General features: G+C 37.5%; 47 protein-coding genes and 1 riboswitch (1 of these 48 running past the window's edge). Of the genes, 41 read left to right on the top strand and 6 right to left on the bottom strand.

What is annotated here, in order from left to right; translation table 11 throughout:
- From HMPREF3106_RS08670 to cls, 9 genes are all read left to right on the top strand, one after another.
- Positions 1 to 1,701 carry the 3' portion of an ATP-binding protein gene (locus HMPREF3106_RS08670; RefSeq protein ID WP_049555810.1) on the top strand. The gene continues 729 nt to the left of window position 1, outside the view, so only the last 1,701 of its 2,430 coding nucleotides appear in the window; its start codon lies beyond the left edge, outside the window; its stop codon occupies positions 1,699 to 1,701.
- 19 nt (positions 1,702 to 1,720) lie between these two features.
- On the top strand, positions 1,721 to 2,677 hold the full coding sequence (locus HMPREF3106_RS08665) for a 3'-5' exoribonuclease YhaM family protein (RefSeq protein WP_049555809.1): 957 nt from the start codon (positions 1,721 to 1,723) through the stop codon (positions 2,675 to 2,677).
- An 88-nt stretch (positions 2,678 to 2,765) separates the two neighbouring features.
- On the top strand, positions 2,766 to 3,290 hold the full coding sequence (locus HMPREF3106_RS08660) for a hypothetical protein (protein ID WP_070445923.1): 525 nt from the start codon (positions 2,766 to 2,768) through the stop codon (positions 3,288 to 3,290).
- A complete protein-coding gene (locus tag HMPREF3106_RS08655; protein WP_070445920.1) occupies positions 3,291 to 3,737 on the top strand; it encodes an HIT family protein in 447 nt (148 codons plus the stop codon). It abuts the gene before it with no gap.
- A gap of 143 nt (positions 3,738 to 3,880) precedes the next feature.
- Positions 3,881 to 5,248, top strand: a complete 1,368-nt coding sequence (locus tag HMPREF3106_RS08650; protein ID WP_070445917.1) for an FAD-dependent oxidoreductase — start codon at positions 3,881 to 3,883, stop codon at positions 5,246 to 5,248.
- A gap of 8 nt (positions 5,249 to 5,256) precedes the next feature.
- Positions 5,257 to 5,673: an RrF2 family transcriptional regulator gene (locus HMPREF3106_RS08645; RefSeq protein WP_070445914.1), complete on the top strand. Its 417-nt coding sequence runs from the start codon at positions 5,257 to 5,259 to the stop codon at positions 5,671 to 5,673.
- A 247-nt stretch (positions 5,674 to 5,920) separates the two neighbouring features.
- The gene (locus tag HMPREF3106_RS08640) at positions 5,921 to 7,594 is read left to right on the top strand and encodes a ribonuclease J (protein WP_005605000.1); all 1,674 of its coding nucleotides are present in this window, start codon (positions 5,921 to 5,923) and stop codon (positions 7,592 to 7,594) included.
- Between the two features lie 20 nt (positions 7,595 to 7,614).
- Complete coding sequence (locus tag HMPREF3106_RS08635; RefSeq protein ID WP_005605001.1) at positions 7,615 to 8,220, top strand: energy-coupled thiamine transporter ThiT; 606 nt, start codon at positions 7,615 to 7,617, stop codon at positions 8,218 to 8,220.
- Between the two features lie 63 nt (positions 8,221 to 8,283).
- Entirely contained in the window at positions 8,284 to 9,744 is a 1,461-nt protein-coding gene (gene cls, locus HMPREF3106_RS08630) for a cardiolipin synthase (RefSeq protein WP_070445911.1), read from the top strand.
- A 246-nt stretch (positions 9,745 to 9,990) separates the two neighbouring features.
- Here the strand turns inward: cls and HMPREF3106_RS08625 are convergent, their stop codons facing one another.
- A complete protein-coding gene (locus HMPREF3106_RS08625) occupies positions 9,991 to 10,335 on the bottom strand; it encodes a hypothetical protein (protein ID WP_005605005.1) in 345 nt (114 codons plus the stop codon).
- 229 nt (positions 10,336 to 10,564) lie between these two features.
- On the opposite strand from HMPREF3106_RS08625, the gene HMPREF3106_RS08620 reads away from it, so the two are divergent.
- From HMPREF3106_RS08620 to pepF, 16 genes are all read left to right on the top strand, one after another.
- On the top strand, positions 10,565 to 10,891 hold the full coding sequence (locus HMPREF3106_RS08620; RefSeq protein ID WP_070445909.1) for a hypothetical protein: 327 nt from the start codon (positions 10,565 to 10,567) through the stop codon (positions 10,889 to 10,891).
- Positions 10,878 to 12,842: a V-type ATP synthase subunit I gene (locus HMPREF3106_RS08615; protein WP_070445906.1), complete on the top strand. Its 1,965-nt coding sequence runs from the start codon at positions 10,878 to 10,880 to the stop codon at positions 12,840 to 12,842. The genes HMPREF3106_RS08620 and HMPREF3106_RS08615 overlap by 14 nt, the downstream gene beginning before the upstream one ends.
- Before the next feature lie 17 nt (positions 12,843 to 12,859).
- Complete coding sequence (locus HMPREF3106_RS08610) at positions 12,860 to 13,342, top strand: V-type ATP synthase subunit K (RefSeq protein ID WP_005605008.1); 483 nt, start codon at positions 12,860 to 12,862, stop codon at positions 13,340 to 13,342.
- A gap of 14 nt (positions 13,343 to 13,356) precedes the next feature.
- Positions 13,357 to 13,941 carry a hypothetical protein gene (locus HMPREF3106_RS08605; RefSeq protein WP_070445903.1) on the top strand — a complete coding sequence of 195 codons (585 nt, stop codon included), beginning with the start codon at positions 13,357 to 13,359 and terminating at the stop codon, positions 13,939 to 13,941.
- Between the two features lie 11 nt (positions 13,942 to 13,952).
- Positions 13,953 to 14,954 (top strand): V-type ATPase subunit, encoded by a 1,002-nt coding sequence (locus HMPREF3106_RS08600; protein ID WP_070445900.1) that lies wholly within the window; start codon positions 13,953 to 13,955, stop codon positions 14,952 to 14,954.
- Positions 14,944 to 15,255: a V-type ATP synthase subunit F gene (locus tag HMPREF3106_RS08595; RefSeq protein ID WP_070436861.1), complete on the top strand. Its 312-nt coding sequence runs from the start codon at positions 14,944 to 14,946 to the stop codon at positions 15,253 to 15,255. Before HMPREF3106_RS08600 ends, HMPREF3106_RS08595 begins: the two co-directional genes overlap by 11 nt.
- 31 nt (positions 15,256 to 15,286) lie before the next feature.
- A complete protein-coding gene (locus HMPREF3106_RS08590) occupies positions 15,287 to 17,068 on the top strand; it encodes a V-type ATP synthase subunit A (RefSeq protein WP_070445898.1) in 1,782 nt (593 codons plus the stop codon).
- Complete coding sequence (locus HMPREF3106_RS08585; RefSeq protein WP_005605013.1) at positions 17,061 to 18,437, top strand: V-type ATP synthase subunit B; 1,377 nt, start codon at positions 17,061 to 17,063, stop codon at positions 18,435 to 18,437. The genes HMPREF3106_RS08590 and HMPREF3106_RS08585 overlap by 8 nt, the downstream gene beginning before the upstream one ends.
- Before the next feature lie 5 nt (positions 18,438 to 18,442).
- A complete protein-coding gene (locus tag HMPREF3106_RS08580; RefSeq protein ID WP_083278681.1) occupies positions 18,443 to 19,075 on the top strand; it encodes a V-type ATP synthase subunit D in 633 nt (210 codons plus the stop codon).
- A 193-nt stretch (positions 19,076 to 19,268) separates the two neighbouring features.
- Positions 19,269 to 25,427, top strand: coding sequence for a SpGH101 family endo-alpha-N-acetylgalactosaminidase (locus HMPREF3106_RS08575; RefSeq protein WP_070445895.1), 6,159 nt, complete (start codon positions 19,269 to 19,271; stop codon positions 25,425 to 25,427).
- Positions 25,428 to 25,874: 447 nt separating this feature from the next.
- A complete protein-coding gene (gene ileS / locus HMPREF3106_RS08570; RefSeq protein ID WP_070445892.1) occupies positions 25,875 to 28,664 on the top strand; it encodes an isoleucine--tRNA ligase in 2,790 nt (929 codons plus the stop codon).
- Between the two features lie 127 nt (positions 28,665 to 28,791).
- On the top strand, positions 28,792 to 29,469 hold the full coding sequence (locus HMPREF3106_RS08565; RefSeq protein ID WP_049555794.1) for a 5-bromo-4-chloroindolyl phosphate hydrolysis family protein: 678 nt from the start codon (positions 28,792 to 28,794) through the stop codon (positions 29,467 to 29,469).
- 1 nt (position 29,470) lies between these two features.
- Entirely contained in the window at positions 29,471 to 30,664 is a 1,194-nt protein-coding gene (locus HMPREF3106_RS08560) for a toxic anion resistance protein (protein ID WP_049555793.1), read from the top strand.
- 214 nt (positions 30,665 to 30,878) lie between these two features.
- Entirely contained in the window at positions 30,879 to 31,370 is a 492-nt protein-coding gene (locus tag HMPREF3106_RS08555; RefSeq protein ID WP_005605026.1) for a helix-turn-helix domain-containing protein, read from the top strand.
- 14 nt (positions 31,371 to 31,384) lie between these two features.
- Positions 31,385 to 31,876 (top strand): endolytic transglycosylase MltG, encoded by a 492-nt coding sequence (locus HMPREF3106_RS08550; protein ID WP_070445889.1) that lies wholly within the window; start codon positions 31,385 to 31,387, stop codon positions 31,874 to 31,876.
- A gap of 128 nt (positions 31,877 to 32,004) precedes the next feature.
- Positions 32,005 to 33,798 carry an oligoendopeptidase F gene (pepF, locus tag HMPREF3106_RS08545; protein WP_070445886.1) on the top strand — a complete coding sequence of 598 codons (1,794 nt, stop codon included), beginning with the start codon at positions 32,005 to 32,007 and terminating at the stop codon, positions 33,796 to 33,798.
- A gap of 46 nt (positions 33,799 to 33,844) precedes the next feature.
- Here the strand turns inward: pepF and HMPREF3106_RS08540 are convergent, their stop codons facing one another.
- Both HMPREF3106_RS08540 and HMPREF3106_RS08535 read right to left on the bottom strand, forming a co-directional pair.
- Entirely contained in the window at positions 33,845 to 34,798 is a 954-nt protein-coding gene (locus tag HMPREF3106_RS08540) for a type I phosphomannose isomerase catalytic subunit (RefSeq protein ID WP_070445883.1), read from the bottom strand.
- An 11-nt stretch (positions 34,799 to 34,809) separates the two neighbouring features.
- A complete protein-coding gene (locus HMPREF3106_RS08535; RefSeq protein ID WP_070445880.1) occupies positions 34,810 to 35,538 on the bottom strand; it encodes a GntR family transcriptional regulator in 729 nt (242 codons plus the stop codon).
- 157 nt (positions 35,539 to 35,695) lie between these two features.
- Between HMPREF3106_RS08535 and HMPREF3106_RS08530 the strand changes: the two genes are divergently transcribed.
- The 8 genes from HMPREF3106_RS08530 to HMPREF3106_RS08495 all read left to right on the top strand — a co-directional run bounded on the left by HMPREF3106_RS08530 (position 35,696) and on the right by HMPREF3106_RS08495 (position 42,830).
- On the top strand, positions 35,696 to 37,105 hold the full coding sequence (locus HMPREF3106_RS08530) for a glycoside hydrolase family 1 protein (RefSeq protein WP_039848727.1): 1,410 nt from the start codon (positions 35,696 to 35,698) through the stop codon (positions 37,103 to 37,105).
- A gap of 17 nt (positions 37,106 to 37,122) precedes the next feature.
- On the top strand, positions 37,123 to 38,418 hold the full coding sequence (locus HMPREF3106_RS08525; RefSeq protein ID WP_005605038.1) for a PTS sugar transporter subunit IIC: 1,296 nt from the start codon (positions 37,123 to 37,125) through the stop codon (positions 38,416 to 38,418).
- A 4-nt stretch (positions 38,419 to 38,422) separates the two neighbouring features.
- The gene (locus HMPREF3106_RS08520) at positions 38,423 to 38,725 is read left to right on the top strand and encodes a PTS sugar transporter subunit IIB (RefSeq protein WP_049555786.1); all 303 of its coding nucleotides are present in this window, start codon (positions 38,423 to 38,425) and stop codon (positions 38,723 to 38,725) included.
- 1 nt (position 38,726) lies between these two features.
- Complete coding sequence (locus HMPREF3106_RS08515; protein ID WP_049555785.1) at positions 38,727 to 39,047, top strand: PTS sugar transporter subunit IIA; 321 nt, start codon at positions 38,727 to 38,729, stop codon at positions 39,045 to 39,047.
- A 510-nt stretch (positions 39,048 to 39,557) separates the two neighbouring features.
- A complete protein-coding gene (locus HMPREF3106_RS08510) occupies positions 39,558 to 40,685 on the top strand; it encodes a 5-formyltetrahydrofolate cyclo-ligase (protein ID WP_050755079.1) in 1,128 nt (375 codons plus the stop codon).
- The gene (locus HMPREF3106_RS08505; RefSeq protein WP_005605053.1) at positions 40,678 to 41,376 is read left to right on the top strand and encodes a rhomboid family intramembrane serine protease; all 699 of its coding nucleotides are present in this window, start codon (positions 40,678 to 40,680) and stop codon (positions 41,374 to 41,376) included. The genes HMPREF3106_RS08510 and HMPREF3106_RS08505 overlap by 8 nt, the downstream gene beginning before the upstream one ends.
- 45 nt (positions 41,377 to 41,421) lie before the next feature.
- Positions 41,422 to 42,390, top strand: a complete 969-nt coding sequence (locus HMPREF3106_RS08500) for an ROK family glucokinase (RefSeq protein WP_005605054.1) — start codon at positions 41,422 to 41,424, stop codon at positions 42,388 to 42,390.
- A gap of 59 nt (positions 42,391 to 42,449) precedes the next feature.
- Complete coding sequence (locus HMPREF3106_RS08495; protein ID WP_005605055.1) at positions 42,450 to 42,830, top strand: rhodanese-like domain-containing protein; 381 nt, start codon at positions 42,450 to 42,452, stop codon at positions 42,828 to 42,830.
- 43 nt (positions 42,831 to 42,873) lie between these two features.
- On the opposite strand, the gene HMPREF3106_RS08490 is transcribed toward HMPREF3106_RS08495, so the two are convergent.
- Both HMPREF3106_RS08490 and HMPREF3106_RS08485 read right to left on the bottom strand, forming a co-directional pair.
- Positions 42,874 to 44,412 (bottom strand): helix-turn-helix domain-containing protein, encoded by a 1,539-nt coding sequence (locus HMPREF3106_RS08490; RefSeq protein ID WP_070445878.1) that lies wholly within the window; start codon positions 44,410 to 44,412, stop codon positions 42,874 to 42,876.
- Positions 44,393 to 46,063 carry a sensor histidine kinase gene (locus tag HMPREF3106_RS08485; RefSeq protein ID WP_070445875.1) on the bottom strand — a complete coding sequence of 557 codons (1,671 nt, stop codon included), beginning with the start codon at positions 46,061 to 46,063 and terminating at the stop codon, positions 44,393 to 44,395. Before HMPREF3106_RS08485 ends, HMPREF3106_RS08490 begins: the two co-directional genes overlap by 20 nt.
- 197 nt (positions 46,064 to 46,260) lie before the next feature.
- Here HMPREF3106_RS08485 and HMPREF3106_RS08480 point away from each other — a divergent pair, with 197 nt between their 5' ends.
- From HMPREF3106_RS08480 to HMPREF3106_RS08460, 5 genes are all read left to right on the top strand, one after another.
- Positions 46,261 to 47,178 (top strand): ABC transporter permease, encoded by a 918-nt coding sequence (locus tag HMPREF3106_RS08480; protein WP_005605058.1) that lies wholly within the window; start codon positions 46,261 to 46,263, stop codon positions 47,176 to 47,178.
- Between the two features lie 18 nt (positions 47,179 to 47,196).
- Entirely contained in the window at positions 47,197 to 48,093 is an 897-nt protein-coding gene (locus tag HMPREF3106_RS08475; protein ID WP_070445873.1) for a carbohydrate ABC transporter permease, read from the top strand.
- Between the two features lie 10 nt (positions 48,094 to 48,103).
- Positions 48,104 to 49,666: a type 2 periplasmic-binding domain-containing protein gene (locus HMPREF3106_RS08470; RefSeq protein WP_005605061.1), complete on the top strand. Its 1,563-nt coding sequence runs from the start codon at positions 48,104 to 48,106 to the stop codon at positions 49,664 to 49,666.
- A 105-nt stretch (positions 49,667 to 49,771) separates the two neighbouring features.
- Positions 49,772 to 50,434 (top strand): DUF624 domain-containing protein, encoded by a 663-nt coding sequence (locus HMPREF3106_RS08465; protein WP_263090887.1) that lies wholly within the window; start codon positions 49,772 to 49,774, stop codon positions 50,432 to 50,434.
- Positions 50,421 to 52,634, top strand: coding sequence for a TIM-barrel domain-containing protein (locus HMPREF3106_RS08460; RefSeq protein ID WP_039848728.1), 2,214 nt, complete (start codon positions 50,421 to 50,423; stop codon positions 52,632 to 52,634). The genes HMPREF3106_RS08465 and HMPREF3106_RS08460 overlap by 14 nt, the downstream gene beginning before the upstream one ends.
- An 88-nt stretch (positions 52,635 to 52,722) precedes the next feature.
- Here HMPREF3106_RS08460 and HMPREF3106_RS08455 read toward each other — a convergent pair whose 3' ends face one another.
- On the bottom strand, positions 52,723 to 53,379 hold the full coding sequence (locus HMPREF3106_RS08455) for a DUF6287 domain-containing protein (protein WP_070438900.1): 657 nt from the start codon (positions 53,377 to 53,379) through the stop codon (positions 52,723 to 52,725).
- Between the two features lie 105 nt (positions 53,380 to 53,484).
- Positions 53,485 to 53,640: riboswitch (M-box (ykoK) riboswitch) on the top strand.
- A 188-nt stretch (positions 53,641 to 53,828) separates the two neighbouring features.
- Here HMPREF3106_RS08455 and mgtA point away from each other — a divergent pair.
- From mgtA to HMPREF3106_RS08440, 3 genes are all read left to right on the top strand, one after another.
- Positions 53,829 to 56,486 (top strand): magnesium-translocating P-type ATPase, encoded by a 2,658-nt coding sequence (mgtA, locus tag HMPREF3106_RS08450; protein ID WP_070445870.1) that lies wholly within the window; start codon positions 53,829 to 53,831, stop codon positions 56,484 to 56,486.
- A 92-nt stretch (positions 56,487 to 56,578) separates the two neighbouring features.
- Complete coding sequence (locus tag HMPREF3106_RS08445) at positions 56,579 to 57,007, top strand: OsmC family protein (protein WP_070438897.1); 429 nt, start codon at positions 56,579 to 56,581, stop codon at positions 57,005 to 57,007.
- Entirely contained in the window at positions 57,000 to 57,560 is a 561-nt protein-coding gene (locus HMPREF3106_RS08440) for a GNAT family N-acetyltransferase (protein ID WP_070438894.1), read from the top strand. Before HMPREF3106_RS08445 ends, HMPREF3106_RS08440 begins: the two co-directional genes overlap by 8 nt.
- The last annotated feature ends 111 nt before the right edge of the window (positions 57,561 to 57,671 follow it).

The raw sequence follows: 57,671 nt of genomic DNA, 5'->3' as shown, positions 1-57,671 counted from the left end.
ACCTATTTTGATGCATTGGAAGAATACCGCGCAATTGAAGGACAGTACGAGTTACCAAAAGAATATGACCATTCTAAGGCGATAGAGGCGAATCATTGCTTACGTTCGTTTGAAAAAGAAATCGAACAGACAAAAGAAGAGTTAAAACGAACAGAAGACCAAGTTCAAACTCTAGGGGAAGCTACAGAAGACACAGAGCTTGAAGCACTTTATACAAAAGCTCAAAGTGTGGCTGCTATTGAAGAACGTACCTTTGAATTGGAACGTGAGTTGAAGACTCATCCTGGAAATATCGGTGTTCAAAGAGAAGGTGTTCAACCCTTTACAGAGGCCGAACTCGCCAAATTCGATGCAATGCAAAGGGAAAATCAATCTACTACATCGATGCGAACAGAAATACTCATAGGGCTGATTGGGATTATCGTGATGATTGTTGTTGGATTTTTAACCAATCAAGTGCTAGTGAGTGTGATCATTGCTAGCGGTCTTGGGGTTGCAGGAGCTTTCTTTTTACAAAAAAACGGACAAGTCATTTCTCCAAAGAGCAAAAAAGAGAATGAACGTGTTCAACAAATTCTCTTGGATAAAGGCATTGAGGTGACCTTAGAAGATGCCAAACGCTTTATTAGCCGAAACGAAGGACGTAATGTTAATGATTTCATACAAAAGAAGGCACAGTGGAATCAGTTGGAAGAAAGACTTTCAGCATTTAAAGAAGAAATTCAAGACTTCTGGAAAAATGAACAGATCACTGCACCGGCAACTGTCCAGCAACAACTAGGAATCATTCGTGAGGCATGGATGAATTCTCAAAAAAGAGAAGCTAAAATGGAACAACTCCAAGAAAGTATCCTGAAGAAAGAGCAACATTTAGCGCAATTAGAACAAGATGCAACAGAAGTAAGAGAGGAATTGCTAAATAGCTTGCGTCCTCTTGGCATTACAACGATAGAAGCCTTTAGAAGTCACCTGGCAACTCTGGACCATCGAGTAGCCTTGTCGCAAAAAAGAGCCTATATTGAAAAGCAAGTCGCTATTTTCTCGAGTGATGAAAAAGAAAGCTTGCAACGTGAAACGCTTGAAGAAGAACTTCAAGACGAGGTTTTCACGAAGGCGCAGTTGGAAAGTAGACGTAAAGAAGTCAGAGACCAACTAGTAAGTCTCCAAACAAAGGCGGAACTATTGGAAGAAGATGAGCAGGTAGAAGATCTTCAAATGGAAGCGGACTTTGAACGATTCGAAGCTCAGGAAGCGATGAAGGATTGGGCAACTCAAGTGTATGCTGCAAAATGGATCTTAAAGCAACTAGATGAAAAGGTTCCGACGAAAGTTCCATTGATTGTAGAGGAAGCGAGTCGTATTTTTAGCCGATTAACAAGGGGACAATATACGAAGATTCATTTGAGCGATACACAGGCGAAAGTACAGCAGCAAAATGGTCAGTGGATGGAAGCTTTCTATCTTTCAAAAGGGGCATTGGACCAATTGTATATTGCGATTCGATTTGCCTTTATTTTCCAATTAGCTAAGAAAATGAAAATTCCGGTTCTGATTGACGATGGATTCGTAAACTTTGATAGAGAACGGCTATCGATTATGATAGAATTAATGGAAGAGCTATCTCGTGTAACACAAGTATTTTACTTTACTACGGAAGTTCCTACAGAAATTTCAAAAGAGAACATTCTAAAGTTGAGCTAAAGAGAAAGAGGGTCAATTTATGACAAAGAAATTATATGAATATAATGTAGATGACAGCTTTGAGATTTTCCTACTTATTAAATCTGCGGACGTACGAATGGCAAAAAATGGGAAACCTTTTATTGCGTTTACCTTCCAAGATCAGTCTGGTCAAATGGATGGAAAGTACTGGTCCGCAACCTCTGAAGATATTGAAAAATATGTTCCAGGAAAAGTGGTTCTTTTAAATGGAAAACGGGAACTATACAATAATTCTCCGCAAGTCAAAATTGTGAGTCTTCGTCTAACGGATGCGTCAAAAGGAGAGCCGACTTCTGCAAGCTACTTTGTAGAACACGCTCCGATGACGAAACAAGAAATGGAAGAAGAATTCAATCAATTAATGTTTGAGATTACAAATCCGTATTTTAGAAGAATTGTCCATAATATTCTAGGGAAATATCAAGAAGCCTTTTTTGAATATCCAGCAGCTAAACGTCATCATCACGCCTTTGTAGGAGGGCTAAGTTACCATACATTATCCATGTTGCGTTTAGCTAAATCGATTGCAGGTCAATATCCTCAAATCAATCGTTCACTATTATTTGCGGGCGTTATTATTCATGATATCGGCAAAACCATGGAACTATCAGGGGCTATTGGAACAGAGTATACCTTGAAAGGGAACTTACTCGGGCATATCGTGATTATGGACGAAGAGATTACAAAAGCTTGCGAAGAACTAGGAATTGACGAAAATCAAGAAGAAGTTCTCTTGTTGAAACATTTAGTGTTAGCACATCATGGAAAGTTAGAATACGGGTCTCCAGTTCGACCACAACTACTTGAAGCTGAGGTACTGCACCATATCGACTTATTAGATGCGACGATTACAATGATGTCGAATGCACTCGATAAAACAGAACCAGGAGCATTCTCAGAACGCGTATTTGGTTTAGATAACCGCTCATTTTATAAACCATTATCCAATGAGTAAGAAAATAGTTCGATAGTATGCGCAAATTAAGAAGCCATCACTATTATTAGCAAAACTCCAACCGACATTCATTTAATCGAGGTGTGAAATGAAAACATTGGGTTCAAAAAGACTATTTAAATTGATTTTACAGTTTGCGATAGGCCTTGTATTACTGGGGCTTCTATGGGTTTTGTTTAGTTTTATTCGTCCAAAATATAATGATGATGCTTTGTTTTCTTATGAAATCATCAATCAATCAAATCAGAATATAGAAGAATTGATTATTGGTGAATATTCTGAGAACGACATTAACTCTCCAGAGGATCGAGTGTATTTAAAAAAATTAGCAGCTCATTCTAGAACAAAAGGAGCAGTAGACATTTCTAAATCAGAAAGAAGTGTTTCTCCGTTCTATTTAGATTATGTATATCAAGGGAAAAGGAAAACGTTGCTAAAAACGGTATCGGTTGAAACTAGGCCAAAAGGACTTCATATCACTATCACTATTAAGGATGTGGATAATGAAGGCTACATGACGGGGACTACCGAAATTAATTCATTTATTTTTGAAAAAAGAGAATTTACTCCAGACAGTATAAAAAGAGCTGAGAAAGCTATAGGGGGTAAGTAAATGTGTCTCATTTGTGAGCGGATTGAATTGATCAAACAAGGAAGAAATCCGCATTTTGTTAAAGAACTTGAAACAGGTTATGTAGTGATAGGGGATGGACAGTATTTTAAAGGATACACCTTGTTCCTTGCAAAAAAACACGTAACGGAATTGCATCTAATGGAACCAGAAGAAAAACTTAAATTTCTCGAAGAAATGAGTATTGTGCAAGAAGCTGTTGCAAAGGCATTTCATGCGGAAAAAATGAATATCGAATTACTGGGAAATGGAGATGCGCATGTCCATTGGCATCTATTTCCAAGAAAATCAGGAGATATGAAGGATTATGGTCATAATGGTCGAGGTCCTGTGTGGTGGGTTCCTTGGGATGAAATGTCATCTGAGGAGTATCAACCAAAAGGCGAAGCGTTAGAGCAATTAGTGACCCAATTAAAATCTTTTTTATAAACGTTTATGAGGAAGGCATCTACGTCATGTAGGTGCCTTTTAAATTTTTTTCAAAACTGTGAGCAGATTCTTTTGAAATTTTTGGAAAACAGTGTATACTCCAAAGTGTAATAAAAATAATTACAGTTAGAAAGGTGATTTATATGACAACTTCAGTGAAAAATATTATTATCGGATTCGGTAAAGCTGGAAAGACTTTAGCCGGTTATTTAGGAAGTCAAGGAGAAGAAACAATCCTTATTGAAAAATCAAAAGCAATGTACGGAGGTACTTGTATTAATGTTGGATGTATTCCAACTAAAAAATTAGCGACAAAAGCTGCTCGTAAACAATATTCAACAGAAGAAGCAAGTACTTATTATGCAAAGAGCGTTCAAGAGAAAAAGGCTTTAATTTCTGCATTAAACCAAGCGAACTACAATAAAGTAGATTCTGTTGAAAAAACAACCATTATTGACGGAACTGCTCGTTTTGTGGATGACCATACTGTAGCTGTAGAGACTGCAGAAGGAGAAAAATTATTTAAAGCAGAACGTATTTTTATTAATACAGGTGCTACACCATTTGTTCCACCAGTAGAAGGGTTAACGATTGGAGGAAATATTCATACTAGCGAAACAATTATGGATGTGGAAGAATATCCTGAGAGCCTAGTCATCATTGGTAGTGGATTTATTGGATTAGAATTTGCGGCAACTTATGCTCAATTCGGGACAAAAGTGACCGTAGTGGATGTCTTTGATACATTCTTACCTCGTGAAGATGATGATGTATCTTCAGCTGTTAAAGAGCAATTGGAGTCATTAGGGATTTCCTTTAACTTAGGAATTCAATTAAAAAATGTTCACCAAGAAGATGGAAAAGTAATCATTCAAGCGGTAACGGGAGAAGGAACACCTTTAGCCTTTACTACAGATGCGGTTTTAGTAGCAACAGGACGTCGTGCAAATATTCAAGGATTAGATTTAGATAAAGCAGGAGTGACTGTAAGCGAACGTGGTACGATTCAAGTAAATGAATTTTTACAAACAAATGTCCCTCATATCTTTGCAATGGGTGATGTGAACGGTGGACCACAATTCACATTCGTATCATTAGATGATTTCCGTATCGTTAAACGCTTCTTAGCAGGGGATACAAGCTATTCAACGAAACAACGTGCGAAATTCCCTACAGCAACGTTCATTAACCCACCTTTAGCAAGCGTTGGTTTAAATGAAAAACAAGCAAAAGAAGCTGGTATCGAAGTGAAAGTTGCCAAACTCCCTGCAATGGCGATTCCAAAAGCTAAAATTATTGGAAACCAAGTCGGATTCTATAAAGTGTTAGTGGACGCTTCAAATAACCAAATCGTTGGTGCAACATTATTTGCAGAAGAAGCACATGAAGTGATTAATATTATTGCAACTGCAATGAATGCAAACTTACCTTACACAGTTCTTCGCGATCAAATCTTTACACACCCAACAATGGCTGAAGCATTGAATGATGTATTCGGAATGATTCAATAGGTGATTTAATGGGAAATGACTTCATCGTAATGATTCATTGTCTAACCTATTTAGCGATTCATCATGATAATCGTTATTCCAGTAAAGAGCTGGCTTTTAACGCTTGTAGTAATCCGGCTATTGTCAGAAAGCTCATGAGTTTAGCTGTGAAAAAAGGATGGGTGAGTACAGCTGCTGGAAAACAGGGTGGATATCAATGGATTTCAGATCCCTCTACAATAAAATTAGGAGATATCTTTATACTCGTTTCTGAAGATGCGCGCCTAGAAAAAACGTTTAAAGACGCTTCAGACCCTTCTTGCCTAGTAAGTTCTCGAATGGGAAAAATTATGGGCAAACTACAAGAAGAACAAATCCAAGAACAAATTCGATTTTATAATCAAAAAACGATTCAAGATATGATTGACAAGGTACAAGAACAGTAAAAGGAAAGACCGAGAGTTTCTCGGTCTTTTTTGCTTTAACAAAGTAAGAAGCTTAGGACTTTTAAAAGGATTTTTTTTCGAATCGAAGGAATGAATGAAAGAGTTCTAATGCACACTAAAAGAGCATCGTGGAAGGACTTTGAAATTCGCAATATGTCGACAATTATGGTATTCTAAAAGAGCATATATGGTGGTGAAGTCCGCCTAAAAGAAATAATTGTAAATAAAAGAAAATGAGAGGTAAATCATGAGTTCAATTAAAATCATCGCACTAGGTGGCGTGAGAGAAAACGGTAAAAGTCTATATGCCGTTGAAGTTGAAGAAGACATCTTCGTGCTAGATTGCGGTTTAGTTTATCCGGAAGATGAATTACTAGGGATTGATGTTGTCATCCCAGACTTCAGTTATTTAGAAGAAAACAAAGAGAGAATTGCAGGGGTGTTTTTAACGCACGGACATGCCGATGCGGTAGGGGCATTACCTTATTTCTTACAAAATATTGATGCACCCGTTTTTGGTTCAAAATTAACGATTGCATTAGCGAAATACTATGTTGAATCTTCGAAATTAGTGAAAGGATTTAATGACTACCACGAAGTTACTGAAAATACAGAAATTGACTTTGCAAGTGCTACGATTAAATTCTTTAAAACAACCCATACGATTCCAGATTCATTGGCGATTGTGATTAAAACGAGCGAAGGAAATATCGTATATACAGGGGACTTCAAATTCGATCAAAGTGCTTCAGTGGAATATCAAACGAATTTTGGACGTATTACAGATGTTGGGGAAGACTATGTTCTTGCTCTATTAAGCGATTCAAGTGATGCGGAAAGTCCTGTTGAAAATGTCAGTGACCGTAAAATTGCTGAAGCGATGTTAGAAACTTTCCTAAATGCGCAAGGTCGTATTGTGGTAGCTTGTGTAGCAAGTAATATTTTACGGATTCAACAAGTCATCAATGCAGCATATGAATCTGGACGCAAAATTTTCCTAACAGGTTCAGAACTGGAAGAAATTGTTAATATCGCATTGAGTCTGAATAAATTAACAGTTCCTGATAAAGAATTGATTATTACTTTCAATCAAATGAAAAAATTACCAGATAATGAACTTGTCATTTTAGAAACTGGAAATGCTGGAGAGCCAATTAAAGCTCTTCAAAAAATGGCATTAGGACGTCATCGTCAGGTAAACTTGCATGAAGGAGATTTAGTGTATATTGCAACGACTCCTTCAGTTGCGATGGAAACTCAAATTGCTCGTACGAAGGATTTAATCTATCGTGCAGATGCGGAAGTGTTTGAAATGGCAAACAGTAAAAAAGCAAGTGGCCATGCAACTCCTAATGATTTGAAATTAATGATTAACTTGTTGCAACCAACCTTCTTCATTCCGGTTCAAGGGGAGTATCGTAGTTTATTAGCGCATGCGGAATTAGCGAATGAATTAGGAATTCCATATAAGAACATCTTCATTCCTGGAAAAGGGGATGTCGTAGAAATTGAAAATGGCCAAATGAATGCTTCTGGTCAAGTAGCAGCAGGAAATGTATTGGTCGACGGAATCGGCGTGGGCGATATTGGAAATATCGTTCTAAAAGATCGTAAAATTCTATCAGAAGACGGTGTTTTTGTTGCCGTTGTGACGATTTCTAGAAGACTAGGTAAGATTTTGAGTGGCCCTCAAATTATTTCACGTGGATTCGTATATATGAAAACAAGTGAGGAATTACTAACGGAAGCTCAAAAAATTGTAACAGATGTTGTTGAAGAAAACTTGGCAAGTGAAGATTTCGAATGGCCAAGATTAAAACAAGAGGTTCGTGATGCTCTTAGCCGTTATCTATTCGATAAAACGAAACGTCGTCCAGTCATTTTACCAATGATTATGGAAGCCTCTAATTATAAAAAATAACGATTTTTAAGGAGATTAGAATGAATTCAAAAGCAGTAAAAATCTTACTTGAAGTATTAGGAGCTGTTGTGGTTTCAGTAGCTCTATCCTATATCCCTCAAGAAAGCCTACCTTTCTTTGTGGATTTAGCGATTCTTCCATTAATTTTTGTGTCTCTAAGACAAGGATTAATTTGGGGAACGATTGCGAGTGTCCTCTTTGGATTACTCCATGTATTCTTACATCCAACAGGAGCAGGATTCCTCGTTGTTTCTCTACATGATTCCTTCATGGCCTATGGTTTTGTAGGTCTTTCAGGATTCTTTGCTAGAAACACGGTCCGTACAGCGTTTAATGCGCGTACGTCGTCTACTACATTAAATGTTGTAACAGCAAGTTTAATTGCAACTATTGTAAGTTATGGATTCCATGTGATTGCTACTGGAATTGGAGCTCCAACAGTGTTTTCTGCAGAAAAAGTGAGTTTAGCTCAAGGCGTTTTCGGATTTGGGACGAACTTTTTAGTGACGCTTGCTGTGACTTTACTCATCTTTGTAACACTTATTTACGTAAAAAGAGATGTTTATATTCCAAAAGGAACTCGCTTCTTATCACGTAGAGAACAATCTCATCTATTAAATGATTAATTAAAAATAAAAAGGCCTTGATTCGTCGTGGTCTTTTTTATTTAAATAAAGAAAGGAGAGCGTATGGAATTTATTACTTCATTCCTTTACCTCATCATTCTTGCGAATACGATTGGGGCAGTCATCACAGTGTTTAGGGAGCCCAGAGAAATTGCGGCTACTTGGGGCTGGCTTATTGTGCTTATCATGCTACCGATTATTGGATTTATTATCTATTTCTTTTTTGGAAGAAGAATTCGGAAAAAACGGATTTTTAATATGAAATCTCAAGAAACAGTTGGCCTTCAAGAATTGGTCGAACAGCAACAAAGAGATTTAGAAAGAACCAAAGAAAAAATAGGTGCTCCCAAGTTTCGTTTTAAAAATGAATATCAAGAAGATTTAGCTTCCTTCTTTTTAGAAACCGATGATGCCATTATTACAGAAAACAATGAAGTGACTCTGTACGTGTCAGGAGAAGATAAATTTGCTCAGTTAAAGGCAGATATTGAGCAGGCCCAACATCATATTCACCTTCAATATTACATTTTTAATGATGATACGATTGGGCATGAAATTATGGATCTTCTAATTGAAAAAGCACGAGAAGGAATTGAAGTGCTCGTCATTTATGACGCCCTAGGAGCTCGTACGACTAGACAGGGATTTTGGAAAAAACTGCATGATGCAGGTGGACATACGGTTGCCTTCTTTGGTTATTCGTTAGGATTCATTAACTGGCGTATCAATTACCGAAATCACCGTAAAATTGTTGTGATTGATGGAAAAATAGGGTATGTTGGTGGATTTAATATTGGTGATGAATATCTAGGAAAAGGAAAACTCGGGTATTGGAGAGATACTCACTTACGAATTGTGGGAGATGCGGTATATTCGCTACAATCACGATTTTTCATCGACTGGAATGCTGCCGTATATGAAGACAAACGAAGAGAGTTCATTCCTGAATATTTCCCCGTGGTAGAGTCAATGGGGCAAAATACGATTCAAGTCGTCTCAACAGGACCAGATGCTAGTTTACAAAAGATTAAATTAGGACTTATAAAGATGATTTCCATGGCAAAAAAATCTGTATGGATTCAAACCCCTTACTTCATTCCCGATGAAAGCGTTCAGGAAGCCTTATCGATTGCAGCCTTGTCTGGGGTGGATGTTCGCATTATGATTCCAAGTAAACCAGATCATCCGATTGTATACCGTGCAACAGAATTTTATGCTTCTCAAATTATTCAATCCGGAGTAAAGGTCTTTGTATACCAAAATGGATTTTTACATGCCAAAACAATGATCGTAGACGGAGAACTAGTGACGGTTGGAACGTCTAATTTTGATATGCGAAGTTTCCGATTAAATTTTGAAGTCAATGCGTTCATTTATAATGAAGAAGTCGCTAGACAAGTAGAAACAGACTTTCTAAAAGACTTACATAATTGTACAATTGCAACTAAAGATTATTTTGATAAACAATCCCGATGGAAAAAATTCAAACAAAAATTTGCACGCTTATTCGCCCCGATTTTATAAAAGGATACGAGGCATCGCGCTCAGAAATGGACCGTTGGAAAATCCTTCACAGTGCGAAGGATTTGGGGGTAAACAGTGCTCTTTAAATAATAATCCATTCTAAAAAATGATATAAAACTCTGATTTAGCAGTATTATTTTTTCCATTAAAAGTTTTGCAATATCGAATAAAAAAGGAACTCACAGTGTTTGTGAGTTCCTTTTTCAGTTTAACTGAAGTAGAAAAATACCATATATGGTATTTTTGTTAATCGATTTCCATGCAAGCAACGATTTGTTCTACATTGAGAATATGGGTAATCCCAGTTTCTTGCTCTAAGAAAACAAAGTGATTATTCATTTGGATAGGACTTTTAATCAATCCGTTTTTAGTAAAAGTAATCAAATTCCCAGCATTGTCATATTTTTCGAAGTGAAGAACAATCGGTGTCTTAAAATAATAACTATGGTGAATTTGTTCCACTACATCAATCAGTGGCATGATAGTTGGTTTAAAGAAGATGTCTCGTTCTTCATATTCTTCTTCAGAAACGTGTAATTTGTTTAATAATGGTTTGATAAATGATGTGAATGGTGTTTTGCGTTGTTCCATTTTCGATACCTCCGAACATTTGTTTGCATATTTATTATACGAACAAATGTTCTAAAAAGCAATGGAAAAGAAAAATTTTCAAAAAAAAGATGTGTTTCTTCCTATTTATAAAGTTTCATTTTGCCCGAGAATACTGGTAAATTATCGTTTGATACCTAGCAAAAGAAAGTTTATAATGGAAAGGAAAGCATTTTACTATTCGTGAAAACGAATGGATTGGAGGTGTCACATGAGTCAAGAGATTCTAAATTCTGTTTTAGCGATTGAATCTGAAGCGAAAGCGTTGAAGGAAAAATTCGACGAAAAGCTTTCTGAAACGAAAGCAGCAACAGATCAAAGAGTGAATGAAGCAAAATCGAATATGGAACAATCGTTAGAAGTTTACGTTAAGGAGTTGAAAGAAAAAAATCAACAAAAGAGAGTGGCTTTTGAAGCGAAAGTGAAAGAGGAAGAAAAAGCAGAAATTCATGCGTTAACAGAACGTTTCAATAATCTGAAGCAGGATTTAGTTCAGGATACTGTGAAGGAGGTGTTGAAGAGATATGGCGATAGCTAAAATGAATAAAGTCATGTTAATTGCTCCTACAGAAAAGCAAAATGACTTATTAGATGCTATTCAAGAATTACAATCTTTAGAAGTAACCTCGCTAGAACAGGCAAAAGAACTATTTATACAAAAATCCATCGTTTTAAAAGATGCTGATGAACAAGAAGTAAATACTCTTCAACAACAGTTCGAAGGAATTAATGCAGCGATTGCTTTTGTTGAAAAAAATCAAAAGCAACCTTCAATGATTCAAAAGTTAAAAATTGCAAGAGAACAGTTTACACTCTCTGAACTTCAAGAGGAAGTTTCAAAGTGGAATACGGATGAGCTCGTTCAACATGTTGAAAATATTCGTTCTTCTTTACGCAAAAAAGAGGATGAATTAAAAGAACTGAGAGAAAAAGAAACGCTGTTACGTAAGTGGAGTGTTCTTGATTTTTATCCAAAAGATATTTTCAAACATCCTTATACGAAGACAAAGATGGGTGTCATTCCTCAAGCAGTGGATAATGCATACTTAGAAATTTTGAAGAACAGTGAATTGATTTCTGTTCATGAAGTGTATCATACGCGTGAGGAAATCGGACTTCTTGTGACCTATCCAAGAAAGGCACAATTAGAAGCCAAAACAGAACTTGCTAAAGCACATTTCAGTATTGTATGGTACGCCTTTGAGGAAGCTCCTTCTATTGAGTTAAAGAAAAATCTGGAAACGCAAAAAGCCGTTGTTGAGGCTAAAAAGAAAGTGTTAGACGACTTACAAGAAGAAAAAGATCTTCTTCGCAAGTTACAGCTTTCTGCCGAAGTTACCTATAACGAATTACAAAAAGAACAAGCTAAAAATGAATTAGTGAATGGGGAACATGTCTTTGTTCTTCAAGGTTGGATGACGACTAAAGCAGTAGAAGAAGTAGAAATGCAATTAGAAGAAAAATTAGGTGAAGGAGAGTATGTTTTCCTTCCACTCGAAATTTCTAAAGAGGAGTACGAAGAAGTGCCAACGGTGTTAGAAAACAACGCCTTCTTACAACCATTCGAAAACCTAACAGAAATGTATGGATTACCAAAATACGGAGAATTAGATCCAACTCCTTATACTGCGCCATTCTATCTTGCATTCTTCGGAATGATGGCTGCGGACTTAGGATACGGAGCACTTCTCTGGTTAGGAACATTCATCATGTTGAAGTTCTTCCATTTTGATAAAGGAATGAAACGCAACTTGAAGTTCTTCCACTTATTAAGCTACCCCGTTATGATTTGGGGGATTATATTTGGATCAGCATTTGGTGCGGATTTACCATTCCAGCCACTATCACTCTCAAATGACCTTATTACGATTATGATCTTATCGATTATCTTCGGGGTTATTCAGATTATGGTCGGCTTATCACTTGGGGCTTACTCAAATCTAAAGAAAAAAGCATATGCCGATGCCTACACGAGTCATCTTGGATGGTTAGCCATTATTACAGGTATCATTCTTTATGTATTAGGCTCAATGGTACTCAATATTTCTTGGATTGCGACAATCGGTTCATCGATTGCGATTATCGCAGCCGTTGCGATTGTAGTCGTAACTGTCCTAACGAGCGAAAACAAGTGGGGAGGTTTAGCGAGCGGTCTATATAACTTGTACGGAATTAGTGGATACGTAGCAGACGTCGTGAGTTACACGCGTTTAATGGCTCTAGCTGTATCAGGGGGAAGTATCGCAAGTGCGTTCAATATGTTGGTAGGATTCCTTCCACCAGTTGCACGTTTTACAGCAGGTATCTTCTTAATCGTAGCCTTACAAGGGTTGAATATTTTCCTTTCATTCCTTGGAGCTTACGTTCACGGCTTACGTCTACAGTTCGTTGAATTCTTTGGTAAATTCTACGACGGTGGCGGACACGCATTAAAACCGTTCAAAACATATGAAAAATACGTTGATATGAAACAACAGAAATCAGAATAAATGGAGGAAATATAATTATGACAAACTGGTTAACATTTTTCGCTGAAAATGGTGGAGGTCAAATCTTTGCTGCTCTAGGGATGGCAATTGCCATTATCTTCTCAGGGATTGGATCATCGAAAGGGGTAGGGATTGCCGGTGAAGCAGCTGCTGCCTTAATTAAAGAACAACCTGAAAAATTCGTTCAAGCATTAATCTTACAACTATTACCTGGTACACAAGGGATCTACGGATTTATCGTTGCCTTCTTCATCATGATTAACATGTCAGCTTCAATGACTTTAGCAGCTGGTTTATACTTATTCATGGCAGCTTTACCAATCGCATTCACTGGTTTATTCTCAGGGATTGCCCAAGGTAAAGTAGCAGCAGCAGGTGTACAAATCTTAGCGAAAAAACCTGAAGAATCAACTAAAGGGATTATCTTTGCCGCAATGGTTGAAACTTACGCAATCTTAGGATTACTTGCTTCTATCTTAATTATCATTAACAAAGGTTAAGAGGAGGGGTATTCTTGAAAGATTTAGAGCAACTAAAACAACTTATTCTAGCGGATTTAGAAAAAGAATCAAAGCAGCGAATTGAGGTTGCTACTAAAGAACAAGAAGAACGTATCAATCAAATGAATGCACAATATTCGCAACAAGAAATGGCGAAGAAAACTGCATTAAAACAAGAAGCAAAATCACAATACGAAAAAGAGCAACAGACTATTTTGAACGCAAGTAAAAAAGAAGTCTTGCGCGTTAAACGTGAACTTCTTGAGAGTGTATTTGAGGACGTTCTACAAGTAATGTCTACCTGGAGCGGGGAAACATTACGTCTCTTTATCGAGTCAGCTATTCGCAAATTACCAAAACAACAACAAACAACACTTACTTTTGGAGAGGAAACTGTTTCTCGTTTGAGCGATGAAGACAAAACTGCGTTAACTTTGCAATTTAATTTTGTCCAAATCGACGCAGCAACTCTTCCAAAGAAAGCAGGATTTGTGTTGAAACAAGAAGGTATCGAATATAACTATTTATTCGAAGCATTAATTGAAGATTTAAAAGAAGAATATTCACCTATCTTAGCTAGAAAAGCATTCATTGGGTAAGGAGGGATGGAATGAATGATTTAGCCTATTCAGGAGTGAATACGACCGTTCGTATTCTTGAACAGCAATTACTGTCCAAGGAACAATTGAATGGGATTCTCGTATCTAAATCCTTACAACAAGCATTAGAAGCCTTGCAAAAGACAAGTTATGAGGTAGATGTACAAGAAGTTCTCGAATCAAGACAGTTCGATCCAGTCTTAGATGCCCATTTGAAGCGCAACTATGATGAGGTGTTAGAACTCATTCCGGATGCATCACTGCTTGATGTATTCTCGATTCGTTACACTTACCATAATTTAAAAGTTCTTCTGAAATCAAAGTTCTCTGGAAAAGACTTAAAGCATTTATGTGTTCCGTTAGGTCGTTATTCTTTCGAAACCTTAAATCAATTAGTCGAAACTCAAGATTCACTCGATGTACCAGATATTATGATTGAAGGTGTTCGTGAAGCGTATGCTGATTTTGAAAACTTTGGACGCCTAGAAGCTGCCGATGTATTTATGGATCGCTACTATTTCAAACATCTTCGACTCATCGACCGTACTATGAATCAAGAAGTCATCCATCAAATCGTGAACATTATGATTGATTTGGAGAATATCACTATCTTAATCCGTGCTGCAAAGCAAAAACAATCACGCTCATTCTTAATTGGGGTATTGTCTAGCGAAGGAACAGTCGATAAGACATTATTAATCGATGAAGTGCTTGAAAAGGGCACAGAGGCTCTTATTAACCTATATCGTCACGTTCCATACTATGACAAGATTGTTGCGATTTTAGAACAGGAAGAACATCCAGTCTTTGCATTGGAATTATTAAAAGAAGAATTGATTTATCACATTCTAGAAGAAGCGACTTTTGAACCATTTGGACCGCTGCCAAGTCTTGCGTATATTCATGCGTTAGAGATGGAAGTAAAAAACCTTCGTCTATTACTAGTAGGTGTGGACAATGAGTTTACTGAAGAACAATTAAGAGAAAGGATGCGACCAGTTTATGTCTCATAAAATTGCCGTAGTGGGCGACAAAGATTCCATCCTTCCTTTTAAAATTTTAGGGTTTGACGTGTATCCTTGCCATGAAGCGCAAAGTGCACGCAAGACGATTGATGAACTTGCTGGAGATCAATTTGGGATTATTTATGTAACGGAAGCTATTGCTAGTCAGATTCCGGAAACAATTCGTCGTTATGATGCAGAAATTTCACCAGCCATCATCCTTATTCCAAACCATAAAGGATCTTTAGGAATTGGAAAATCAAGAATTCAAGAAAATGTTGAAAAAGCGGTTGGACAAAACATCTTATAACCAACCAATTAAACCTAAGGGAGGTACCTCAGTGAAGATCGGAAGAATCGTAAAAGTATCAGGTCCTCTTGTGACTGCTGAAGGAATGGAAGATGCGAATATTCAAGATATTTGTCGTGTAGGTCATTTAGGCCTTATCGGTGAAATCATTGAAATGCGTAAAGATATCGCATCGATTCAAGTATATGAAGAAACTTCAGGAATTGGACCAGGAGAACCCGTCGAAACAACAGGGGAAGCATTATCTGTTGAATTGGCGCCAGGGATTGTATCTCAAATGTTTGATGGGATTCAACGTCCCCTCAATAAATTTAAAGAAGTATCACAAAGTGACTTCTTAGTCCGCGGTACAAATGTGGATCCACTTGACCGTGAAAAAGAGTGGGAATTCATTCCTACATTAGCTGTGGGTCAAGAAGTAGAAGCCGGAGACATTATCGGTTATGTACAAGAAACAAAAGTTGTACAACATAAAATCATGGTGCCTTACGGTGTGAAAGGTAAATTAGTAAAAGTGGAAGCTGGAAACTTCAAGATTGAAGATACAGTGTACCAAATCGAAACAGAATCAGGCGTACGTGATTTCAACTTAATCCAACGTTGGCCAGTACGTCGTGGTCGTCCTTATAAAGTAAAGAAAAATACGGAAGTTCCAATGTTAACAGGACAACGTGTTATCGATACTTTCTTCCCAGTAACAAAAGGGGGAGCAGCAGCTGTACCAGGACCATTCGGAGCTGGTAAAACAGTGGTGCAACACCAAATCGCAAAATGGGCAGACGTGGATATCGTGGTATACGTAGGTTGTGGAGAACGTGGAAACGAAATGACAGACGTATTGAATGAGTTCCCAGAATTGATTGACCCAACAACTGGCGAATCGATCATGGAACGTACCATCTTAATCGCAAACACTTCTAACATGCCTGTAGCGGCTCGTGAAGCGTCTATTTATACAGGTATCACGATTGCGGAATACTTCCGTGATATGGGATATAACGTAGCTATTATGGCGGACTCAACATCACGTTGGGCAGAAGCGCTTCGTGAAATGTCTGGACGTCTAGAAGAAATGCCAGGGGACGAAGGTTACCCAGCATACTTAGGAAGCCGTATCGCAGAATACTACGAACGTGCTGGACGTGTTGAAACATTAGGTAGCGATGGCCGTGAAGGTACCATTACAGCAATCGGTGCCGTATCACCTCCAGGGGGAGATACTTCAGAACCTGTTACACAAAATACATTGCGTGTAGCCAAAGTATTCTGGGGATTAGATGCAACATTGGCCCAAAAACGTCACTTCCCATCTATGAACTGGTTAACATCTTACTCATTGTATGATCCAGAAGTGGGTAAATACATGGACGAAAACGTACATGCAAACTGGTCTGAATATGTGCAACATGCCATGAACACTTTACAAGAAGAAGCAAGCTTAGAAGAAATCGTTCGTTTAGTTGGTCTTGAATCATTATCTGAACGTGACCGCCTAACGATGATGACCGCTAAAATGCTTCGTGAAGACTTCTTGCAACAAAATGCGTTTGACGATGTCGATACATTCACCTCTCGTGAAAAACAATATCGCATGTTAGAACTCATCTTAACATTTGAAAAAGAAGCGCGTCGTGCGATGAAACTCGGTTCATACTATGCTGAAATCATCGACGGAACAGAAGATGTGCGTGACCGTATCGCACGTTCAAAATATATTCCAGAATCTGAAATTGCTCGCTTCGATGAAATCAGAGAGCAAATTAAAACAGATATCGAAAAAACAATTCAACATGGAGGGATGACACATGCTTAAAGAGTATCGTACGATTAGTGAAGTTGTTGGCCCTTTAATGATGGTTGAACAAGTCGAAGGCGTTAAATATGATGAGTTGGTTGAAATCCAATTACAAAATGGTGAATTACGTCATGGACAAGTACTGGAAGTAAACGAAGATAAAGCAATGGTTCAAATTTTCGAAGGACCAAGCGGAATCAACATTCGTGACACAAAAGTACGTTTCCGCGGTAAACCATTATCATTAAACGTATCTGAAGACATGATTGGTCGTATTTTCGATGGGATGGGGAATGTCATGGATGACGGCCCAGAAATCCTTCCAGAAGCGACTTTAGACGTAAACGGACAAGCGATTAACCCAGTTTCCCGTGACTATCCGGATGAATTCATCCAAACAGGAATTTCTGCGATTGACCACTTGAACACTCTTGTTCGTGGACAAAAATTACCAGTATTCTCTGGTTCAGGGCTTCCTCACAAAGAGTTAGCAGCCCAAATCGCACGTCAAGCGACTGTATTAAATAGCGACGAAAAATTCGCGGTAGTATTTGCTGCAATGGGGATTACCTTCGACGAAGCAGAATACTTCATGGAAGATTTCCGTAAGACTGGGGCGATTGACCGTTCAGTCATGTTCCTAAACTTAGCCAGCGACCCAGCGATTGAACGTATTGCGACTCCAAAAATCGCATTAACAACAGCTGAGTACTTAGCCTTTGAAAAAGGAATGCATGTACTGGTTATCATGACAGACATGACCAACTATTGTGAAGCGCTTCGTGAAATTTCAGCGGCTCGTCGTGAAGTTCCAGGACGTCGTGGATATCCAGGTTACTTATATACAAACCTTTCTACTATTTACGAACGTGCAGGACGTATCGTTGGAAAACCAGGATCAGTAACGCAAATTCCAATCCTTTCAATGCCTGAAGATGATATTACTCACCCAATTCCTGACTTAACGGGATACATCACAGAAGGACAAATCATTTTGGACCGTGCTCTTGATAAACAAGGGATTCAACCTCCAATTAATGTACTACCTTCATTATCTCGTCTAAAAGATAAAGGTTCAGGTGAAGGAAAAACTCGTAAGGACCACGCACCAACGATGAACCAATTGTTCGCGGCTTATGCGACTGGTAAACAAGCCAAAGAACTTGCAGTTGTATTAGGAGAATCTGCATTATCAAAAACGGATAAGAAATATGTAGAATTCACAGAACGCTTTGAACGTGAATATGTTGGACAAGGTTTCTACACGAACCGTTCAATCCAAGAAACATTAGACCTTGGGTGGGAACTCTTATCAATCCTTCCACGTACGGAATTGAAACGGATTAAGGATGAGTTATTAGATGAATATCTTCCGGAAGGGGAGTGATTCCTTTGACACGATTGAATGTCAAACCAACCCGAATGGAATTGACGAAATTAAAGCATCGTCTTGTCGTGTCAAAAAGGGGGCATAAACTCCTGAAGGATAAACAAGATGAGTTAATGCGTCAGTTCATCGAATTAATTCGAAAAAATAATGCGTTACGTGAGGCGGTTGAAACTCGTCTCGTAGAAGGAATGAAGAGCTTTGTTCTTGCGAAAGCAACATTAGAAGAAGCGTTCATTGAAGAGCTTGTGGCGATTCCGCCACAAAGCGTATCCTTAGATCTTCAAGAAAAGAACATTATGAGTGTATATGTTCCAGAAATGAATTTCACTGTGAAAGATGAAAATGAGGAAAGTGACTTCAAATATGGTTACTTGAACTCAAATAGTGAGATTGATGATTCTGTAGAGCAAATCTCAGATGTGTTAAATGATCTACTAGAGTTGACAGAGATTGAAAAAACTTGCCAACTTCTTGCAGATGAAATCGAGAAAACAAGACGTCGTGTAAATGCCCTTGAATATCGATTGATTCCTCAACTAGAAGAAACGATTTACTTTATCGAAATGAAACTTGAAGAAAATGAGCGCGCAAGCATTACCCGTATTATGAAAGTCAAAGATATGGGACAAAAATAAAATGAGGTCCTTAGCACTATTTGTGCTAAGGATTTTTTTAGCGTTTAAGTTTTGTTAAATAATAAACAAAATGGAAGCGGTTTAAAAAAGAGCAAAAAAGTATAAGTAAAGAGCAAGAACGTTCATGTGCCAAGATTATTAAAATGCTAAAATTATTTATGGAAACGTTTTTATAACATTAAGGAGGGGTATTATGTATAAACATAAAAATATGGAGAAGAGACAGCGCTTCTCTATAAGAAAGCTCACGGTCGGAACTTGTTCTGTGATTATTGGGGCTTTCTTTTTTGGCACACTTCAACCTGTTTCTGCTAGTGAAGTAGCTGGAACAGAAGTCGTTGCAACTGCAACTGCAACTGAAAATGGGCCAAATCATGAAGCTGTACAAAATACTGAGGAGAAATCAGGGGAAGCGGTATCTGAAGTAACAGCAGCAGACACGCAGACACCTAAGAATAGCTCCGAAGAAAAACCGGTTACGGAAGCTTCTGCCAAGGAAGGTACTGAAGCAACTTCTCAAGAAGGAACTGGAGAAGTAACCAATAAAGAAGAAAAAGCTACTGAAGCAACAGCAACTGAACATGTTGAAACGGGTAAAACTGAAACAGGTGCTAAAGCTGAGGAAGCAAAAGAAAAAGAAGATAAAACAGTAGAGAAAAAATCTGAAGAAGAAAAAGCTGCAACAGCTGCTACTGGAGAAAATAGAGAAGCAACTGAAAAAACAGCTCCAACGAAAGAGTGGGATTCTTCTAGTAGAGTAAAAGGGAAAGTAGAAGTTATTGAAGAAGGTGGCGTTCGTTACAATAAATTAACTTCAACATCATCTAATGACAACGGAGCCAATGAAGCTTTATTCGAAAAACAAGGCTTACAAGCAGATGAAGAAGGAAATGTCAACATTGATTTAACCTTTAAAGCCAATACGGCACCTGCTGAAACTCGATTTGGTGTCTATCTAAAGTATAAAGATAATGACAACAACATCTTTGTAGGATACGACAAAGGTGGTTGGTTCTGGCAATACAAAGGACCAGGTGTAAACACTTGGTATAGCAAGACTCGTGTAGAAGCGCCTGCTATTGGTGAAGAAAATCATCTTTCTATTGTTTATAAAAAAGATGGTCAATTAAACGCAACGAATAATGGACAAAACTTATTTAGTACTGAGGTTGTCCCAGAGGCAGTGAAAAATGCTTTAGCGGGTATCAAAAAAGTTTACTTAAAAGCAGGTACTTGGGGATCAGAATTAACTTCAGTATCGATTAAAGCTGATAACCAAGAAAATGTAAGACAAGATAATGAACCAAATAATCCAGTGGATGATGGTCTTGCTAGAAACGACCAAGATGTTCATTATGAAACGCTACAATCTGAAACATTAAAAGCGATTATTGATACTGCGTTTCCACGTGTGAAAGAATATGAATTAGATGGTAAGACATTAACAGGTCAAGTTCAAAAAATTGATAAAATGTCTATCAATGGCGTTTTAGTAAAACCAGAAGTTCAATATCGTAAAATTGACGATAAAACAGCTGAGTATGTGATGACAGTAAGAAATGATGATGAATTCATCAATGCTGAGATTACTGTTAAATTACAATTAGTTGGAAACGAAATGCATTTTGACGTTACTAAAGTAGTCAATAAAAATAACGTTGAAATGGGCAAACCGGTAGACAATGTTCGTAAACTTATTCAAACCATTGAATTCCCTGGAAATACACTTGTTTCAGTAGGTTCTAACAAACAAAATGCCAAATTTGATGGGGCTCAAATGTCTACAAACACTCATAGATCTGGAGATTACCATTTAGATTTACACTCTGGAAAAATGAATGAGTATACTTACGGATTTATGTATGGATTTGTTTCCTCAAATGAATTGTCAGCATCTGTTTGGAGTAACTCACAATTCACTTATCAAGGAAATGACTTTGCACGTCTAACTACTGCATTACAAAGAGTTGAAGGTGTAAACTACTTAGGAATTCAAAGTTCACCTTATTGGTATCAACGTGCTTATAAGAATTTGGTATACCCTGAATATACTTTAGAATTACCAAGTTCAAAAGTTGTTATTACAAAAGATTTAAATAAAGATAATGTCGTGGACTGGCAAGATGGTGCGATTGCATATCGTAATATCATGAACAATCCAAAAGGGGCAGAATCTGTTCCAGATTTAGTCGCTTATCGTATTGCGATGAACTTCGCTTCTCAAGCGCAAAACCCATTCTTAATGACTTTAGATGGTATTAAGAAGATTAACTTACACACAGATGGCTTAGGTCAATCAATCCTTCTTAAAGGATATGGTAGTGAAGGTCACGACTCAGGTCACTTAAACTATGCAGATATCGGTAAGAGAATTGGTGGGGTTGAAGACTTCAAGAAACTGTTAGCAAGAGCAAGAGAATACGGTGCGAAAATCGGTATTCACGTAAACGCTTCTGAAACATATCCAGAGTCTAAATACTTTAGTGAAGCGATTCTTCGTAAGAATCCAGACGGAACTTACATGTATGGTTGGAACTGGTTAGACCAAGGGATTAATATTGATGCTAGCTATGACTTAGCTCACAACCGTCTACAACGTTGGAAAGAATTGAAAGAAAAATTAGGAGAAGGACTTGATTTCATTTATCTAGACGTATGGGGTAATGGACAATCAGGAGATAACTCTGCTTGGCCAACTCATATCATCTCTAAAGAAATTAATTCTCAAGGTTGGAGAATGACAATTGAGTGGGGTTATGGTGCGGAATATGATTCAACATTCCAACACTGGGCAGCTGACTTAACTTACGGTGGATATACACTGAAAGGAATTAACTCAAATATCACTCGATTCATCCGTAACCACCAAAAAGATTCATGGGTGGGAGACTATCCAAGCTACGGTGGAGCAGCAAACTATCCATTACTTGGTGGATATAATATGAAAGACTTCGAAGGATGGCAAGGTCGAAGCGACTACGAAGGATATATTCGTAACCTCTTCGAAAACAACATTATGACGAAGTATTTTCAACACTACAAAGTATCTAAATGGATTAATGGAAACCCAGTTGCAATGAGCGATAACGGTCAAAACTATAAGTGGACACCAGAAATGGAAGTACATTTAACAAATGACAAAGGGGACGAAGTGAAAATCGTTCGTCAATCCAATGATCCAAATAGTCCAGATTACCGTAAACGTGTGACGACATTAAATGGCCGTGTCATCGAAAATGATGGTAGCTATTTAGTTCCATGGAACTGGGATGAAAATGGTAAACCTTTAACAGGTGACAAAGAAAAAATGTACTTCTTTACAAACACAACTGGAACAACTGAATGGACACTTCCTGAAGATTGGACTGGAGATAAAGTATACCTCTATCGTTTAACAGACCAAGGAAAACAAGATGTTGTTGAATTAACAGTTGGCGCAGATCGTAAGGTTCAAATTACAGGGGACGCATACCAACCATATGTACTTTATAAAGCTCCTCAAGGCAAAAAGACAATGGTATGGAGTGAAGGATTACACATCTACGACCAAGGTTTCAACAGTGGAACATTAGATCATTGGGAAAAAACAGGAGATGCAGAACATGCAGAAATTGTGAAATCTCAAGGTGCAAACGAAATGCTTCGTATTCAAGGAAACAAAGAAAGAGTAACCTTGAAACAACGATTAACTGATTTGAAACCAAATACGAAATATGCAGTTTATGTAGGGGTAGATAACCGTAGTGATGCTCGTGCAGATATTACAGTTCGCGTTGGCGATAAAGTAATTTCAAATTACACGAATAAATCAATTGCGAAAAACTATGTTCAAGCACATGCTCATAACACATTGAAAAAGAATGCAACAATCGATAATACAAGTTACTTCCAAAATATGTATGTATACTTTACTACAGGGGATGATGTTTCTAACGTAACATTAGAACTTGGTCGTGATGCTGATGAAATAGCAACTTACTTCGATGAAATTCGTGTGTTTGAAAATAAATCAGTCATGTATGGTGATAACCACGATACAGGTTCTGGTAAATTCAAACAAAACTTTGAAGAGGTGCCTCAAGGAATCTTCCCATTTGTAGTTGGGGATGTAGAAGGGGTTCAAGATAACCGAACTCACTTATCTGAAAAACATGAACCATATACTCAACGTGGATGGAATGGTAAGAAAGTCAACGACGTAATTAAAGGGGATTGGTCATTGAAGACAAATGGTTTATCAGGATATGATAAACTTGTTTACCAAACAATTCCTCAAAACTTCCGCTTTGAAGAAGGTAAAACTTATAAAGTAACATTCGATTACGAAGCAGGATCTAATGGAGCATACTCATTCGTAATTGGTAATGGAGAAAATAGTCGTCGTAGTAAATTAACAAAATACGATTTAGAAAATACTTGGGAAAAATCTTCAAAACCTAAGAGAGTAAGCTTCTACGTAACAGGTGAAAAAGGTGGAAACACTTGGGTTGGTATTTACTCAAATGCTCGTGGTGCTGATACAAAAGGTGACACAAATAATAACGAAATCAACTTCAAAGGTTATAAAGACTTCATGATGGATAACCTCGAAATTGAAGAAATTAAGTTAACTGGTAAGATGATTGTTGATGATGCATTTGAAAAGAACACACCAGTCGTTAACGGAAATTACAAATCTGAATCTCTAAATGCTTATAAAGATGCAGTTGCTGCTCTATTAGAAGCTGAAGATGATATTAGTATTGAAGATGCAAAAGCTTTAGTACAAAGAGTACAAGAAGCAAAAGACGCTCTTCAAGAAAAACGTACAACTCCTACTTGGGATGATATTGAAGACGGAGGAATTGAAGCTCCTTATGAAAATGTAGATAATCCATACTATGCGTTTGATAATAATCCAAATACATTGTGGCATACACCATATGGAGTTGACAGTTTAGGACAATCTCTTAAAGTAACATTTAAGACTCCACTAGAATCAACTCGTTTTGAATATGTACCAAGACAATCTGGTGCAAATGGACGAGTGATGAGCGGAAGTTTAACAGTTATTGATGAAAATGACAAGGAACATCACTTTAGCTTCCAAGGTTGGAGAAATGATGCTAAGACGAAAGTTGTTAATTTTGGTGCTCCAATTAAAGTGAAGAAAGCTATCTTTACTGGTAATGAAACTTATGGGGACTATGGACATATTTCTGCTGCAGAATTACGTTTTGTATTACCAGTAGAAGCCGATACTCCAGTAGATGAGTCAGCGCTTAAAGCAGAAATCGATCGAGTAAGTAAAATTGACCGTAAAGAAGTGAAAGAATACTTAGCTGGTCTCATTGCTTATAAAGAAGGACTTGCTGGACAAAATCTATTGACACCAAATGCGGTTCAACGATTAGTGGAAGAGTTGAAAGAAGTGAAGGAAACGGAAGAGCCTCAACCAAATCCAGACCCAGAGAAACCAACTCCAGATCCAGAGAAGCCAACTCCAGATCCAGAGAAGCCAACTCCAGATCCAGAGAAGCCAACTCTAGATCCAGAGAAGCCAACTCCAGATCCAGAAAAACCAACTCCAGATCCAGAAAAACCAACTCCAAATCAACCAAACATCGAATTACCTCTATACGAAACAGAAGGTGTGAAGGTAACGATTGATAAGAAGACAGGTATTGCGAGATTTGAAGACGAAAATGGAGATACTCCAGTTGTTGTTGAAGTTCCAACCAAATACTTGGATAAGAAGATTAAGATGCTTAAGGTTGAAAAGGTAAGTGGAACGATTAAGAGTCTTGATGGAAAAGAATACCAAGCTTATGAAATTACTTTTGCAGCAAAAGATGGAAGTGCTGTAGCGGTAAATGGAGAAGCAAAAGTTACTTTCCCAGTAGATAAAGAAGTGGATAATGCATACTTTGTAACTGATGATAGAGAAACCGCTAGCCCAATTAAGTTTACTAAAGGGGAAGGTAATTCAGTAACATTACATGTAGGTCACTTTAGTTTATATGCAGTAACATTTAAAACTGCATCGCCTGCTACACCAAGTAATCCAGTAGTTCCTTCTAATCCTTCAACACCAAGCAATCCTACAGCACCGGTGAATCCATCAACTCCAGATAATTCTTCTACTCAAGTAGATTCTGGTACTCAAGCAAATCGTGGTGGTGTGGTTGCTGCAGCAAATGAAGGTGTTAAAACACCTGCAGCTCCTGCTCAACAAGCAAGTGCTAAATCTGAAAAAGAAGCTTTACCAAATACAGGTATTGAGGATGCAACTCCAGGTCTAGTAGGAGCAATCCTAGCTTCACTCGGTGGATTAGGATTAATCTTTACGAAAAAAGGTAAAAAAAGAGAATAGGAAAGAAACAATCATTGCCTATAAGGGCCCACCTAACCAGCCCTTATAATCATGAAAAATAGTCTGCCCTCAAACCGGTTCACAATGTGAGCCGGTTTTCTCCTTTTAAAAAAGTAAAAGGTTGCAAAATATTTTGAAATAGCGTAAAATTTATCTGTTCAATGAAGAGAACAACTTGTATAAATATACTTTGTAGAGAGTCGATTGTAGGTGGAAGGTTGGCAGTCCCTGTTTATAGCAAGAATCATCTCTTGGAAACTTTTCTGAAATACATGATAGATTAAGAAGGGTCGCTTAAATGGCGTTAACAATTTACCTAGGCAAATGAATATCATTTGTAAATATGGGTGGTACCGCGGAATTGATTTCGCCCCTGCTGTTTGCAGGGGCTTTTTTATGTTTTTAGGAAAATGATTGAAAAAGAAGTCTAATTAAGGAGGAAAATTGATGAAAATGAAGGAAACCTTACAAATTGGGAAAACAGAATTTCCAATGCGTGGGAACTTACCAACAAAAGAAGTAGAATATCAAAAAGAATGGGAAGAAGCCGATGTATACGGACAACGTCAAGCGAAGAATGAAGGGAAACCATCATTCGTTCTTCATGATGGACCACCATATGCTAATGGTGCACTTCATATGGGACATGCCTTAAATAAAATTTCGAAGGACTTTATTGTTCGTAGTAAATCAATGAGCGGATTCCGTGCACCGTATGTTCCAGGATGGGATACACATGGACTTCCAATCGAGCAAGCTCTTGCGAATGCTGAAGGGGTTGACCGTAAAAAATTATCAATTGCTGAATTCCGTAAATTATGTGCGGAATACGCATTACGTCAAGTGGACAACCAACGTGCGGAATTTAAACGTTTAGGGGTTACGGGTACATGGGATAATCCGTACCTAACACTTCAACCAGAATTCGAAGCAGAACAAATTCGTGTATTTGGTAAAATGGCGGAAAACGGCTATATTTACAAAGGGTTAAAACCTATTTATTGGTCTCCATCAAGTGAATCTTCACTTGCGGAAGCTGAAATTGAATATAAAGACGTAGAAAGCCCATCTATTTATGTGGCGTTCAAAGTGAAAGACGGAAAAGGTGTTGTATCTGATGATGCGTCATTCGTTATTTGGACAACAACTCCTTGGACACTCCCAGCAAACTTAGGGATTTTCGTACATCCTGACTATGTATATGCAGAAGTGAAAACTGAAAAAGGTACTTTTGTAGTAGCGAAAGAATTAGTGAACTCACTTGCTGAAACTCTTGGTTGGGAATCAGTGGAAGTAGTAAAAGAATTCCGTGGAACTGAATTGGAATATGCAACAGCATGGCATCCATTCTACGAACGTGAATCACTAGTGATGCTAGGGGACTACGTAACGCTTGATGCGGGTACTGGTTTAGTTCACTCAGCTCCTGGACACGGGGAAGACGACTTCTACTATTCACGTAAATACAACTTAGATGTATTATCACCAGTGGATAACCAAGGTCATTACACGGCGGAAGCTCCTGGTTTTGAAGGAATGTTCTATGCTAAAGCTAACAAAGTCATTACAGACATGTTAGCTGAAAATGGTTCATTACTAAAACTAAGCTATTTCGTGCATAGTTACCCACATGACTGGAGAACGAAGAAACCAGTTATCTTCCGTGCAACTCCACAATGGTTTGCGTCAATCGATGCGTTCCGTCAAGATATCTTAGATGTGATTGAAAATGATGTGAAATGGTATCACCCATCTGGACAAGTCCGTATTTATAATATGGTTCGTGACCGTGGTGACTGGGTTATCTCTCGTCAACGTGTATGGGGGGTTCCACTTCCTGTATTCTACGCTGAAAACGGAGAACCAATCATCACTCCAGAAACAACAGAACACGTTGCTAAATTAGTGGAAGAATTCGGTTCTGACGTATGGTTCGAACGCGAAGCAAAAGACCTATTACCAGAAGGATTTACACATCCAAGCAGTCCAAATGGTACATTTACAAAAGAAATGGACATCATGGACGTATGGTTCGACTCAGGTAGCTCACACGCTGGTGTATTAAGCATTCGCCCAGAATTAACATTCCCAGCTGATTTATACTTAGAAGGATCAGACCAATACCGTGGATGGTTCAACTCAAGTTTAACAACAAGTGTAGCGGTTCATAAACAAGCGCCTTATAAAGCAGTTCTTTCTCAAGGGTTCGTAATGGACGGGGAAGGCAAGAAGATGAGTAAATCTCTAGGAAACGTCATCTCACCTGCAAAAGAGATGCAAACAAAAGGGGCAGACATTATTCGTCTATGGGTATCTTCTGTGGACTATGAATCAGACGTACGTATCAGTACTGAAATCTTAAACCAAGTCTCTGAAGCATACCGTAAGATTCGTAACACAATGCGCTTTATGTTAGCGAACACTACAGACTTCGAACCATCTAAACATGCCGTAGCGTTTAAAGACCTACGTAGTGTGGACCAATACATGATGATTCGTTTCAATGATGTTGTGAAAACTATTGAAGAAGCGTATGAAAGCTACGAGTTCTCAACTATTTACCAAACAGTGATGAACTTCTGTACCGTTGATTTATCACAATTTTACTTAGACTTTGCAAAAGACGTTGTGTATATCGAACATGAAGATAACTACGAACGTCGTGCAATGCAAACAGTCATCTACGATATTTTAGTGAAATTAACGAAATTACTAAGTCCAATCTTAGTTCACACGAGTGAAGAAGTTTGGAAACACTTGAAGGAAGAAGAAGCTTATGTTCAATTAGCTGATTTCCCAGCAGTTGAAAATTACGAAAACAAAGAAGAAGTATTAACACAATGGGCTGAATTCTTCAAAGTTCGTAACACTGCTTTGAAAGCTTTAGAAGAAGCTCGTAACGAGAAATTAATCGGTAAGAACTTCGAGGCAAAAGTAACGCTTTACCCATCTAATGAAGTTCGTGCTTTATTAGAGGGCTTAAACACCAATGTCGCTCAATTATTCATCGTCAGTGAATTAGAAGTGGCTCAAGAAGGAGTTGAAGCTCCATCGAATGCTGTTGAAGGCGAAGGCGTGAAAGTCGTTGTTGAACATGCCAAAGGTGAAACTTGTGAACGTTGCCGTGCTGTGAAGATTGAAGTAGGAACATTAGAAGATGCGCCAACTTTATGTCATCGTTGTGCAGCAATTGTGCGTGAACACTTCCCAGAAGCATTAGTTCCGGAAGCAGAATAGTAAAATTTTAACTGAGCCTGAGAAATTCGGCTCAGTTTTTTTGAATAAAAATCATATAAAAATCGGCCTTAAGTACCATGTTTAACAAGATGAGAATGATACAATAATGCTATAAGGAGGGAATGCCATGAAACAGTGGTTTAGACTAATAAAATTGAGCTTTTTTATCTTGTTAACGTATAGATTGGCGGATTATGTGGATGGCTCAATGAAAAAAGGGATAGTAGTAACTGTTTTATTACTTGCCATTTTCTTTTTTGTTCTATTTCCTCGAGAGATGGAGGTTCAATCATTTTTTGAAAAAACAAAGAAACCTTTGAAAAAGACTTCCACTAAAGTACAAGAAGGGTATGAACAATCTGGACTTTCCAAACAGGATATTGAATATTTCAGACAAAAAATGGCGGTCGTAAAAGATCAAATCAACGAAATTGAGGACAATATCCAAGGATATACAAAACTCAGAATTATTGCGAATCGCTATAATACTTCAATAACAATGAAGGATTACTTTAGAGAACTTGTGGCAAATCCAGAGAAATTACCAGATGCAGATTTGTTTGTGCATACTTGTGTACCTTCGCTAAAAGAAATGACCTCAGCTTACCGGAAGATGAGTGAGCAACCCGTTAAAGGAAGTGAAACTTATCAAACGTTGCAAGAATTGGCTGAAAAGATTGAACTCACTTGTGAGAAGTTAGAAGAAGATTATTTACATTTCCAAGAAGATAGAATTCAAAATTCTGAAGCAGAAATGGACTATGTCTCTCGAAAGATTCTAGAAAAAGGTAAAGGAGCAAAATAAAATGACAGAAGAAAAAACTAGCATGGTAGATGCCCTCATTCAAAATCCCTTTGGTGAGGATGTTGTGAAAAATACAAGTTTACAAGATGTTTCGGCTGATTTTCCACAAGAACAAGTAGAACCACAAAAGGCTTTGGTGGATTCATTGCCCGAGAAACAACAAGAACAGGCTCGAGCTTTAGCGAAACAAATCGATGAAAAGAATATGCAAGCCATTATTAGTTATGGTGCGGGAGCTCAAAAGCAATTAGGGGAGTTTTCACATTCAATGCTTGCTCATGTTCAAAATAAAGATACTGGCGAAATTGGCGACACCTTAAATGAATTGATGATGCGCCTAAACGAGACGAATCCACAAGATTTAGTGGCAGAGGACTCTAATATTTTCCGTAAAATTTTTGGACGTGTGAAGAAATCTATTTACGAAATGCAATCGAAATATCAAGAAGTTGGATCTCAAGTAGATAAGATTGCTGTGAAATTAGACCATGAAAAAAATGGCTTATTAAATGATAATTTATCTCTTGAACAGCTCTATCAACGGAATAAAGAATTTTTTGAAGCATTAAGCATCTATATTGCTGCAGGGGAATTGAAAATTGAAGAAATGCAACAACAATTAATTCCTGAAGCCATGAAGAAAGCCCAAGAAACTGGAGACCAAATGGATGTACAAACCGTTAATGATTTGCATCAGTTCCTTGATCGTTTGGAAAAAAGAAATCACGACTTGAAATTAACGCGCCAGATGACGATTCAACAAGCGCCACAAATTCGCTTAATTCAAAATACAAATCAAACATTAGCAGAAAAAATTCAATCTTCTATTACAACAACGATTCCTTTATGGAAAAATCAAATTGCGATTGCAATGACATTACTTCGTCAAAAAGATGCGGTTACAGCGCAACGACAAGTGTCTGAAACAACGAACCAATTAATTCAAAAGAATTCGGAAATGTTGAAAATTTCGACGATTGAAACAGCTCGTGAAAATGAACGAGGTATTATCGATTTAGAAACACTTCAAAAGACACAACAAGACTTAATTGAAACGTTAGAAGAAACGATCTTGATTCAACAAGAAGGAAGACAAAAACGTAGAAAAGCAGAATATGAATTGACACAAATGGAGCAAGAACTTCGAGAAAATTTATTAGTATTAAGTCAAAAAGAAAAACGAATCAATCAATAAATGACGGATTCGGATAAATGAAAAATCTTTACCTGCTCATTCCATTCGGATGAAATAAGGTAAAGATTTTTATTTTTCAGTAAAACATCAATATATTTCACATTATGACAAATGCTTAACAAAATGATAAACTCTGCCGTGAACCTTGATATTTTCTCTAACATTATTTAAAATAGGATGAAAGGAAAAAAATATTATTTAATGAGGTGAAAAAATGCACGTATGGGTTGTAGTTCTAGCGTTATTAGCATTAGCAGTATTTTTCTTATTCATTTCACTATTCTTAAAGGATAATCAAAATGAAGAGGAGATTGATGAATTAGCGGAAGGTTTATTAGAATTAAATCGTGAAGTATATTCATTAAAGAAAAAAATTCAAGAATTAGAAGGAACAACTGTTTACAAAGGACCATCAGTTGAGCCAACTTACGAAGAAGTTCGCGCTGCAAAACAAGCAGAAGTCCGTGTAGCTGAAAAACCAGTTTTAGAGGTAGTTCAAGAAACGACTCCTGTTGAAGAAGAAGTAACTACAGTAGAAGAAGTTGCTGTGGAAGAATCTGGTCGTCTACACAATGTAACTAAACAACAAATTATTACATTATTTAGCCATGGAAATTCAGTAGAAACAATTTCTGAGCAATTGAATGTACCTGTTTCAACAGTACAATTAGTGATTGATAATTATTTTGAAGCAGATGCGAAATAAGGAGGAAGAAGAACATGAGTAAAACGAAATTTCGTTCTTTAGGAATGGGCTTCTTAGTAGCAGCGTTAATTTTAGCATTGGTAACAGTGATTTGGCCATTAGTTCCACAATCATTGAAAAGCCAATTAGATGCAGTGAATTTGCCAATCGTTACTGAAGGAGCAAATGAAGCAAGCTATAAAGCCGCTTACGAATCTTTATTAGCTGAAAAAGAATCAAGTAGTAAAGCATCATCAACAAGTGCTTCAGCTACGACTCAAGCTTCAACAACAGAAGCAGCAACTACTCAATCTTCAAAACCTGTATCTATTACAGTTGAAGAAGGTGAATCATCAAATGATGTTGCTGAAAAATTAGAAAAAGCTGGATTGATTAAGAGTGCCAAAGAATTTGTTGATTACTTAACAACAAATAACATTGCTGAAAACATCTGGACTGGAACTTTCGATATTAAACCAGGAAGTTCTAATGAAGAAATCGCACGTGCTATTGGTGCGCTACGTTAATAAGAAATGCAGAGTGTTACAGTCTCAAGGCTGTAGCACTTTTTTATTGAAATAAATTAAAATTTTCTGAAAATCAGATGAAAACTATGGTACAATGGGAGTACGATTTTAGAAAGTGAAGTGAGAGTATGATTGAAAGAAGTCAAGTAGACGTAAATCAAACATGGGACTTATCGCATTTGTTTGAAACAGAAGAAGCTTTTAACAAAGCGTTAGAAGACTTAAAAGGAAAAGTAGATGCTTTCCAAAAAGAATACGAAGGAAACATTACAACGGCACACCAAGTGAATGCTGGTTTAGCTACATACCGTACCTTATTAGAACAACGCGGTAAAATTTCTGTGTATTGCAACCTTGCTGTGAGCGCGAATACAAAAGACAAAGAGGCACAAACACGTGCTGCTCAAACACGTACAGTGTTAGCAGGATTAGATGCTAAATTAAGTTTCTTTGAATCTGAATTAAGCCAATTGGATGATGCAGTATTAGAAGAAGCACGCTTGAATAAAGAAGATGCCTTATATATCGAACGTCTCTTAGAAGATAAAAAACATTTATTATCAAAAGACGTCGAAGCAACTCTAGCTGCTTTAGGAAATACTTTAGATGCCGGTTACCAAGCTTATAATGATATCAAATTTAAAGATATGCACTTCCCAGATGTAGAAGCAGACGGACAAGTGATTCCGATGACCTACAACAGCTTCGAAGGACGTATGCAATCTGAACCAAATACAGCAATCCGTCGTGAAGCCTTTAAAGTATTTAGCGACACATTACGCAAATACCAACACAGCACAGCTTCAGCGTATAACACACAAATTCAAAAAGAAAAAACAATGGCAACATTGCGCGGATTCGATTCAGTGATTGATTATTTATTAGACCGTCAAAAAGTTTCTCGTGAATTATACGACCGTCAAATCGATGTCATCATGGAAGAATTGGCGCCACATATGCGTAAATTTGCACGCCTCATCAAAGAAATCTATCAATTGGATGAAGTGCGCTACGAAGACTTGAAACTGGAAGTAGATCCAACATACGCGGCCAAAGTAACGTATGACGAAGCAAAACGATACATCTTAGAAGGATTAGAACCTCTAGGAGAAGATTACCTCAAGATTATGAAGGAAGCCTTCGACAATCGTTGGATCGACTATGCTGAAACAATTGGTAAACGTACTGGGGCGTTCTGTTCATCACCTTACGGGGCAAACTCATTTATCTTAATGTTCTTTACAGAAGATATGAATGACTGCATGACATTAGCGCATGAATTAGGCCACGCAGGTCACTTCCAATTAGCGTATAAACACCAAAATATTCTAGATGGTCGTCCAAGTATGTACTTTGTGGAAGCTCCATCTACAACAAACGAATTATTAGTTGAGTTCTACTTGAAGAACAAAGCGGGAGATGACTTACGTATGAAACGTTGGATTATTTCTCAAATGGTCGCTAAAACGTACTACCATAACTTTGTGACTCACTTATTAGAAGCGTACTTCCAACGCGAAGTATACCGCTTAGTGGATGCAGGTAAGAGCTTAGACGCAGATACGTTAAATGATTTATTTAGAGAAACTCTTGCGAAATTCTGGGGACCAGAAGTGGTTCTTACCAAAGGAGCAGAGTTAACATGGATGCGTCAACCGCATTACTACATGGGACTCTATTCATACACTTACTCAGCTGGGTTAACAATTGGTACACAAGTGGCGAAAATGATTCAAAAAGATTCAAGTGTGGCAAATACTTGGGTAGAAGTATTGAAGATGGGCGGAACGAAGAGTGCAGAAGAGCTTGCCAAAGCAGCAGGCGTGGATGTCTCAACAGATGCACCACTGAAAGATACGATTGCAACAATCGGTGGTTTAATCGACGAAATCGTAGACATTACAAAACAATTGAATGCATAAAAAATTAAGGTCAGCAAGGAAATCCCTTGTTGACCTTTTTTCGTTTTTATTGGTTTGATTGAGACACAATCAGTTGTACAGATCCGTTGATTTGAAGTGTAGGTGTTCCAGAAGGAAGAATAAAGGAATCTGCTTTTTGGATTGGATACTGTGTTCCATCGACTGTGAGCGTCCCTTTTCCGTCTAACACCGTCACAAGATGATAAGTAGAAGAGAGGGCATCGCTGTAGTCGCCGTTAATATCGTATTTCCAAACGGTGAAGAATTTATTTTCTACAAAAGTCGTTCTTGTTCCTGCTTCAGTCGTCACCATTTGGTGGTTAGTTGTTGGGACACTATGCGGAATCGTTGTAACATCTTTTGTTTGTTGAATATGCAGAGGACGAGGGTTACCAGCATCGTCAGTGCGGTTGTAGTCATAGACGCGATAAGTTGTGTCTGAATTTTGTTGCGTTTCAAGAATCACAATACCGCCGCCAATTGCGTGAATCGTCCCGCTTGGAACATCGAAGAAATCGCCTTCTTTAACAGGAACTTCAGTGAACAGGTCGTTCCATGCTTCATTATCGATTTTCTCTGCAAATTCTTCAGGAGTCATCGCCGTATGTCCGTAGACAATTTTTGCGCCTGGCTCTGCTTGTACGACATACCAGCATTCATTTTTCCCATATTCACCTTCATGTTCCAGCGCATATTTGTCATCTGGATGCACTTGAATTGATAAGTCATCGGATGCATCTAGTAACTTAATCAGAAGAGGGAAGCTTGCTAATTGTTGGCCATTAAAGAGTTCTGGATGTGTTTTATAGAGTTCATCCAACCCTTGTCCTGCATATTCTGCAGGGCTTTTTATCGTTGAAATTCCATTTGGATGTGCGCTGATAATCCACGCTTCTCCTGTTTTCTCAGAAGGGAGAGTGAAATTAAAAAGAGAATTTAGTTTTGTTCCTCCCCAAATTTTCTCTTGAAGAACAGCATTTAAAAAGATTGGTTTTGTCATAATTATGCCTCCTATGATGAATGTCTTAGTGCAAATGAATTAAATTCAAATAGATCGTATCTATGACGGCTAATCGAGTACTCAAATGGAGTTCCGTTATCCAAATAGGCCACTTGTTCTACTTCAAAGACAGGTTCTGTTGGAAGGAGTTGTAAATAGTCTTGCTCATCTTCTGAACTAGGTGCTGCACGTAAGATTTTAGTAGCACTTGCAATGCGCAAGCCTAATGGACCTTCAATATATTGATAGATGGAGTTTAATAAAACTTCTTCCGTAATCCCTGGAATGACGCTTGTACTCATATAGGTTTGTTCTAATACGTACGGCTTGCCGTCGATAATGCGAAGACGGTGAATGTTGTATATAGGACTTTGCAAGGGCACTTGTAATTTTTCTGCTAGAAATTCAGAGGCAAACTCTAATTTGAAGTGGATAATCTTGGATTCAACAGTGGAGTGTGAATCCTCAGAAATCTTCGTCAGTCCTTTAATATCGCGTTCTGGAACGATGAGTTTTCGTTTCAACGTACCACGAGAGAGGACAAATGTACCTTGGCCACGTTTTCGGAAGATGAGTCCTTCAGAGACGAGTAAGTCTAATGCCTTCTTGACCGTCATTCGACTGCTATTAAATTCTTTCGTTAATGTGATTTCATCAGGTAATTGTTGGTTAATGGCGTATTCGTTACTTAAAATCTTTTCACGAATCGCATGATAAATCTGTAAATATTTTACGCTCATCGAATGTCATCCTTTCTCTAAACTTAGCCATATTATAACAAATGTAGAATGAATAGGCAAAATCAACAATTTGAATACTATTCATAAATATTGTCTAGACAAATATTTAAATTGTGATATACTATACGTGAAAGAGCTTACAGAAAGGAGGTTAATTATGAAGAAACAATTGAGTTTCCCTCAAGGGTTTTGGTGGGGTGCTGCTTCAAGTGGACCGCAGACAGAAGGACAATTCGATAAGGCACATGAAAATGTGATGGATTACTGGTTTAGAACGGCTCCAGAAGCTTTCTTTAATGGCGTCGGTCCAGATGTGGCGAGTGATTTTTATCATACGTATCCTGAAGATTTTCGTTTGATGAAGGAGATTGGATTTAATTCATTCCGGACATCGATTCAATGGAGCCGTTTGATTAAAGACTTCGAAACGGGTGAAGCTAATCCAAAGGCTGTGGAATTTTACAACGCTGTTATTGAAGAAGCGAAGAAAAACGATATTGAACTTGTACTGAATTTACATCATTTCGATTTGCCAGTTGAATTGCTTCAACAATATGGCGGTTGGGAAAGTAAACATGTCGTGGACTTATTCGTGAAGTTTACCAAGACTGCGTTCGAATGTTTTGGCGATAAGATTCATTACTGGACAACTTTCAATGAGCCAATGGTCATTCCAGAAGCAGGATACTTATATGCATTCCATTATCCGAACCTAAAAGGGAAAGGGAAAGAAGCTGTTCAAGTGATTTATAATCTAAATCTTGCAAGTGCCAAAGTGATTCAACTGTATCGCACATTAGGATTGGAGGGTAAGATTGGGATTATTTTGAACTTGACGCCGGCTTACCCAAGAAGTGATTCTCCAGAAGATATAGCAGCAAGTCAATTTACAAATGATTTCTTTAACAGAGTCTTCTTGAATCCAGCGGTGAAGGGAACATTCCCTGAAACCTTGGTGAAAAAACTAGAGGAGGACGGTGTGTTGTGGAGTCATACTGAAGAGGAATTGCAGCTCATTCGAGAAAATACAGTCGATTTTCTTGGAGTGAATTACTATCATCCAAAACGCGTTCAAGCGCAACCAAATCCTGAGGAGTACAAAACACCTTGGATGCCAGACCAATACTTCAAAGAGTATGAATGGCCTGAACGTCGCATGAATCCATATCGTGGATGGGAAATCTTCCCGAAAGCCATTTATGATATCGCCATGATTGTGAAGGAAGAATATGGCAATATCCCATGGTTCATTAGTGAGAACGGGATGGGTGTGGAAAACGAAGGTCGCTTCATTGGAGAAAATGGAGTCATCGATGATGTGTATCGTATTGAATTTTACGAAGAACATCTCACTTGGCTACATAAAGCGATTGAAGAAGGTAGCAACTGTTTTGGATATCATACATGGACTGCTTTTGATTGCTGGTCTTGGAATAATGCGTACAAGAATCGTTATGGATTTATTTCTGTAGATTTAGAAACGCAAAAGAGAACCATCAAGAGTAGTGGAAGATGGTATCGCAACGTTAGTGACAATAACGGATTTGAAGTAGAAGTCGAGGAATAAAGAGAGGAGATATTCAGATGAAAAACTCGAAATTTATTGACAAATTTGCCGCGTTTGCTGGTAGATTGGGGAACCAAATTCATTTAAAAACCCTAAGAGATGCATTTGCGACAGTAATGCCATTATATATTTTGGCAGGTTTAATTGTTCTTTTGAACAACACAGTATTTAAGTGGATTTTTGAAGGGGATACATTAACGAAATTCCAATATTGGGGTATTACAATCGCAAACGGTACTTTAAGCATTTCAGGAATTATTATCGCCGTAATGGTCGGTTATTTCTTAGCGAAAAACAGAGATTTTGAAAACCCATTGGCAGCATCAATGCTATCATTAGTTTCTTTAATTGTTATGATGCCAAATACAGTTTCTGCAGTTCCTGATGGTGCAAAGGATGCCGTAAATATTTCAGGCGTTCTTTCATTTAACAACACAGGTACAGGCGCAATGTTTGCAGGGGTTATCGTAGCGATTCTTGCAACAGAACTATTCATCAAATTATCAAGTGTCAAAGCATTACAAATTAATCTTGGTGACAACATTCCACCAGCAGTTGGTAAATCATTCAGCGTATTACTTCCAGTAATGACCGTTATTTCATTATTTGGGGTTGTATCAGCATTATTATTCAACTTATTTGGAACAAACTTAATCTCAATTATTACAGTCTTCATCCAAGAACCAATTCGTCATATTGGTACAAGCTTAATTGGGGTAATCATTATTTACTCTCTAGGAAATATGTTATGGCTATTTGGGATTCACCAAGCCGTTATTTACAGTGCAATTCTAGAACCATTACTATTAATTAACATTACAGAAAACATCACTGCAGCAAACAATGGACAAGCGATTCCACACATCATCAACTTATCTCAAGTTCAAACATTTGCTTTAATGGGTGGTAGTGGATCTACATTATGTTTATTAGTTGCAACATTCTTAGTAAGCCGAAATGCTGCTTCTAAAAACGTAGCTAAATTATCATTTGGACCTGGACTCTTCAATATCAATGAACCTGTATTATTCGGTTACCCAATCGTTTACAACATTTCATTAGCGATTCCATTTATCGCAGTTCCAGCTCTTGGTATTTTAATCAGCTACTTAGCAACAGTTGCAGGCTTCATGAGCCCAGCATTTGTACAAGTTCCTTGGACAACACCAGTCTTCTTAAATGCATGGTTAGCAACAGCAGGGGACTTCAGAGCAGTTCTCGTTCAATTAGTCATCTTTGCACTTGGAGTTCTTCTATACATTCCATTTATCAAAGTTCATGACAAAGTTGTGGAACAAGAAATGAAGGGATAAGATTATGAAACAAATTTTATTAGTATGTAATGCAGGCATGTCGACAAGTATGCTCGTTAAAAAAATGCAACAAAGTGCGACTGAACGTGGAATTGAAGTTTCTATCGAAGCAAAATCCATTACAGAAGCGAAAAAGAATATCCATGAAGCAGATGTTATTCTCATTGGACCACAAATTCGTTATGAGTTGCCTGCAGTAAAAGAAATCGCAGGGGATATTCCAGTAGAAGCCATCGATATGCGTGACTACGGAATGATGAACGGTCCAAAAGTATTAGACCAAGCACTTACATTGATAGGAGAATAAAATGACAGAAGAAATGGAACTCATCTGTTTCCAGCTGATTGCCAATAGTGGTGCAGCCAAATCCTCTTTTGTAGAAGCGATTCAATTGGCTAAAAAAGGTTTTTTTGAAGACGCAAATGTAAAACTTGTGGAAGCAGAAGAAGCCTTCGTCGAGGCGCATAAAATTCACGCAGAGCTGATTCAAAAAGAAGCAGGCGGAGAAAAAACAGAATTCTCATTATTGTTCATGCATGCCGAAGACCAAATGGCTTCAACGGAATTAGTTCAATTGTTAGCTCAAGAGTTGATTGAGCTTTATCGTGAAAGACACGAACAAAAGTGATTTAGAAAAACACAGATTAGCATTTCTGCTAATCTGTGTTTTTTATTGACTTTCCTTCTTAGAAAGAAAAGATTCCGGAGAAGCTTACGGATTCTATAATAGCAGTAACGTGAAGAGCATCGAATGTAAGGGAGAAAGAGTTTACTTCGTAGTTAAAAACTTTATAAAGGTAGACGCAGTAGCTGATTGAATCAAGCTTCATCACTTGTGATTCGCTTAATTCTAATCAGCCTTGCGGGGGTAAGACTACAAAGCAAACAGGACTCACACTGTGAGTCCTGTTTTGTCTTTGGTCTTACTCCCGTTTGAAGCTTCGAAGGTGTAAGACTTTGGCTTACACCGGTGCAACGTTACAGCTATTATGAAGATATCCGTAAGACTTCGAAGGAATCTTTTTCTATGTTGAGAAGAGACAATCATAATAAATAGAATCATTAAGAAATGCCTAAATCCTTTTAAATCGCGTGAATTCAATGATAAAATAAACTGACATCAACCATGGAGGAACGTATGGAAGACAAAAAATTATTGATGAATACATATACAGGTCGCGTGTTTAATCCGCTTGAAATGGTACCAGACAACGTAGCCATTGAAGATATCGCGCATGCCTTAAGTATGATATGTCGAGGAAATGGACATCTTCGTTTCTTTTATTCAGTAGGATTGCATAGCATTAACTGCGCACAAGAAGCTATTGCTAGAGGATACCAAACAGGAACGGTCCTTGCGTGTCTATTGCATGATGCGACAGAAGCTTATATCGCTGATTTAATTCGTCCTGTGAAAAATCAGTTGCCAGAGTATGAAGTAATTGAAAATAACTTATTTGAAGTGATTAAAGAGAAATTCTTCTTGCAACATTTAGAAGAAAAAGAATGGACAAAAGTGTGGGCGATTGATCATGAAATGCTCTCTAATGAATTGCCTGTGATTTTAACGGACGAACCAATCATGGAAAAAGCGCCATTACTCAGCAGTCCAATTTTGGAAGAAAGAAGCATGCGCGCGGTAGAACTCGAATTCTTGAAGTTATTCACAGAACTCTTTGAGACGTATCAAAAAGACGTGAAGAACTTGAAACGCGCTCAGCAAAAGAGAATACTCGAAGAAATGACTCCAGGGAAACGACGCGCAGAAGAAAGACGGGTAGTAGAGTGGCTGAAAGGAATGCCACAATGGATTGAGGCTAAAACAATCGCTGTAACGATGCCAATGAGAATTGAATTTCAATTAGACTTGGTCGTTCAAGAGGCTAGAAGTGCAGGTAAAAAAGTTTTTGCTCCAGTCACAATGCCCGATAAGACATTAGTGTTTGTAGAGTGGAATGAACAAACAACCTTTAAACGTACGTCGTATGGAGCCCTAGAGCCAGTGATTGATAGCGCGCATCCGCTATTTGAAGCCAAAGATTTAGATTTAGTGATTGTTCCTGGATTACTGTATAGCACTAAAGGAGATCGTATTGGATTTGGCGGTGGCTATTACGATAGAACCTTGCAAAAGGTGGACGATTATCGTATTCTCTCGCTAGCATATACAACTCAGGTGACTCCTGTTGTCGACTGGCCAGTATTTGAAACGGACATTCATATTCCAACGATTATTACAAGTGAAGGAGTGGTTCGAGATGTTTAAAATCAATCCATGGAAATTAGAACGCATGAAGCGCAATTTCAACGAGAGCTTCAGCTTTACTTATTTATTTTTAGCGATTCAAGCAGCATTATTTATCGTAATGACGCTTGCAGGTGGTAGCACGAATGGACAAGTTCTTGTTAATTTCGGGGCGAAATTCAATCCGTATATCATTTATCAACATGAATATTATCGGTTTCTCACCCCAATTTTCTTACATATTGGATTGGAACATATTTTATTTAACAGTGTTTTCTTATATATGATTGGCCGTCAGATGGAATATGAAATTGGTCACTGGAGATTCCTTGTGGTATATCTGTTATCAGGAATCATGGGAAACCTGGCTAGTTTTGCTTTTTCATCAAGTATATCTGCGGGGGCAAGTACGGCACTCTTTGGACTTATGGGAGCTGTAGTTTATTTATCACGAAAACACGGCTACATTCGTTCTTTTAGGCAAATGGGAATGCAATACGCAGGACTTATCGTTATCAATATTGTCCTTGGATTTATTAATTCAGCCGTCGATAACTATGGGCACTTAGGAGGACTCGTTGGTGGATATTTAGTGATGTTGGCGATTAGCTTTAGAGGCGACCGCCTGACAAAACCTGCTTCACGCATTGCTGGAATTGTAGCGTATTTTGTCATCGCATTTTTACTATTTTGGCTAGGAATGAAAAGATAATGCTGTTATAATGAAAGCATATACAAGTTTCATGGAGTGAATACAATGGAAAAGAAAATTATTGGTATTGATTTGGGCGGAACGTCCATCAAATTTGCGATTATTTCACTTGAAGGTGAAGTTCAACAAAAATGGTCGATCCCTACAAATATTTTAGACGAAGGAAGTCATATTGTAGAGGACATCATTGAGTCGATTCGTCATCGTTTAGAATTATTAGGACTAACAAATGAAAACTTTGCTGGAATCGGGATGGGTTCTCCAGGTGTTGTGGATAGAGAAAATGGTACAGTGATCGGTGCCTACAACTTAAACTGGAAAACATTACAACCATTGAAAGAAAAAATCGAAGGAGCACTCAGCCTTCCGTTCTTCATTGATAATGATGCCAACGTAGCAGCATTAGGTGAAAAATGGATGGGTGCTGGTGGAGACCAGCCAGATGTAACCTTCTTTACACTTGGAACAGGTGTTGGTGGTGGGATTATCGCTGAAAATCGCTTGATTCATGGTGTTGCTGGTGCTGGTGGAGAACTTGGACACATTACGGTAGATTTTAGTGACCGACCTTTTGCATGTACTTGCGGTAAAAAAGGCTGTCTTGAAACCGTGGCAAGTGCAACAGGAATTGTGAACTTAGCGCGTCGTTATGCCGACGAATATGCAGGCGATTCAGAATTAAAAGCAAGAATCGATGATGGGCAAGATGTCAGTGCTAAAGACGTATTTGATTTGGCTAAACAAAATGATCCTTTAGCCTTAATCGTGATTCGTCATTTTTCTAAATATTTAGGAATTGCATGTTCACATGTTGCCAATATGTTAAATCCATCATTCATCGTCATTGGTGGTGGAGTGAGCGCAGCAGGAGAGTTCTTGCTAGAAGGCGTTCGAAAAGAATACGAACAATTAGTTTTCCCACAAGTACGCGAAACAACACATTTACGTTTAGCTGAACTTGGGAACGATGCAGGAGTCATTGGAGCAGCTTCTTTAGTGCTTTTGAAAGATTAAAAGAAACATGATACAATATCTCTTGTCTGATTAAATATTTATTAAAGGAGTTAAGTCTCATGTGGTATATCGTTTGGGCTTTATTTATGGCCTATGGAATTTATTTATTTGTATTAATCTGGATGCGTCAATCATCTGCTAAAGTAGTGAGTGCAGAAGAGTTTGGTAAAGATTTACGCCACGGGCAATTGATTGATGTCCGTGAAAAAGATGAATTTAAAGCTGCTCATATTTTAGGAGCGCGTAACATTCCATATTCTCAATTTAAAGAACGTTTCATGGAATTGCGTAAAGACCAACCAATCTATTTGTATGAAGAGGGCGTTTCTATTGCAGGTCGTTGTGCCTATCGTCTAAAGAAAAATGGATATACAAATATCTTTATTTTAAAACATGGTTTTGAAGCATGGAATGGAAAAGTGAAAAAAAGAGAAAACTAATATGAAAAGAGCTAGTTCATTTGAACTAGCTCTTTTTTATTATTTAATCTGTATGCTGTTTTCTGTAGTCCCCAGGAGAAACACCAATTTTCTCTTTAAAGATTTTCGTGAAATAAGAGTAATTATCATATCCGACTTCAGAGGCTACTTGTGCAATAGGCGTTTTCGTTCCTGATAGTAATTCTTTAGAAGCATTGATGCGTTTATCCGTAATATATTTGACCAAAGTTTCACCTGTTTCTTTCTTAAAGATTCGAGCTAGGTGATCCGCGCTAAGATAAACCATATCAGCCAAAGTGCTTCGGCTTAAGTCTTCTTTGTAGTGATGGTCGATATATTCGATGATACGTTGGATGCTATTTTTTTGATTCTCTGCATCTGTTACGAAATTTCTCGCATGAGACCAATAGTAAGTGAAGTATTCCCCAAAAGATTCAATCGAATGAAATTTTCTTTGGAATAGAAAATCATGCTGAGCATTTTGAAATAGCTTATGTGCTGAAATCCCGTTTTGGTCTAAGTAAATCCCGATTTGTTGCGTCCAGTCCAGATGTAACTTTTGTAAGATGACTTTTGGTATCATTCCGTTTGAAATATAGTGTAAGAGACTCTTTGTTAATTCGGATTCGTCTAATGAATCCGAGAAGGTGATGGAGTTGATTGCAACTTCTTTTTTCTGTAAAACGTCAACGTCAGAAGAAACTGGGATAATAGTATTCCAATAAGGAACTTGTTGCCCTGTTGCTGAGTAGAGTTCTTTAACCTCTTGTAAAATAGTTTTACATTGGAAGCAACTTTTGAACGTTAAAATTGAATTGCGATGTAATTTATTCAGAATTTCTTGTTGGATTTTTCTTGCAAATTCCTCACTATTGATAGAACTATCCACTCTAAAGAAGCAAACGTAATGGTCGACAAGACCTTCCATCTTAAACATGCTTGCTAGTTGATACCTCTCATTAGAAAAGGCTTGTAATACCTTTCTTAATTGAGAGGTCCATGATGGGATTTCCGGAGCGTAATCTGCCTCACTAATATTTAATGTAATCACGCCTGTTAGAAAATACTGATGTTCCTTTAAATTTAAATTCCGCTTTAGAAGTTCAGATTGCAGTTCTTCCAGACGGTGAATGCGTGGTTTTCTTAAATATTCAAACCAGAAATTGTTTTCAGTTTGGAACGCAGTTTCGTGTGAGGCTTGTGGACGCTGCTCTGTAATCTTATCAAGTGCTTTTTGAATAATAAACTCTAATTTTTCGAAGTTAATCGGTTTTAAGTAGTATTCAAAACTTTGCAATTCAATTGCTTTTTGTGCGTAGTTGAAATCTGCATAGTTCGTTAAAAAAATAGTTTTGATATCGTAATTTTCATTTCTCACCCAAGAGAGCAGTTCAAGACCACTTCCTTGAGGCATCTCAATATCGCTAATCATTAGGTGAATAGGATTTTCTTTAATGATTGCTTGAGCCTGAGAGAGACTGTTAGCCACATAGACGTTATTGATTTTTAATCGATCCCAACGGATTTTTTCACGTAACGCTTCGATGATAAAACGGTCATCATCAACGAGTAGTATATTCATTAGAATCTCCTTTCAACTCTTTATAAGGAACTAGAACATCAATTCTGGCACCGCTTGTGTCGTTATTTTCAAACGTAATTGTATAATCATTCGAATATAAAAGATTGAGTCGTTCAATCGCGTTTGTAATCCCAATATGGTGTCCGTCTTCAGATATTAATGATTCCATATTTTTAAGTTTGCTTAGAATTTCCCTCGAGAATCCTGGGCCATTGTCTTTAACACAAATCTCAATATAAGGCTTCTCATCAACTATTCGTTTTTGAAGAGAAAGGTTAATGACGATTCCATCTTGGAAAGAGAAACCGTGCTTAATCGTATTCTCAACAAATGTCTGAAGTAAGAGAGAAGGGACCAATGCATTTTGTAGTCTTTCGTCGAATGTTAACGCAAAATCGATATGATTCCCATAACGAATGCGCTGAATCTCCAAGTAGTCTTTAATATGTTGGATTTCTTTCTTGAGCGGTGAGAAGTCTTGATCCACCATAAAGAGGTATCGTAAGTAGTCAGATGTTAAAATAGTTAACTCTTCGATTTCTTTATAGTTCTTCGTTTGAAGCATACTGTGAATCATAGAGAGCATATTTAAATAAAAGTGAGGGCGAATTTGACTCTTTAAGTAGTTAAGTTCGACCTTTTTTAATTCCAACTGAGCATGGTACTCACGGATTTTTAACTCTTGCATATCGAATAGTACTTGGCTCAATTTATCATTTGCAGTATCGATTTCCAAAATCCCTTCAGAAGAAGTAATGTCATATATCGATGTTGATTCATCGATGCGTAAAAGACGATCTGTTAAACGTGTAATCGGGTTCAACATTCTGTTTCGAATGAATATAATCAACACAAGAGAAGCTATCGCAATGAGAATTGGAACAATGGCGATCAAGACTTCAAAAAGAACGATGCTCTTAAATACATCTGTGTAGTCAACTGCTACATAAATATCAAAAGGTAGTTGAGTCCGTTCGCTATCAGCCTCAATCAAGTGAGTTGAAGGCGATAAATCCTTTGGCTCTTTTAATGATATTTGTCCTTTTTTTCCGATATTTAGTTTTCTAAGTGGCGTTAGAATGTCATCTGCTGAGATAATTGCCATAATTGTTTTCTCTTTATAATGAACGACTTTAATTAAGTATTCCGTATCATTAATAATAATGGGTTGCCATTTACGGTCGTCAGTATTATTTCTAAACGAAATGATATTGTTTTTTAAATATAAGTAATCTTGATAGGGAATATAGAGAGTGGATGCACTCAGAAAATGATGCGTACCTTCTGTAGCTACTAAAAACGACATATGCGTTTCGTGTTGGTATTCATAATCATTAAAAGTTGTCTGTACTTTTCTAACGGTTTGCTCATAATCCATGTAACTTTGTGGCTCATTCAGCTCTTCTAATCCCTCATCGTGTGTGATGGTTGAATACAAAAAGCGTTCGACGGAACGCATTTCATCATTAAGTCCATTGGCGTAAATCTCAATAGAACTCGTCAACTGTTGAATATTTTGATTCTTAATAAAATCTCTTGTGGCATTGCTGACAAAGAGACTAATCACTGTAATGAGGATAAGAAGGACTAATAATACTTGAAAGAAAAATTTAAAAGAATGTCTTTTAGATAGAATACTATGTAGTTTCATAACTATTACCTCACTTCTCAAGTATAACACTATCACAAAAGTTGTCAAAAAACGATATGAATTAAGAAGATGTCGGAAAAGTGATATAAATATTTGAAATATTGTCTGAATAGTGAATACTTCTTATCGAAATAATGATATAAAGAAAGCGTTTTATTTTATAAAATAATGACAGATATTTAAACAGGAGGGAAATTATGAAAGATTTAACCACATTACAAAAAAGAAGAATAAAAAGCAACATTCCTTTATATGTGCTTCTATTTCCTTCAATTATTTTACTTATAATGTTTGCATATATCCCAATGTTAGGGCTTGTAATTGCTTTTAAAGATTACTCACCAGCTAACGGAATTTTAAATAGCCCGTGGGCAGGATTTAAATATTTCACCCAATTCTTTAAATCAGTTCAATTCGGAACAACGATGATGAACACATTAAAGATTTCAATTTATAGCATTCTCGTGGGGTTTCCATTACCAATCTTACTAGCGCTCTTATGTAATCAAATAAGAACAGGAAAATTCAAAAAGGTCTTTCAAGTAACCACCTATCTACCGCACTTTATTTCAACAATGGTTATGTGTGGGATGATCATTTTATTCTTATCACCAAATAGTGGGTTACTTGCTAATATCTTTAAATCACTTGGATGGACGATGCCGAACTTATTAGCAAAACCAGATAGTTTTGCTGGCGTTTATGTATGGAGTGATGTTTGGCAACACATTGGGTGGGACAGCATTATTTACTTAGCAGCTTTATCTGCCATCGACCCAACGTATTACGAAGCAGCTACGATGGACGGGGCTAGTCGTATACAAAAGATTCTCAACATTGACTTGCCATTACTTTTACCAACAGCAATGATTCTATTGATTTTAAGAGCCGGTAGCTTATTGAGTATCGGTTTTGAAAAAGTATTACTATTACAAAATCCATTGAACTTAGCTGGAAGTGAGGTGATTTCGACTTACGTATATAAAGTTGGGATGATTAACTTCCAATACAGTTACTCTACAGCAATCGGATTATTCAATACTGTAGTCAACTTAATCATTCTTTTATCTGTCAATTGGTTTTCTAAACGATATACCAAAACAGGACTATTTTAAAAGGAGGGTGGTCTTACCGTGAAATGGTTTAAGGTTTCAAGAAAATCAAAATCAGATTTGTTTTTTGACGTATTGATTTACGGTTTTGCAATCTTGTTAATATTATTAATCGTATACCCATTGTGGTTCGTTGTGATTGCTTCTTTTAGTAATCCTGCTGATGTAGCCAATGGTAAAGTATGGTTCATTCCCCATGAATGGAAATTAGATGGATACCTTCGGTTAATTGAACAACCACTGTTCTTAAGAAGTTATCTCAATACGATTTTATATACAGTAGTTGGGACTTTATTTGCTCTACTAATCAATATCCCTGCTGGATACGCATTATCTAGACGTGACCTACTCGGTAAAAAATGGATCAGCGTTCTCTACATTGTTCCAATGTTTGTTTCAGGTGGATTGATTCCAATCTACTTAACAGTGAAGAGTGTAGGACTTGTCGATTCATTCTGGGTAATGGTGATTCCATTTGCAGTATCTTGTTATAACATCATCGTTGCAAGAACATTCTTCAATAACAGTATCCCAGAAGGAATGTGGGAAGCCGCTCAAATTGATGGATGCGGAACGATTCGTTATTTCTTCAAAATCGTGGTTCCTTTATCAAAAGCTATTATTGCAGTAATTGGTTTATGGACAGCAGTTGGTATTTGGAACTCTTGGTTCAACGCTTTGATTTATTTAACGAAAGAAGAATTGCAACCATTGCAATTAATTTTAAGACGATTATTAATTAGTAATCAAATGATGCAATCTCAGGCAACAGGGGAACTTGCATCCGAGCTTCGTATTAAAGCCGATATGATGAAATATGCAGCGATTGTAATTTCAACGGCTCCAATTATGTTGCTTTATCCATTTGTCCAAAAATATTTCAATCAAGGTGTTATGATTGGTGCTCTAAAAGAATAGGAGAGATATTATGAAAATCAATAAAATGAAGTATATGTTTTTAGCAGCAGCTACACTTATTGGACTAGCAGCTTGCTCAAATTCAACAACCAAGTCGAATGACGAAAAATCAGATCAGAATACTTATAAAATTACAACAGTTAGATGGTCTGACTGGGGTGAAGATTACCATAAAGGATTTATTGATGATTCTGCAAAAGAAGCTGGTATTCAAATTAACTGGGATACTCTTATTGCAGCAGATTGGACAGATAAAAAATCTGTTTTAATTGCAAGTGGTGACCTACCTGATGCATTCTTAGGTTCAAACGCATTTACGGATGCTGAAATTGCTCAAAACCAATCTTTATTCATTCCTCTAGAAGATTTAATTAAAGAAAATATGCCTAATTTAACGAAGGCAATGGAAAAAGAACCAAGATTAAAAGCGATGATTACATCTCCTGATGGACATATTTATAGTCTTCCTAAGAAGTTACCAATGCGTCCGACAGTAGCAAACCAACTATTTATTAATAAAAAATGGCTTGATAATTTAGGGTTAAAAGTACCTGAAACTTATGATGAATTAGTAAAAGTTCTTCAAGAATTCAAAGATAAAGACGCAAACGGTAATGGAGATCCAACGGACGAAATCCCATTTGGTTCAGGTAACTTTGACCCAACATTTTCTTATATCATGCCATTTAATAACCGCTTAGGTGCAGATAACACTTATGAAATGTCTGTTAAAGATGGAAAACCTGTATATCTTCGTACAGAAGAAAGTTATAAACAAGGGATTGCAGCAATGCATGAAGCATACAAGAAAGGGTTAATTGACCCTGAAATCTTCACTGAAGATTCATCTATGAGTGTTGCAAAACGTATGGATAAATCAGTATCTAGAGTAGGTGTTTCAAGTGGTTGGACTGCTGATGCTACATTTGGCTTACATGCAAGCGAATATGTTCCTTTACCAGCGATAAAAGGTCCTGATGGAAAAGGGTATGTTTCTTCAGACCCAGATCACTACAACTATGGACGTAATGAATTGTTAGTGACAACAAAAGCTAAGGACCCTGCTAAATTATTACAATGGTTCGATAAATTCTATACTGATGATGCAAGTATCCAAAACTTCTATGGTTCATTTGGAATTGGTACTGAAAAAGATGGCGACAAATATAAAGTATTACCTCCAAAAGACGGTAAATCTGCCGATGAATTTGCTTGGATTAATTCTCTTCGTGACTTTGGACCTAAGTATGTGAGTGATGATATCAACAATCGTGTTGAAATCGACCAAACTCAAGGTGACGGTTTGAAATTGAAGATGGACCAAGAATTAAAACAATATGCTTTACCAGCATACCCTAATGTAACTTATTCTCAAGAAGAACTTAACCAATTAGCTTCTCTATACGTAAGTATTAATTCTTACGTTAAACAACAAGCTTCTAAATGGGTAGTTGATGGCGGAATTGAAACAGAATGGGAATCTTACTTAGCAAATCTTAAAAATATGGGATTGGATGAATTCATCAAGATTCAACAAGACGCATATGACCGTTATCAAAAAGAAGTTAAATAATCACAATTTAACTAATACCCCAACTGAAACGTTTAAAATACAATGAGTAGAGGGAGCGAGATTGAAGAAAAATCTTTCTCGCTTCCTTTTTCTCATATAGGTACGGTGATTTCATTGCAAAAACTATTTCGAATAGATGGGCCACTCGTTAGAGGGCTAACGCTCATTACCAATTTGATTCTATTGAACACATTATTTATTATCACAAGTATTCCTTTGGTGACGATGGGAGCATCTGTGACATCTCTAAATACGATGTTACATCGGATTTTAAAGGGCGATGATGGCGATATTATTTATCATTATTTTCGCATTTTTAAATCCAACTTTAAGCAAGCTACTGTCATTTGGGCAGCTCTCGTGCTACTTGGAGTTCTACTATTTTTGAACTACAGTATTTTTTCGAATACAAACTTCTTGAATGGATATGGATTATTGCTTCTAGCGCCAGTTGGAATGCTTGTGATATTAGGCGTTGCCATTCTCTTACCCTATATCGGATTATTTGAAAATAGTTTAAAAGCCAGTGTTATCAATAGCATTTTCGTTTGTATTTTAGATCCGTTACGAGCAATTCTATTGATTCTATTTAACTGCGCTGTAGTGTACATGAGTGTGAATACACCGGAGAGATTATTGACGGCAATTTACGTTTTCACTTTTGGGGGATTTGCAATCTGGGCATTATTAAATGTAAAAGTAACGAGTAAAATGTTTAAAAAGGCATATAAATTAAGCAATGGAGGTAAACAAGATGAAAATTTTTAAAGGAGATTTTTATCGTATCAGCGTTCTAACAGATAAACTCATTCGGTTAGAATATTCAAATAATGGGCAGTTCGAAGATAGACATACGCAATTAATCCAAAACAGAGACTTTGGAGAGGTAGAGGTTGAAGCAACAGAAACACCAGAGTTATTAGATATTAATACGAACTTCTTCCGTTTGCGCTATAACAAAGGCGAATTCAATAATCAAAATCTATTTATTGCATTAAAGGGTCAGTTCTTTATTTTCGGAAGCCGATGGTACTTTGGTGAACCAATTGAAACATTAAAAGGAACAACGAGAACCCTTGACCAAGCGAACGGAGCTATAGAATTAGAAGATGGTATTATTAGTAAGAGTGGTTATGCCATTTTAGATGATTCGAATGGATTTATCAGTGACGAAAAAGAAGGTTTTATCAAAAAAGAAAGCGAAGTGGACCTTTACGTCTTTGCTTATGGTCACGACTATAGAGGAGCAATTAGAGACTTTTATCATTTAACAGGTGCAACTCCATTATTGCCACGCTATGCCTTAGGAAACTGGTGGAGTCGTTATTGGGCGTATACTGCCGACGAGTATTTAAGTCTCGTTGAACGTTTTGAAGATGAACAAGTTCCGCTTGCGGTGGGCGTGTTAGATATGGACTGGCATATCACGAAGATTCCAGAACGCTTCGGTAGTGGGTGGACAGGATATTCTTGGAACCGAGAACTCATTCCAGAGCCGGAAAAATTATTAAAGAAACTGCATGATAAGAAATTAAAACTTTCTCTAAATGTCCATCCAGCTGATGGTATTCGAGCGTATGAAGATGCGTATCCAGCTGTTGCAAAACGTCTAGGATTAGATGCAGCCAGTGAAGAAGCTGCTATTTTTGATATTGCAGATCCACGTTTTAGAGAATCTTACTTTAAAGATGTTCATTATCCATTAGAAGAACAAGGGGTTGATTTCTGGTGGATTGACTGGCAACAAGGAACGCAAGGGGTACAAGATCCATTGTGGTTATTGAATCATTATCATTATGTCGATAATTGTAAGAGAAAAGATGGCGGATTAATCTTGTCTCGTTATGCTGGACCAGGAAGCCATCGTTATCCAGTTGGATTTTCTGGAGACGCTTTTATAACTTGGGAGTCTCTTAAATTCCAACCTTATTTTACATCAACAGCGTCTAATATTGGTTATAGCTGGTGGAGTCATGATATTGGCGGACATATGGGCGGTTATTATGATGAAGAATTACAAATTCGCTGGTTACAATATGGCGTCTTTAGTCCGATTACACGACTTCATAGTACTAATAGTCCATTTAATAGTAAGGAACCATGGTTCTTTACGAAGAATACAGCAGAAATCATGAAGCATTATTTACGTCTAAGACACCAATTACTTCCATATCTCTACACGATGAATGTGGCAACGCATGAAGAGGGCGCACCACTTGTGAGTCCGATGTACTATTTCTATCCTGAAAATGAAGAAAGTTACCGTGTGCCAAATCAATACTTCTTCGGTAGCGAGTTAATGGTTGCTCCAATCACAGAACCAATGAACAAAGATTACCAATCCGCAAAAGTTCAAGTATGGTTCCCTGAAGGAAAATGGTACGACTTCTTCACGGGAAGAGAGTATGCAGGAGAAGTAGTGCTTGATATTTATCGAGATATCGAATCAATTCCTGTATTTGCCAAGGAAGGGGCGATTGTTCCATTAGATGGTTCTGGTGTGAATATGGGGGTAGATTTACCTGAAGTTATCGACTGGTATGTCTTCCCAGGAACCCATCATTCATTTGATATGGTGGAAGACTTAGATGGCGCTCGTTGTGTAACGACATTATCTGTTGATTGGAATTTAGGTACTATCCAATTAACTGTTGAAGGGGAAACAGGCATCCTTCCAGTAAACAGAATTCACCGTGTTCATGTTCAAGGAAGCCAAGATGTTGTCGTTGAATTGGAAAATAAAAATGCGACTGTTGAGTTTACAGTGGGCGAAAAACAAACGGTAAATCGAAACGAGGCGATCTTCCAAGTACTCAAGAATGCGCACCTTCCATACGAAACGAAAGAACACTTATATCGTCGATTAGTCAATGCTAAAGATGCGAATGAAATCATTAATATCTTACATCATGAAGATGACGAATTAAGAGGACGATTGCTAGAAATCTTATTTATAAGTGAACCATAACAAAAAACGGGTACTTCCAATAGGAGGTATCCGTTTCTCTGTGTTAAAAAAACACTGCATTCATTCGTTGAATACAGTGCTATATAGATTAATCCACTTTGTAATACATCATGTTTTTAACGGTTTTGCCATCAGTAACTGTTTGTGTCCCGAAAATACGATCTTTTGAAATGTCCGATTGATCTTTTTCACCAGGAAGTAAGCCATAAGTCAATTCTACATTTTGGGGAATGAAGGAGAATACCGCACCTCCAACAAAAGTATTCTCATTGTTTTCCGGAACCATAATCCAGTTGAGAAGCCCTTCTTGGTATTGTTGTTTAGTAATTCCAACTTTCAAATCACCATGGCTACTTGAAATTTTTCCTTCTTTGTCGATGTGAATTTCCCAACCAGCTGAGTTTCTCCAAGTTCCCTCTACGCTTCGGAAGTCTCCTTGTTTTATTGCTTGAAGATCCATTGAGGATGGTTTTGGTTGCTCCGCTGGGATAACAACTTTTTCAGTAGATACAGTTTCTGGAACTGGTACGGTTGCTTCTTTTTGTTCTATTGTTGTTGAAACCACAGTAGTAGGTTCCGCTGTAGTACTAGTTTTGGTTTGTTTTGTAGTTGATGTACTGGACGTTCTAGTAGTTGTGGATTGAGTTTGTGTTTGAGTTGTTGTGTTCGAGTCTTCTTTCTTTTGGAAAAGTGAACAGCCCCCTAAAGTAAGAGCTATCAAGAATGATGCTATCAGTTTCTTCATTGAAATCCCTCCATTTCTATTTCATTATACTACTAATAAGTTCGAATATACATGTTTTTTGAAATCGTTTCTTTGACAAATAGCATTTTTAATGTTACCTTGAATATAGTAAATCGGTAGGTGAGACTACCATGGAGATACGGATGACTACCGCAAAATAGTGGAGACACTATTCGTTGGTCAGCAGCCTCTGTCGTGAAGGCAGAGACTAATGTCATTTCATCGCTCCATGATGTTAAAGCTTGGACGAGAATATAAGAATTGTTTATTTAGTAAGCATCTTGTCGCGTCTAAGCTGTGACAAGGTGCTTTTTCATTTGCCTAAAATTTCTAGAAAGAGGGTGATCATATGCCAGGACCGGAGAGTCGAACGAAAAAAATCAAAGAGCGAAGGGAAGAGTGCGATGATCACCCGGAGCTTCGCCTAAATTAAAAACGAGGTGAAGACTATGAAAACAGCAAAAGAAAGATTCGATTTAGCACTAATGAGTCCAATGGCAGAGGTCCTAGAAGCGTTAGGCACATCTGTAAAAGGACTCACTGAAGAACAAGTAGAAACACTCCGTGAAACATATGGAGAAAACAAAATTACAAAGGCTAAAGAAGATTCAATTTGGAAAAAGATTTATGAGTCTATTATCAATCCATTTACGGTAATTCTATTAGTGATTGCGGTAATCTCATTATTCACGAATGTGATTCTAGCAAAACCAGGTGAAGCAGACCCAACAACTTCCATCATTATCGTGGTGCTCGTGGCTGTGTCAGGAACGATTCGATTTGTGCAAGAAATGAAAAGTGACAAGGCGGCTAGTAACTTATCTAGTCTAATCGTCAATACAGCAACGGTTATTCGAGATGGCGAACAGATGGAAGTTCCGATTGAAGATTTAGTAGTTGGAGATATTATTAAATTAAGCGCTGGGGACATGTTACCAGCGGATGCATTATTATTAGAAACACGTGACTTCTTTATCCAACAATCCAGCTTGACTGGTGAAAGTGAATCTGTTGAGAAAAAATCAATCTGGGTTCCAGATGAAGAAGAAAAGAAAAAACAAGCACTCGAGAGCGAACGATTTGTGTTTATGGGCTCAAACGTTGTCAGCGGTAGTGCTTTAGCAGTTATTTTAGTCACAGGGAATGATACGATGATTGGTCGTATCGAAAAAACACTTAATACTTTCGAAGAACAAACAAGTTTCGAGAAAGAAATGAATAAAATCTCATGGCTCTTGATTCGCTTAATGCTTGTCTTAGTACCAGTTGTATTCTTGATTAACGGATTAACAGACGGCGACTGGTTAGAAGCAGGGGTATTTGCCTTAAGTGTTGCCGTGGGATTAACTCCAGAAATGTTGCCAATGATTATTACAGCCAGCCTTGCAAAAGGGGCAGTGATCATGGCCAAAGAAAAAGTCATTATTAAAAAATTAAATGCCATTCAAGATTTAGGGGCTATCGATATTCTCTGTACTGATAAAACAGGTACGCTCACACAAGATGAAATTATTCTTGAATACCCATTAGATATTCACGCAAATCTAGATATGGGCGTATTGAAAATTGCGTATTTAAACAGCTACTTCCAAACAGGACTTAAAAACTTATTAGACCGTGCCATCATTACACGTACAGAAAAAGAAGCCGACGAACACGAAGATCTACAAAATTTAGCAACACGTTACCAAAAGATTGATGAGTTGCCATTTGACTTCGAACGTCGTCGTATGAGCGTTATCGTGAAAGAAGACGATGAAGCGGTGCTCGTAACAAAAGGAGCACTAGAAGAAATGCTTAGCATCTCTACTCATGTAAAAGACGGAGATGTGGTTCACCCAATTACGGATAAAATTCGCGAATCCATCCTAGAAGCAGTGAGCAGCTTAAACGAACAAGGACTTCGCGTCCTTGGGGTGAGTCAAAAGAAATATCAAGATACTAGCTATTCCTTCACAGTGGAAGATGAATCGAATATGATTCTAATGGGATACCTAGCCTTTCTTGATCCACCAAAACCTTCTGCAGCACCAGCGATTCAAGCGTTGAAAGAGCATGGCGTAACGACGAAGATTCTTACAGGTGATAATGAAAAAGTAACGCTAACGGTCTGTGAAAAAGTAGGACTACCGGTGGATAAAGTCTTACTTGGTACAGAAATCGAAAATATGAGCGATGAAGAGTTAGCAGCAGTTGCTGAAGAAACAACCATTTTTGCAAAACTATCTCCAGAACAAAAGGCACGCATTATTCATTTACTAAAAGGCAAAGGTCACAAGATTGGCTATATGGGAGACGGTATCAATGATGCTCCATCCCTAAAAGTGGCTGACGTTGGAATTTCTGTGGATAGTGCCGTGGATATTGCCAAAGAAGTCGCAGATGTTGTTCTATTAGATAAGGACTTACTCGTTCTTGAAAAAGGATTGATTGAAGGTCGTAAAGTCTATGCGAACATGACAAAATACATTAAGATGACCGTTTCATCAAACTTCGGAAATATCTTCTCTGTATTGTTCGCAAGTATTTTCTTACCATTTTTACCAATGGCACCAGTTCACTTAATTGTATTGAACTTAATCTATGATTTAAGCTGTGTGGCATTACCGTTTGATAATGTTGACGCAGATTTCTTAAAACAACCACGCGCATGGACAGCAAGCTCTATCACACGATTTATGGCTTGGTTTGGACCAACCAGTTCTATCTTCGACATCATTACTTTTGCAGTGATGTTCTTTGGAATTGCACCAATGATTACTGGAAGCAGTTATGCGTCATCTACGAATCCAGCATTCTTCTTGATGGTTTTCCAAACAGGTTGGTTCATTGAATCTATGTGGTCACAAACAATGGTGATTTATATGTTACGTTCGCCAAAACTACCATTTGTACAATCAAAACCAGCGTTCTCATTGCTAGTGACTTCTTTATTCGCTTTATTTGTTGTAACGGTTCTTCCTTACACAAAACTAGCAGCACCATTAAAGCTTGCACCGCTAAACGGGCTATACTTCCTTGCATTAATTCTCATTATCGCAGGATACATGTTCCTCGTAACGGTTGTTAAAAAAGCATATATAAAAAAATATAGAGAATGGTTATAACCCCAAAAGAGCTATCGTAACAAGTTGTTATGATAGCTTTTTTTGTTACAAATGTGCTATTCTTCAATCATAAAAACATTAGGGGTGATTTTATGGAAAAAATTATTTATACTACAACAGCTGTGAACGTGGATGCGTTAAATGGGAAATCATTTATTGAGGGAAATGGTGATAAAAATTGGGAAGTCGAAATTTCATCTCCTTTAAGCGAAAAAAAAGGAACCAATCCTGAGCAATTATTTGCACTGGCTTATGCGACTTGTCTAAATGCTTCCATTGGTATTGTTGAAAAAGGTTTGAATTTAGAACATCAATGTAGAGTCGAAGTGAAAGTGGATTTAACAAAAGATCCTGTTGGAGAAGGGTATTTATTCTTACCTTCAGTCCGAGTTTTAATGCCAACAAGGGAAGAAAAATTAGCTAAAGAAATTCTAGAGGCTGCTGAACGTGTATGTCCTATTCAAAAATTACTACAAGGAGCCAATGTTCCTCCTGTGGAATTAGTAACAGTGAATGGGTAATACAAATATAAGAGTTGCAACAGTAGAGGATGCTCGTTATATTCAAGAAATTTATGCACCATATGTCTTAAATACGGCCATAACGTTTGAAGAAGTAGTTCCTAGTGTAGAGGAATTTCAAGAGCGTATTGCTAAAACATTGGGGGCTTTTCCTTATTTAGTCTTAGAGGAGGAGAAAGAGATTGTTGGTTATGCATATGCTGGGAGATTTTCTCAAAGGGCAGCATTTGACTGGTCAACAGAGGTTAGTATTTATATCAGCCTAGAACATCAAAGAAAAGGTTTTGGAAAGTTATTATATACAGAACTTGAAAAACAATTATTGAAATTAGGCTATCAAAACATATACGCTTGTGTGGCGGTGCCAGAAGTAGAGGATGAGTATTTAACTAATAATAGCTTATCTTATCACCAATATTTAGGCTTTAAAGAATGTGGACGTTTTGAAAATTGTGGTTGCAAATTTAATCGATGGTATCATATTGTTTGGTTACAAAAACATGCTGCTACGAAAATCCCTACAGATCGTCCAAAAAAATTTAAAGGATTGTAAAAACAATACCACATCAACAAATCTGTTGATGTGGTATTGTTTTTTATCTAAAATGATTGATTTTTTGTTTAAAAAATAGGCTCTTTGTCAAATAGTGTTGATGAAGAAATT

The sequence above is a fragment of the Granulicatella sp. HMSC31F03 genome (genome assembly GCF_001807725.1).
GTDB lineage: Bacteria > Bacillota > Bacilli > Lactobacillales > Aerococcaceae > Granulicatella > Granulicatella adiacens.
The sequence above is the reverse complement of the archived record's forward strand: the minus strand, read 5'-3'. Positions and strand labels throughout refer to the sequence as shown.

Bases quoted from the DNA above. Each gene is read 5' to 3' on its own strand.
- HMPREF3106_RS08485 (WP_070445875.1), bottom strand. From the start codon at position 46,063: ATGAAACTACATAGTATTCTATCTAAAAGACATTCTTTTAAATTTTTC.
- HMPREF3106_RS08620 (WP_070445909.1), top strand. From the start codon at position 10,565: ATGAGTCAAGAGATTCTAAATTCTGTTTTAGCGATTGAATCTGAAGCG.
- HMPREF3106_RS08470 (WP_005605061.1), top strand. From the start codon at position 48,104: ATGAAAATCAATAAAATGAAGTATATGTTTTTAGCAGCAGCTACACTT.
- HMPREF3106_RS08535 (WP_070445880.1), bottom strand. From the start codon at position 35,538: ATGAGCGTAAAATATTTACAGATTTATCATGCGATTCGTGAAAAGATT.
- HMPREF3106_RS08510 (WP_050755079.1), top strand. From the start codon at position 39,558: ATGGAAGACAAAAAATTATTGATGAATACATATACAGGTCGCGTGTTT.
- cls (WP_070445911.1), top strand. From the start codon at position 8,284: ATGGAATTTATTACTTCATTCCTTTACCTCATCATTCTTGCGAATACG.
- ileS (WP_070445892.1), top strand. From the start codon at position 25,875: ATGAAAATGAAGGAAACCTTACAAATTGGGAAAACAGAATTTCCAATG.
- HMPREF3106_RS08610 (WP_005605008.1), top strand. From the start codon at position 12,860: ATGACAAACTGGTTAACATTTTTCGCTGAAAATGGTGGAGGTCAAATC.
- HMPREF3106_RS08640 (WP_005605000.1), top strand. From the start codon at position 5,921: ATGAGTTCAATTAAAATCATCGCACTAGGTGGCGTGAGAGAAAACGGT.
- HMPREF3106_RS08515 (WP_049555785.1), top strand. From the start codon at position 38,727: ATGACAGAAGAAATGGAACTCATCTGTTTCCAGCTGATTGCCAATAGT.
- HMPREF3106_RS08480 (WP_005605058.1), top strand. From the start codon at position 46,261: ATGAAAGATTTAACCACATTACAAAAAAGAAGAATAAAAAGCAACATT.
- HMPREF3106_RS08550 (WP_070445889.1), top strand. From the start codon at position 31,385: ATGAGTAAAACGAAATTTCGTTCTTTAGGAATGGGCTTCTTAGTAGCA.
- HMPREF3106_RS08575 (WP_070445895.1), top strand. From the start codon at position 19,269: ATGTATAAACATAAAAATATGGAGAAGAGACAGCGCTTCTCTATAAGA.
- HMPREF3106_RS08650 (WP_070445917.1), top strand. From the start codon at position 3,881: ATGACAACTTCAGTGAAAAATATTATTATCGGATTCGGTAAAGCTGGA.
- HMPREF3106_RS08560 (WP_049555793.1), top strand. From the start codon at position 29,471: ATGACAGAAGAAAAAACTAGCATGGTAGATGCCCTCATTCAAAATCCC.
- HMPREF3106_RS08665 (WP_049555809.1), top strand. From the start codon at position 1,721: ATGACAAAGAAATTATATGAATATAATGTAGATGACAGCTTTGAGATT.
- HMPREF3106_RS08520 (WP_049555786.1), top strand. From the start codon at position 38,423: ATGAAACAAATTTTATTAGTATGTAATGCAGGCATGTCGACAAGTATG.
- HMPREF3106_RS08600 (WP_070445900.1), top strand. From the start codon at position 13,953: ATGAATGATTTAGCCTATTCAGGAGTGAATACGACCGTTCGTATTCTT.
- HMPREF3106_RS08505 (WP_005605053.1), top strand. From the start codon at position 40,678: ATGTTTAAAATCAATCCATGGAAATTAGAACGCATGAAGCGCAATTTC.
- HMPREF3106_RS08500 (WP_005605054.1), top strand. From the start codon at position 41,422: ATGGAAAAGAAAATTATTGGTATTGATTTGGGCGGAACGTCCATCAAA.
- HMPREF3106_RS08525 (WP_005605038.1), top strand. From the start codon at position 37,123: ATGAAAAACTCGAAATTTATTGACAAATTTGCCGCGTTTGCTGGTAGA.
- HMPREF3106_RS08645 (WP_070445914.1), top strand. From the start codon at position 5,257: ATGGGAAATGACTTCATCGTAATGATTCATTGTCTAACCTATTTAGCG.
- HMPREF3106_RS08445 (WP_070438897.1), top strand. From the start codon at position 56,579: ATGGAAAAAATTATTTATACTACAACAGCTGTGAACGTGGATGCGTTA.
- HMPREF3106_RS08460 (WP_039848728.1), top strand. From the start codon at position 50,421: ATGAAAATTTTTAAAGGAGATTTTTATCGTATCAGCGTTCTAACAGAT.
- HMPREF3106_RS08440 (WP_070438894.1), top strand. From the start codon at position 57,000: ATGGGTAATACAAATATAAGAGTTGCAACAGTAGAGGATGCTCGTTAT.
- HMPREF3106_RS08635 (WP_005605001.1), top strand. From the start codon at position 7,615: ATGAATTCAAAAGCAGTAAAAATCTTACTTGAAGTATTAGGAGCTGTT.
- mgtA (WP_070445870.1), top strand. From the start codon at position 53,829: ATGAAAACAGCAAAAGAAAGATTCGATTTAGCACTAATGAGTCCAATG.
- HMPREF3106_RS08585 (WP_005605013.1), top strand. From the start codon at position 17,061: ATGCTTAAAGAGTATCGTACGATTAGTGAAGTTGTTGGCCCTTTAATG.
- HMPREF3106_RS08495 (WP_005605055.1), top strand. From the start codon at position 42,450: ATGTGGTATATCGTTTGGGCTTTATTTATGGCCTATGGAATTTATTTA.
- HMPREF3106_RS08655 (WP_070445920.1), top strand. From the start codon at position 3,291: ATGTGTCTCATTTGTGAGCGGATTGAATTGATCAAACAAGGAAGAAAT.
- HMPREF3106_RS08660 (WP_070445923.1), top strand. From the start codon at position 2,766: ATGAAAACATTGGGTTCAAAAAGACTATTTAAATTGATTTTACAGTTT.
- HMPREF3106_RS08530 (WP_039848727.1), top strand. From the start codon at position 35,696: ATGAAGAAACAATTGAGTTTCCCTCAAGGGTTTTGGTGGGGTGCTGCT.
- HMPREF3106_RS08540 (WP_070445883.1), bottom strand. From the start codon at position 34,798: ATGACAAAACCAATCTTTTTAAATGCTGTTCTTCAAGAGAAAATTTGG.
- HMPREF3106_RS08595 (WP_070436861.1), top strand. From the start codon at position 14,944: ATGTCTCATAAAATTGCCGTAGTGGGCGACAAAGATTCCATCCTTCCT.
- pepF (WP_070445886.1), top strand. From the start codon at position 32,005: ATGATTGAAAGAAGTCAAGTAGACGTAAATCAAACATGGGACTTATCG.
- HMPREF3106_RS08490 (WP_070445878.1), bottom strand. From the start codon at position 44,412: ATGAATATACTACTCGTTGATGATGACCGTTTTATCATCGAAGCGTTA.
- HMPREF3106_RS08625 (WP_005605005.1), bottom strand. From the start codon at position 10,335: ATGGAACAACGCAAAACACCATTCACATCATTTATCAAACCATTATTA.
- HMPREF3106_RS08455 (WP_070438900.1), bottom strand. From the start codon at position 53,379: ATGAAGAAACTGATAGCATCATTCTTGATAGCTCTTACTTTAGGGGGC.
- HMPREF3106_RS08555 (WP_005605026.1), top strand. From the start codon at position 30,879: ATGCACGTATGGGTTGTAGTTCTAGCGTTATTAGCATTAGCAGTATTT.
- HMPREF3106_RS08615 (WP_070445906.1), top strand. From the start codon at position 10,878: ATGGCGATAGCTAAAATGAATAAAGTCATGTTAATTGCTCCTACAGAA.
- HMPREF3106_RS08565 (WP_049555794.1), top strand. From the start codon at position 28,792: ATGAAACAGTGGTTTAGACTAATAAAATTGAGCTTTTTTATCTTGTTA.